Raw genomic sequence first — 57,671 nt, 5'->3', positions numbered from 1 at the left:
AAATGTTAAAAATTCGAAAAGATCAGTAAGGCTTTTTGAATTTGGAGATGTATTTGATGAAACAGGTATTCAAGGTTCTAAATTTGGATTTATAGCTAGCGGTCTTATAAATGAGCCGACTCTTTTAAATGGTGCAAAACCAGCCGAAATCGACTTTTTTACTTTTGCAAATTTGATTCAAGATATAATCGGAAAAATAGAGCTAAAAAACGGTAAAAATATAGTTTTTTTAAGCGAATTCGAACAAGCATCTATATATAAAAATGGCAATTACATAGGCTATATAGGAAGATTAGATCTTAACTTAGAGTTAAAAAGAGATCTGCCTAAAACCTATGTTTGCGAACTTGATTTTGATAAGATCAAATTTAGTGCAAAAATGGCTAAAAATTACTCTAAATTTCCAAGTATAAGTAGGGATTTAAGTTTTATAGTTCCTAAAGATCTACCATATATCGAAATTAAAAATTGCATAGAAAACTTAAATATACTTACTTTAAAAGAGTTTTTACCTGTTGATTTGTATAGCGATGAGACTCTTGCTGACAAAGTTAGCTTAAGTGTTAAATTTACGTTTCAAGATATGCAGAAAACGCTTGAAGATGAAGAAATAGCAGATACAATAGATAAAATTTTAGCTGCTCTAAACGATAAGCTGGGCATAGGTTTAAGATGATAGTAGAAGCGTTAAATAATCCATTTGATGCTGAGTTTAATAAGGTTTCGAGCGATAAATCTATAAGCCATAGATGTGCTATATTTTCACTTCTTAGTGATAAAGTAAGCAAAATCAGTAATTATTTAGAAGCCGAAGATACTATGAACTCATTGAAAATTATAGAGAAACTCGGTGCTAAAGTGGAGTTTAAAAACGGAGTTTATCTCATTACTCCTCCAAAAAAGATTGTTTCCCCAAATGCTATTTTGGAGTGCGGCAACTCGGGTACTGCTATGAGAATTTTTATGGGACTTTTAGCGGGATGCGATGGCTTTTTTGTCTTAAGCGGAGATAAATATTTAAATGAGCGTCCGATGAAAAGAGTAGCTTCTCCATTGATGCAAATAGGCGCAAAAATAGATGGTAGAGACTGCGCAAATAAAGCTCCATTAGCAATTAGGGGCGGAGAGCTTAATTATTTTGCATACAATAGTTCAGTTGCTTCAGCTCAAGTAAAAACCGCTCTTATTTTAGCCGGGCTTTGCTCGGCTGGTTGCAAATTTAAAGAGCCTGAACTAAGTAGAGATCATAGTGAGAGAATGCTTTTAGGAATGGGAGCTCAAATATCTCAAAGCGGGCTTGAAATAGAAGTTAAACCTCTAAAGGGAGCTTATTTAAAACCTCTTATTTTAGATGTGCCTAATGATCCTAGCTCATGCTTTTTTTACGCCGTAGCAGCGGCTATAATCCCCGGCTCGAAGATAATTATAAAAAATATTTTGCTTAATAAAACTCGCATAGAAGCGTACAAAGTACTAGAAAAAATGGGCGCCAAAATAACATATACAAAAACTAGTAGCACATATGAAGATATAGGCGATATTTGTGTACAGTATTCAGAATTAAAATCCGTAGATGTAAATCAAAATATATCTTGGCTTATAGATGAAGCCCCCGCTCTTGCTATAGCTTTTGCATGTGCCAATGGAGTTAGCACATTAAAAAATGCAAAAGAGCTGCGTGTAAAAGAGTGTGATAGGATAGCCATAACCGTAGCTGCATTAAAAAAGTGCGGTATAGAAGCAGTTGAATTAGAAGATGGATTTAGCATTAAAGGCGGCAAACCAAACAGTGCTACCATAGATAGTCATGGGGATCATAGGATAGCTATGAGTTTTGCTATTTTAGGTTTAAAATGTGGTATGAATATAGAAAAAAGTGAGTTTATAGCAACGTCTTTTCCTAAATTTAGTTATTTTTTAAGAGAGTTGGGAGCTAGAGTTGAAGATTGAGTTAGCTAAAAGTTATGGATTTTGCTTCGGAGTAAAAAGAGCCATAAAAATAGCCGAAAATTCAAAAAATGCATCTACAATAGGTGAGCTTATACATAATAGCCTTGAGATTGATAGACTAAAAAATAATTTTAATGTTAAAACATTAAAAGATATAAGTGAGCTTAAAAATGAAAAAAAAGCTATTATAAGAACTCACGGTATAACAAAAGAAGGTTTGGCAAATTTAAAATCGCGCGACGTAGAGATTATAGATGCAACTTGTCCATTTGTTACAAAACCACAACAAATAGTAGAAAAAATGAGTAGCGAAGGATATGAGATAGTATTTTTTGGAGATATAAATCACCCAGAAGTTAAAGGTGTGATGAGTTACTCTAGTAAAAATGTTTATGTGATTTTAGATGAAAGTGAGCTTGAAACAGTTAAGCTTCCATCAAAAATAGCAGTAGTATCTCAAACTACCAAGAAAATAGAAAAATTTACTAAAATTGTAAGTTATTTAATGCAAAGAGTAAAAGAAGTAAGGGTTTTTAATACTATTTGCAATGCTACATTAGAAAATCAAGAAGCCGTAAGAGAACTTTCAAGTAGAGCCGATGTGATGGTAATCATAGGCGGAAAAAATTCATCAAATACAAAACAGCTGTATTTAATATCAAAAAATCTCTGTCCAGATAGTTATCTTATAGAAAGTGAAAATGAGCTTGAATTAAAGTGGTTTCAAAATAAAAAATTATGCGGTATCAGCGCAGGGGCCAGTACCCCTGAATGGGTGATACAAAATGTTATAAATAAACTAGAAAATTTAACTCATAAAGATAGCTAAGGTTCATATAGTTAATGTAATTCAAAGCTAAAATGAGATACAATCTGATACTTGTAGTCAATAGTGACACTAAGGAAAATCTATAGATAAAAGGACCAAGATGGCTGAGGTGAACAAGATTGTTCGTAATGACATGAGCGATAAAATTGATGTTGAGGAAGATTTTGCCGCTATGTTTGAGGAGTCTTTAAAGGCTGAAGAAAGTACTATTTGTGATGGTGTCATCGTTAATATAAAAGATGACGAGGTTTTTGTTGATGTTCGTAAAAAATCAGAAGGTGTGATGAATATATCTGAGATTACGGATGACAGTGGTAGTTTGCTATATAATATAGGCGATACAATCAAAGTTGCTATAACAGGTTCAAGAAATGGTAGACCTATAGTTTCTCATAAAAAAGCTCTTAGAAAAGAAAAAGTAAAAACTTTTATTGACAATTTTGATGAAAATGCTGAGAATATTTATGATATTAAAATAATCTCTAAAAACAAAGGCGGCTTCGTAGCTATAAGCGAAGATGGCATTGAATTTTTTATGCCAAAATCACAAAGTGGCTTTAGAGATTCAAATCAAGTTATGAATAAAACATTTAAGGCTAAGGTTTTAAAAGTAGATAAAAATGATCAAAGCATCATTGTATCTCGTAAAAAATTACTTGATGAAGATAGAAGAAAACGCAAAGAAGCTATAGCAAATATCATTGATAATACAGATATTATTGAAGGTACAATCAAAAAAATCACAACTTATGGTATGTTTGTTGATGTAGGCGGTATAGATGGTTTAGTTCATTATAGCGAAATCAGTTACAAAGGTCCGGTAAATCCAAACACTCTTTATAAAGAGGGTGATAAAGTTGACGTTAAGATTATAAAATACGATAACGATAAAAAACATCTTTCATTATCTATAAAAGCAGCTATTCCAGATCCTTGGGATGAGATAAAAAATGGTCTTGAAGTTGGTGACACTATAAAAGTTATAGTTAGCAATATCGAGCCTTATGGTGCTTTTGTTGATTTAGGAAATGATATCGAAGGATTTTTGCATATTAGTGAAATTTCTTGGGATAAAAATATAAAAAATCCAAAAGATTTTATAAAAGAAAATGAAGAGTTAGATGTTGAAGTTATTGAAATTGATGTAAATGAGAGAAGACTTAGAGTTAGTCTTAAAAATTTACTTCCAAAGCCGTTTGACGAGTTTAGTTCTAAATTTAAAGAAGGAGATATCGTAAAAGGTGTTGTTACGACTCTAACAAATTTTGGAGCATTCGTACGTGTTGGAGCTCTTGAAGGTCTATTGCATAATGAAGATTCATCTTGGGATAGAAATGATAAATGTAAAGATATACTAAAAACAGGCGATGAAATAGATGTTAAGATTATAAAAATAGATGATAAAAATCAAAAGATATCTCTTAGCCAAAAAGATTTAAAAGATAGCCCTGTAACGCAATATGCTAAAGTTCATTCGGTTGGAGATATCGTAACTGGTACTGTAAGGGATATTAAAGATTTTGGTATTTTTGTTAGCCTTGAGGGTAATGTTGATGCTCTTATAAGAAAAGAAGATATCGGTTCTCTTGATCCTCTTACACTAAAAGCCGGTGATAAAATAGAGGCTGCGATAGCTTTCATAGATGAGAAGAAAAATAGAATTAGATTGAGTGTAAAAAGACTTGCTAGACAAAAAGAGCGAGAAGTTTTAAACGAAATAAATGATGATGATAAAATGACGCTCGGCGATATTATAAAAGAGCAGTTAGCTTAATTCACCTATGAGATTGAATAGTCTCTTTATAGTATTTATTATACTTTTACTACTCGTTTTAAGCGGCGGAGCACTTCTTTGGAAATTTTCTCAAGTAGGAGCTCCTCATACGACCGCTGTACAAAACATTAGTAATGATTTAGGTTATTCGTATAAAGAGGCTGGAAATTGGTTTGAAAAAATTGCCGCTTTTACAAAGAACGACTCTATTTTACCTACAAATTTAATGTTTATCGAAATAAACGATAATGCTAAATTTGATCAGTCACAAAAATATTTTGAACTTGTTATAGATAGATGTGATTTCTACTCTGTATTTTGTATAACTAGAGTTGCTAATGAGTTCAAAGTAAATTTAACCATAGTAAAAAAGGGTGACGATGCTATTATACATCTCAATACGGACGATAAAAAAGCAGCACAGGATATAGTTTCAAATTTAAAAAAATACAATATTCATTCTAAGATAAAGGAAGATTGAATTATGAAAACAGTTATAGTTTGCGATGCAATACATCCGGTTGGTTTTGAGCTATTAAATGCGCAGAGCGATTTGCGTGTAATTGATGCAGTAGATCTGCCTAAAGATAAACTTTTAGATATTTTACCTCAGGCCGATGTGGCAATCACTAGAAGTTCTACTGATTGCGGTGATAAATTTATCGCGGCCTGTAAGAATTTAAAAGCGCTTGTTAGGGCTGGAGTAGGCGTAGATAATGTAGATATAGACGGCTGTTCTAAAAAAGGGATTATCGTAATGAATGTCCCTACGGCAAACACTATAGCCGCAGTTGAAATGACTATGTGCCACTTATTAAATAGTGCAAGAAAATATATAAATTCAGTTAATGATTTGCAGCAAAACAGAACTTGGAAACGAGAAAAATGGTACGGAAATGAGCTCTACGGAAAGACTCTTGGCGTAATCGGATTTGGAAATATAGGCTCAAGAGTAGCTTTTAGAAGTCTTGCTTTTGGTATGAAAGTTATAGCTTATGATCCATATATCGATCCTAGTAAAGCTACCGATATGGGCGTTACTTATACTATGAATTTTGATGATATTTTAGCATGTGATTTTATTACTATCCATACTCCAAAAAATAAAGAAACAGTAGATATGATCGGTGACGAAGAGATCTCTAAAATGAAAAATGGAGTTCGTTTGATAAACTGTGCCAGGGGAGGACTGTATAACGAAGATTCGCTTTTAAAAGGTTTACAAAGCGGAAAGATATCTTACGCAGGGATTGATGTATTTGTTAAAGAACCTGCCATAAACCATCCTTTGCTTGATCTTGAAAATGTAAGTGCTACTCCTCATCTCGGTGCAAATACATACGAATCTCAAAAAAATATAGCGATTGCGGCAGCCGAACAAGCTATAAGCGCAGCTAAAGGAATTTGTTACCCAAATGCGCTAAATTTGCCTATCAAAACAGAAGATTTACCTCCTTTTGTTGCTCCTTATGTAGAGCTTATATCTAAAATGTCATACTTTGGAGCCCAGCTAAATAAAAAACCTATAAAAGCTATTAGGATAGAGGCCGAAGGATCTATCGCAGAGTATGCAAATTCAATGCTTACTTTTGCTATAGTTGGTTGCCTTAAAGAGACTTTGGGTGATACTATAAATTATGTAAATGCTAAATTTAAAGCCGAAGAAAAAGGCGTCGAAGTATCTGCAACTACTTTACCAGAAAGCGGATACAAAAACAAATTAACAGTTAAAATCATAACAGATAAAGATGCTACTGCCATAAGCGGAACTGTTTTTGGCGAGACTGAACAAAGAATAGTAAATGTTAATGGATTTAAGACTGATTTTAAGCCAAAAGGCAGAATGATAGTATTTAAAAATACAGATGTACCAGGCGTTATCAGCTCTATCAGCTCTATATTGGCCGAAGAGAAAATAAATATAGCAGACTTTAGGCTTGGTCGCGATGATAATGGTTTTGCTTTGGCGGTTATATTAGTCGACGATGATATTAAAAAAGATATTTTAGCAAAGCTAAATGCACTAGAAACTTGTGTTTGGGCTGAATACGCAGTATTATAATTTAAGGAGAATATATGGCTTCATATTCAATGGGTGATTTAAAAAAAGGTTTAAAGATAGAGTTAGACGGCGTTCCATATAAAATAGTTGAGTATCAACATGTAAAGCCGGGAAAAGGCGCCGCATTTGTTAGAGTAAAAATTAAGTCTTTTGTAAATGGAAAAGTTTTAGAAAAAACTTTTCATGCGGGGGATAAATGCGAATCTCCAAATTTAGTAGAAAAAGAGATGCAATACCTTTATGATGATGGAGAATTTTGTCAATTTATGGATGTTGAGAGCTATGAGCAAGTTGCTATATCTGATGAAGATATCGGCGAGGCAAAAAAATGGATGATAGATGGGATGATGGTTCAAATTTTATTTCATAACGGTAAAGCTATTGGTGTTGAAGTACCTCAAGTAGTGGAGTTGAAAATTGTTGAAACTCAGCCAAACTTCAAAGGCGATACTCAAGGAAGTAATAAAAAACCAGCCACATTAGAGAGTGGTGCCGTAGTTCAGATACCGTTTCACGTATTAGAAGGCGAAGTTATTCGCGTTGATACCGTGCGAGGCGAGTATATAGAAAGAGCAAACAAATAGATTAAAAGCCCTATATTAGGGCTTTTAGTTTTTATATATTAAATTCTTTTTTTATAATTTCAGTTACTTCTCCAGCATCTGGAAATCTAGGTCTTGGAAAATCATGATTATTATAAATCACCTTTCCATCAACTTCAACTATAAAATCGCCTTTGTTGCCTATCTCTTTAGAAACTTCCACACCAGGAAAATTGTTTATTAGCTCATCTTCTAACCTAGAAGCTTTTGGACGGAAATTTCAAGAGTTGCAGTAAAATATTTTTATTTGCATCACTTATCCTTTATGAAAATATTTTGTTATAATAGCATAATATGCATAAATATTTTATAATATTTAATATAATTTTTTGATATATATTTAATATAATAATAAATTATCATTATCAAGAAGGCTATTTAAATTTAAATAGCCTTTGAATTACAATTCAAAGGCTTTGTTATATTAGAGATTAAATTCTCTTATGATTGTAGCAGTTATCTCTCCATTGTCTGGAAATTTCGGTCTAGGGAAACTATTGTAGTCATAAATTAGTTTTCCATCAGCTTCAACTTTAAAACCGCCTTTTTCGCCAACCTCTTTAGAAACTTTCGCACTAGGGAAATTCTTGTTTAATTCGTCTTCTACACTAGAAGCTTTTGTGAGAAAGTTAACTCAAGAGTTGCAGTAAAATATTTTTACTTCCATACTAAATCCTTTCATAAGATATCAAATATAATAGCACAATGCATAAAAATATTGTGTGATATTTGCTACAATTGGCTATAATTTTTTAATTCATATAAGGAGTATTAATGAAAGTAGCTGTTATGTTAGTAGATGGATTTGAAGAGATTGAGGCAACAACTATTATCGATGTGCTAAGAAGAGCAGGTATAGACGCCGTATTTGTTGGGCTAAATAGTGATACGGCTATCGGTGCTCATAATGTTAGTATGAAAGCCGATGTTGCTTTCGACGATATCAATTTTGATAATTTTGATATGATAGTTTTACCGGGCGGACTTCCTGGAGCCGAATATTTAGCCAAAAGTGAAAAACTTCAAAAAGTTTTAAAAGATTTTGATGAGAAGGATAAATTTATAGGAGCCATTTGCGCCGCGCCATGGGCTCTTAGTACCTCCAATGTTTTGGGAGATAGTTATACTTGCTATCCTGGTTTTGAAAAAGTAGTTGCAAAAGGCGGCTATGTATCAGATAAAAATGTTGTTATAGATGGGAATATCATTACTTCTAAAGGACCTGCTACTGCTATGGAATTTGCTTTAGAGTTAGTTAAAGTTTTACAAGGCAATGAAAAATATATAGAAGTAAAAGACGGACTTTTATTTTGATACGAATTTAAAAACTAAAAAGAAATTTTGTAGTTATATAAATTTGATTATCTAAATAAATTTTTAAAGCCAGACCTCATATGAAGTCTGGCAAAATCAGCTTTTAAGAGCTTATTTTTTATCTACAACGTTATAGTTGTATGGTTTTAAATTCTTATCATCTTCTATAAGATTAGAAGGTGGATTTCCGTTTATATAGTCATGCTCATAGTATCTATCGCCTGCTTTATGTCCGTTTAGATCTACTTTATAGCGTATCTCGCCCGGATTTAGTTTTTGCATATCTTCAAAACCGAGATTAGATGTTTTGAAGCCGGTTATACCGTTTTTAGCGGCGATTTGCACAAGCTGAGTTTGACCTTGTCTAGCCATATCCACAGATTGAAGAAGCATTCTCGAAGCCTCTCTTGGGTTATGGAATCCAGTAGAGTTCTCAGCGCCGACAAAGTCAGCTCTCATTTGAGATTTTCTATGAAGTTCTAGGACGTCTTTTAGTTCAGCAGAAATTTTACCTTCATCAGCCTTACCGTCTTTTTGGAATGCCGGCATAGCACTTAAAGCGTCTCTTAGATTTTTGATATCTGTTATAAGACTTACGATGCTGTATTCAGCTGTTCTAAGATCAAATGCTACAGAGTTTTGGATATCTTTTATCTGCGATTTTAGATAATCTTCACTTTGAGTATGGCAAGTTTTACAAGCCGCATTTATGTTTGCAAGCGGAGATGTAACATTGTGATTTGTCATTTTCTTAGAACCTTTTCTAATATAAGGCATATGACAATCAGCGCAGCTTACGCCGTTTGCAGCATGTACACCGCCGCTGTATAGCTCGTACTCTGGGTGTTGGATTTTTAGCATAGGAGCTTTTGTTATTTTATGAGGCCAGTCTTTATCAAATACACCGCGTACCGCTTCATAATGATCATCGAACATTTCAATTCTAAATGGAGTTCCTTTTTTCCAGTACGACCAAGGGTATATAAGCTCTATACCATCAACTTCGATCTGTGTAGGTTTATTTCCGTCTCTCCAAGAATCAAATTCGTCATAAGTTTTTTGTTTTCCGTTCCACCATGTTTTAGTAGCGTCTTTTGCTATGCTCTCACCCATTACTTTTACTTTTTCACCAGTAGGTTTAAAGTAATACTCGACGTGACATTGTGCACAAACTAGAGTTCTCATCTCTTCTCTGGTGGCTTTTACGCCTTGTTCTTTGTCTGCTTCATAACCTCTCATGATTAAAGAGTTTATAGCTGCTTGTCTAGTAAGTCTTAGGCTCATATCTTTTGGATTGTGACAATCAGCACATGTTAAGCCCATTCTTTTACCACCGTGAGGACCGCTGTGTTCAACAGAGTTTTCTTCCATACCATTTACTGCTGGAACGTTTTTTATCATAGTCCAGTATTTTGTAGAGTTAAATGCTATCCAGTCGCCTTTTGCAGCATTTTTGTATAGCCAAGGAGACCAGCCGCTATGACAGTTCATACATGCAGCAGGTTGTCCGCCAAATGCTGCAAATCCGTGTGCATTTAAAAAGTCTTTGTTGTTTCTTGCTGTGTCCATTTGGTCGACTTGAACCCAGAAGTGACCTCTTTCTTCATTTGCGTCTATAGAAAACGGATATCCGGCCCATAACATAGTAAGTTGTGGATAGCGTATAAGCTTAGAGTAAGCTAAGTTACCTCCGAACTCGGTACTAACAGGTTTTTCTGTTTCTACAGTTAAGTACATATCAAGATAATCTGGGAAGTTTTTACCCCAATGATCGAAAGTAGGGTTATTATCGCTAAGCTCTACAAATTCCTTAGAGGCTATGCCTCCTGTACCTTCATTTTGTTTTTTACTAATATCTTTATTTAGCATCAATACTGCTGCTATCGCTATGATAACAACAATAATTGCAAAATAGATAACACCTTTTTTATTCATATTTTCTCCTTTATTTTAAAATCCTCTTTTATGTCCGACACCGGTATGACATGATACGCAGCTTAGAGATCTGTCATTGTGTGGATTTGTTGTTGAGTTGATCACGTTAGATGCTATTTCTGTGTGGCACTCGATACAGTTATTTTGCACCATCATTTTACTGTTGTTGGTTGTGCTTAAATTTGTCGGTAACTCATCTAATTTAAATGTAAATGAGTAAGCATGGCTCAAACCGCTTTTGCCTTTTGCGATCCATTTATCTATGAAATTATGCGGTAAATGGCAGTCTACACAGCTTGCTCTTGGCTTGCCCGCGACTTTTTTAGAGTGTGGCGCATTTAGATAGTCGTTATATACGTCATTCATTATATGACAGTTATTACAGGATTTACTATCGTTGCTAAAGTATGAAGTACCTTTGGCGTTATAAAACGTATAAAAGCCTACGCCAAATAGGACAAATAGCAACACGATAAACACGCCAAAAAGATTTGTAAATGCTTTGCATTGTCTCAAATTCGATTCCCTCCTTTTTGTTTAATTTTTATTTGTTAATTATTTTATACAAATAAGTTTTAAAATTTATTTAATTTTATACTTAATATTAAATAATAATTTAAATTAGTGGCTAATATATGCAGAAAATAGTGATTATTAGGGAATTATAGATATTAAATTCGAATCTTAAATTTACAAATATTTTTTAAATTTTTAATATTTATCTATAAAATAGTATCACCAAAATCGGTGATACTAGATATATTGTTATAACTCTTTAATCATAGTTTCATAAGCTGCTTTTGTACCGGGCCTTACTTTTGTACATAAACTTACTACAATGATCGCCAAAGATGCAAATATAAATCCGGGAACTATCTCATAAATATCTAAATATGCAGATAAAAAGTTTTTATAAACTACTACTGTTATAGCTCCTACTATCATACCCGCTATAGCTCCTAGTCTAGTCATATTACTCCAAAACAGCGAGAATAGCATAACGCTTCCAAAACTAGCGCCAAATCCAGCCCAAGCGTAAGCTACTATAGATAATATGCTCGAGTTTTTATCTGTTGATATGATAAAAGCTACTAGAGCGACTATCAGTACTCCTACTCTTCCTAAGTTCATAACTGTTTTTGAAGACGCTGTTTTATTAAATATCCTTCTGTAAAAATCCTCGGCTATAGTAGAGCTAGATACCAAAAGCTGAGAACTTGCTGTACTCATAATAGCAGCCAAAATAGCTGAAAGAAGTATACCGCTTATCCAAGGATTAAAAAGCAGTTGACTCATCACGATAAATATTTTTTCAGGATCACTCAAACTAAGATTAAATTTATAAACGTAAGCTATTCCCACAACTCCTATAAGGCAAGCCCCAATCAGAGAAATAACCATCCAAGATATGCCTATAAAAGTAGCAGTGGGTATATCTTTGACAGATCTTATAGACATAAAACGTACTAATATATGAGGCTGTCCAAAATACCCAAGTCCCCAAGCAAGAGTTGATATCAGTCCAAGAACGCCTATGCCTTCATTCATTAAAAGTACCCCCGGTTTTATATTTTCTATTATATTAATAGCTTCACCAAAACCGCCTATATGATAGATCATAGCTATGGGGACTATGATCAGAGCCGACATCATAAGCAGACCTTGCACAAGATCTGTCCAACAAACAGCTTTATATCCACCTAAAAATGTGTATATAACTATGATTAGAGTACCTGTTGTCAAAGCATTTTCGTATGCAAAACCGAATGTTGTTTCAAAAAGCTTAGCTCCTCCGACTAATCCTGCCGATACGTAAAATGTAAAGAATATCAAAATGACGATAGCACAAAGTATCCTTAAAATATGAGATTTATCATCAAATCTCGTTTCAAAATAATCAGGTATAGTGATAGAATTTGCTACTACGCTAGTATAAATTCTAAGCCTTTTTGCTACAAATTTCCAATTTAAAAATGCGCCTACAGTAAGACCTATAGCTATATAGCTTTGTGAAAATCCGCTTACGTACAAAGCTCCAGGAAGCCCCATGAGCAGCCATCCGCTCATATCAGAAGCTCCTGAAGATAGGGCAGATACTGCAGGCCCCATGCTTCTTCCACCTAAAAAGTAGTCTTCTGTGCTTTTATTTTGTTTGAAAAAATAAAATCCTATAAACAACATCAAAGCTGAGTATGCTACAAATGTTACTGCTATTTCTATACTAAAATTTACTGATTCCATGTTTTATCCTTTCATATGTTGTAAAGCTCTTGCACCTAAATTTCCATATCTGTGATACGAGATACTCAAAGATTTTTCATTGTGGTAGTAAAGCAGCTCAAATCTACCGTTTGATAGAGGTTTGGCATTTGCTATTATCTTTGCATTTTTAGCGGCTTTTTGGTAAACAATATCATTTTTAGATGCTTTACTCAGATATCTTATTCTATCAAATTCATGTATTTTCTTAGAAAAATCTACAAGATCTTCTTGTTTTAAATTTAAAGCGATCCCTAAAGCGTCTGCTATTTTTAATACGATTTGTATATTACTATTTTCTTCAAAACTTATATATAAAGGTATTTCTAAAATTTCGTGAGCTATAATGATCGCAAAAATATCTCTTAAACTATCGTCTTTGCTGATTCTGTATCCTGTATTTTTTACTTTTGTGTATGAAAATATATTATCTTCGCCGGTTATATTTACATAGTCTTTTTTGGTTTTAAACTCATTTTCATTATGATAAGCATAGCTTTTAGCTATAAAAGATAGCTCTTTTAAACTTTTCAAAATGTTTGATTCATAACCTTGTATATCTAGTTTTTCTAACTTATCTGATATATCGCACGGTTTTAAATTTATATCGCATCCATCTTCTGTGATATCGGTAAATTGCGTGATATAATTGTATATTCCGACTTTTCTACCAAATCCTATGGCAGACTTTTTAATTCCTCCAAAAGGTTGACGAAGTACGATAGCTCCTGTTGTTGGCTTGTTTATATAGATATTTCCGGCTTCTATATTTTGATGAAATACCTCCCACTCTCTTTCATCTAAACTTTCAAATCCGGCCGTAAGTCCATATCCGGTGCTATTTGCTAAATGCAGGGCATGATTTAGATCTTTTGCGCACATAACCGTTAAAATCGGTGCAAAAAGCTCCGTCATATGCGTAAAATCTCCCTCTTTTGTTCCATATTTTATCGCAGGAGTCATAAAATGCGGATTATCATTTATAAATTGCGGTTTTAATGCCCATTGCTCATAAGATTTTAGCTCATTGATCGCTTTTATCAGTTTTGTGCTTGGTTTGCTAGCTAATGCTGCAAGTTTGTTTTTAAGCTCAAAAGGACTTCCTATTTGTAAAGATGAAGCTGCTTCTACTAAAGATTTTTTAAAATTATTATCGTTATAGACCTCTTCTTCTAGTATCAAAAGTGAAGTTGCGGAGCATTTTTGACCTGAATTTGAAAAAGCCGAATGGATTACGTTTTTTATCGCTTGATCTTTATCTGCCATTTTACTAACTATTGTAGCATTTTTTCCGCCGGTTTCTGCACTTAGCATCAAGCAAGGATTTGCTTCTAGTATAGTTTTCGCCGTATCTTCCGAACCTGTTAGTATAGTAAATTTTATGCTATCGTTTGTTAGTAAATGTTCTGATATCAGTGCTCCTTGCGCAGGTAAAAATATAAGCGCGTCTTTAGGAACTCCAGCCTCCCAAAAGTATTCGCATATTTTATATCCGGTTATGGCTGAAAGACTTGATGGTTTATAAATAACTCTATTTCCTGCTGCAAGAGGAGCTGCTATAGTTCCGGTCGTTATGCCTATAGGGAAATTCCACGGAGCTATAACTACGCCTACGCCTTTTGGTGCAAATTTAATATTTTGATATTCATTTTTTAGCTTTTTTAAAGAGTGTGGATAAAACTCTAAAAAGTCTATAGCTTCGCTCACTTCGGGATCTAGCTCTAAAAATGTTTTGCCTACTTCTAGGGCGGCTATTCCTATAAGATCTCCTCTTTTTTGTCTAAAAATTTCAGCTGCTTTTGATAGTATTTTATAAATTTCATCATGACTTAAATCGCTGTAATTCGACTCATTTGCTGTTTTTAATGCTCTATTTATCTGATCTATATTTGCTAAATGCACGGTTCCTATTTTTCTGTTAAGAGGTTTATCGAAAACTTTATAAGAGTCCATATCATCGGTTTTTAGGATATCTTTTGCTACTGGGTAGATTTCTAAATTTTGCATATTTTCAAATTTAGATTTTATATCTTGTGCCCATTTTCTATTTTTAGCTAAGATAAAATCAGTATCTGGCTCGTTTTCAAACTCATCATATGAGTTTGTGTGCGAATTAACGCTTCTATCTTGAGTTCTGCGTGCAGAGTTGTCTATATTTGAAATATTATCTATAGATTTTAAGAATAACTCTTTTTGGGTATTCCACTCGCGGCTTCCTACTTCGAGATTGAAAAAATATCGCATAAAATTATCCGTACTACTGTTTTCATCAAGTCTTCTTACTAGATACGCGACTGCGTTATTAAAATGTTCTTCGCTGCAAACAGGAGCATAAAGTATGATATCATGCAGTTTTGATAGTTCATATGAACATTGGATACTCATACCTTCTAACATCTCAAAGCTAAATGACTCAGTCGCGCCGGCTTCTTTTATTTTGATATAAGCGTGAGCTATCTCAAAGATATTGTGACTAGCGATACCGATATTTATAAATTTGTAATTATCTTTACTTAATACGAAATCAAGCATTTTTTTGTAATTTGAATCCGTATCTATTTTTCTATCAAATGTCGGCAAAGCCCATCCTTTTTGAGAAGATATTGCTTCTTCACTCTGTTTATTTGCACCTTTTACAAGGCGAATTTTTATCGGTGCAAATCCTTTTAAAACGCGCTCTTTAGAGAATTCAAATAATCGTTGTAAGTAGTGATATGAATCTGGAATATAAGCTTGCAATACGATTCCTGCTTTTATATTAAATTTAGAAATACTATCCATAAAAGCTTCTACCGTAAGTTCTAAATCCCTGTATTCTTCCATATCGAGATTTATAAATTTAGAAATTCCGCTTATTTTTTCTTCTTCTAAAGCCAGTTGATAGAGCCTATCTAATCTTTTTACTATCTCTTTTTTAGAGTACTCAAAGTCTATAATGTTTATTTGAGAAAATATAGTAGTTATTTTGATGGAGATATATGTTATATACTTTGATTTTATCGCCTCTTCGTACTTTTGTATTCGGTATAAACTTTCTGCTTCGCTAAGGACTTCTTCCCCAATTAGGTTTATATTTAATGTTATATTATCTTCATTTCTTAGTTTTATATGCTTTTTTAAACTATTTTCGTTGGCATCTAAAACCATATCTTTTGTTTCATTTCTTAAATGAGATATAAAAAACGGAACGCTGATATCAGGCATAAATTTGCCTAAATTTAAAAAAGCTAAAAGCAGAAATCTTTCATAAGAAGTGAAAAAATCCGCTATACCGTATTTGTTTAGCGTGTATTGTATGAGTTCAAAACTGGATTTTTTATCTTTGCATCTAAATGAGCGGTCTAAAAGCTCTATTAACATTACTTTGTTTTGTGGATTTAGCAGAAGTTTTTTCATTTTTTGATGAAAAACTTTTTCGTGCCTAGAGATATTTTGCACAATTTTATTTTGTAGCTCACTTGCCAACTCTATGGTTTTGTTTATCATATTTCCCCCTATATTTTTTAAGGTATCAATATAAATAATACAAAAAAATATAATAATAAGTAATATTAAATTTAATATTTGAATAAATTTATAAAAATATATGTGTAAATTTGTAACAATATGTGATAAATTTAAAATATATCTTATTTTTTTTGTATAAATTTTATAATATTGCTTTTTATAAGTAATGTATAAATGAAAGTTATTATATAAATATTATTAATATAAAAAGTATAATTTTATATTGCTTTGTAACAAATTTTTACAAATTTTGAAAATATTTACGAAAAGTTTAGATTTACTATAGCTTTTTATGGTTAATTTAGGTATTATTATATCAACCGAATTTATACGGAATAAATAGCAGTAAGGAATAGTAGTTGTGATTAACATTTATGTTGGTAATCTGTCATATCGAATGACAGAGTCTGAGCTTAGAGAAGTTTTTAGTAGTTTTGGTGAAGTTACACGCGCAAAAATTGTAAAAGATAAAGAAACAAATCGTTCTAAAGGTTTTGGATTTGTCGAAATGAGTAGTGATGAACAAGCAAAAAAAGCTATTGAAGGAACCAATGGCAAAGAAGTTGGCGGTAGAGCACTTAGAGTAAATGAGGCTAGACCAAGAGATTAATCTCAAACGGGCTTGTTTCAAGCCCTTTTTTTCTACAAAATTTAATACGAGTAAGCTTTATTTTAGTACTTATATGATACAATTTATCAAATAAGGAAAACTAATGAGCGATTTCACACATTTACATTTACATACCGAATATTCATTGTTAGACGGTGCAAACAAGATAAAAGTTTTAGCCAAAAGATTAAAAGAGCTAAATATAAAATCATGCGCTATAACCGATCACGGAAATATGTATGGGGCGCTTGATTTTTATAAAACTATGAAAGCCGAGGGTATAAAACCTATCATAGGACTTGAAGCTTATATACATAATCACGAAGATATAAGCAACAAAGAGAGTAGGCAGAGATTTCACCTTTGTCTATTTGCTAAAAATGAGGTAGGATATCAAAATCTTATGTATCTTAGCTCAATGTCGTATATAAAAGGATATTACTACTATCCAAGAATCAACAAAAAACTTTTAAGAGAACATAGCGAAGGTTTAGTATGCAGCTCTGCATGCCTTGCTGGAGAAGTAAATTTCCATTTAAATTTGAGTGATAGAAATTTAAAAAGAGGAGCCGGCGGATATGAATCTGCCAAAAGAGTTGCTTTGGAATATAAAGATATATTTGGCGATGATTTTTATCTTGAGATTATGAGACACGGTATAGGTGATCAACAACGAATAGATGATGATATAATCAGGCTTTCTATGGAAACCGGTATAAAACTAATAGCTACAAACGATGCCCATTATACCACAAAAGATAGTGCAGTAGCTCAAAAGATATTTGTATATATCTCAGCAAATAAAAATTTCGATGATAAAGTACGAGAACAAGTTCTAAGCGAGTTTTATGCCAAATCGGCTGATGAGATGAGCGCTATTTTTGCCGATATGCCAGAAGTTATAGAAAATACAAACGAGATAGTAGAAAAGTGCAATTTAGAAATAAAATTAGGAGACGCTACTCCACCAAATTTTAAATTTACTCAAGAATATGCAAAAGAGCGCGGTATAATCCTGCCTCATCCGCAAAATGAATATGATTTAGAAAATGATAGTTTTTTGTTTGAGTATGAGTGCAAACAAGGACTTGAAAAAAGACTCGAGTTTATCGATCCGTCTAAGCATCAAATTTATAAAGATAGATTAGATCTTGAGATAAATACGATAAATAATATGAAATTTCCGGGCTATATGCTTATAGTGGCCGACTTCATAAACGAAGCAAAAAGACGAGGAATTCCAGTAGGTCCTGGGCGTGGAAGTGCAGCTGGAAGCCTTGTAGCTTACGCTCTTCGCATTACTGATATTGATCCGTTGCCTTATAACTTGCTATTTGAAAGATTTTTAAATCCAGAGCGTATAAGTATGCCAGATATCGATGTGGATTTTTGCCAAAATAGGCGAGGGGAAGTTATAGATTACGTCATAGAAAAGTATGGGGAATACAACGTCGCCCAAGTAGCAACATTTGGTAAGCTTTTGGCAAAAGGAGTTATAAGAGACGTTGCAAGAGTTATGGGTATGCCATATTCCGAAGCAGATGCTATGGCAAAACTTATACCAGATGAGTTGGGAATTACTTTAAAAGCGCATAAAAATAAAAAAGGCGATATGGAAGATGGAGCATTCGAAAAAGAGCCGAAAATAGGTGAACTTATAGCAAAAAATGACTTAGCAAAGCAGGTTTGGGAATATTCTTGTGAGCTTGAAGGATTGAATAGAAACCCCGGAATGCATGCTGCAGGTATTGTTATAAGCAATGAAGAGCTATGGAAAAAGGCTCCTTTGTGGAAACAAAGCAATGCCGAAGCCGGTCATTATGTAACTCAATACACAAAAGATTACCTTGAAGATGTTGATCTTATCAAATTTGACTTCTTGGGACTTAAAACTCTAACAGTAATCGATAATGCAAAAAAACTAATTAAAGAGCGTTTTGGCGTAGATATTTTATGGGAAAAAATAGATTTCAACGATCAAAAAACTTATGAAACTATTCAAAGCGGAAATACTCTGGGTATATTTCAGATAGAGTCAAGCGGTATGCAATCTCTTGCTGCGAAGCTTAGACCGGATTGTTTTGAAGATATCATAGCTATGATAGCGCTTTATCGTCCCGGACCTTTGAATTCCGGAATGGTTGATGATTTTATAGATATTAAGCACGGTAAGAAAAAGATAGAATACGCTTTCGCCGCTTTAAAACCTATACTCGAACCGACGTACGGAGTTATAGTTTATCAAGAGCAAGTTATGCAAGTTGTTCAAACAGTCGGAGGATTTAGCCTTGGAGGCGCGGATCTTGTAAGGCGCGCTATGAGTAAGAAAAAAGAAGATGAAATGTTGCATCTCAAAACTCAGTATTTAGAAGGAGCAAAAAGAAACGGCTTTGATGAAGGCAAAGCAGACGCACTTTTTGAGCTTATTATGAAATTTGCAGAGTATGGATTTAACAAATCCCACTCAGCAGCTTATGCGCTTATAACTTTTCAAACAGCGTATTTAAAAACATATTATCCGGCAGAATTTATGGCTGCTTTGCTTACTAGCGAAGAGAACAATATAGATAAAATTATAAAATATATCGATGAGATAAAAAGACTTAATATAAAGCTACTTCCTCCAAATGTAAATTATTCGGTAAGGGAGTTTAGTGTTATACAAAAAGATGGAAGCGACTCTATTATATACGGCATGGCAGCGATAAAAGGCGTTGGAGTAGGCGCTGTGGAAGATATCATAAAAGCTAGAGAAGACGGTCCTTTTGAAAGCGTTGATAGCTTTATATCAAAAACAGATTGCACGACTGTAAATAGACGCGTTTTTGAATCTCTTATAAAATCTGGCGCATTTGATGACTTTGGTTTTACTAGAAAGATGCTCATACATAATCTAGAAACTATCATAGAAAACTCAAAACGTATATCGGATATCAAAAAGAATGCTACAAATTCTCTATTTAGCGATGATGATAGTATGAGTGAGATAAGCGTTGATCTTGTTAATATCAAAGATGAATTTGATAAAAAAGAGATATTGAAATTCGAGCAAGAGATACTTGGAGTTTATGTTTCGGGTCATCCATTAGACGAGTATAGAGATAAAATAGATAAGATAAATTACACAGTATCAAGTGAATTTGAAAATGTAGAAGATGGAAGTGAGATATTAGTAGTAGGTAAGATAGAAGATATAACTACAAAGATAACAAAAACAGGTAAAAAAATGGCTATCATAAATATCCTTGATATTCATGGGAATATAGAAGCTACCGCATTTGACGAGTATAAAAAAATAGAATCTATGAGTCAAAATGAGCTTGATGAGCCACATGCGTTTAAAATTATTTTAAATAAAGACGGTCAGCAGTTCAAGCTAAAAATAAATGACATAATAAGCCTTGATGATGCTTTATATAAGAGATTTACGCTGAAATCAAGCAAACTTATGGATGACGAAGTATTTAAATTTCAAAATTATTTTGATACTATCAAGCACGCTACAATAAAAGATATTCCAAATTTAACCAAAGAAAGTGAAATACTTATCATAGGGAAAATGAGTCATATAAATATTAGAACAACTAAAAGCGGTATGGAAATGGCTATATTAAATATAGTTGATATAAGCGGTAATTCCGAGATGATAGCTTTTGATTCTACTAGTAAATTCATAGCCAATATGAGCGAAGATGAACAAGATACAATATACGCTTTTAAAGTTGCTCCAAATAAAGACGCTCAGTCAAAACCTATAATAAATCAGATCATCAGTCTTGATGATGCAAAAGATGGAAATTTCACTCTTAAAACAAATAGAAGACGATATGAGTCTAGAGTGAATGAACAAAGCGCCTCTGCTACTATAATAGGAAAGCTTGAAGTTGATATAGATATTATAAGTTTAGATAAGCAAAAAATAAATTATATTTATCAACTTGCTCACTCTTATCATCAAAAAAATGGAAATAAAAGATTATTACTTAGAATAACTAATAATTACGATAAAGAAGTGATGATTTTCAGCACTGAATTTATCGTTAGTGATGAGTTCAAATCAGAGTTAGATGCTATACTAAACGAAGCTAAGGCAGGCTAATAGTAAATACTTTTGGATCATTTTGCAAAGCAATGCTTCCTTTGTGGGCTGAGATAATCTCTATACTAAGAGCGAGTCCTAGCCCGTTTCCTTTTAATTTTGTCGTTTTAAACGGCTCAAAAACGATATCTTTATCTATTTTTACTCCGCTATCGCTTATATAAAAATTATGTTCATTATTTTCAAATTTATGCTCTATTTTTATCGTTCCGCTTTCGCTTTCATCCTCTTCTATGGCGTCTATAGCATTAAATATAAAATTACTAAAAACCATATCGAGCAGATCCATATCGCCTATGATTTCTGAATTAAATCCACTAAAGACAAACTTAATTTCTTTACTAAAAGCATATTGAGAGATTGCTACTTTACAGTTTTGCTCAAGCTTTTCTAAGTTAAATACCTGCTTGTTTATACATACGCCTTTTGTAAATAGCAGAGTTGCTTTAATGATGCGCTCAACTCTAAAAATAGCTTTTTGTATCTCCTCTATGAGGGGTCTATTTTTGTCATCGGCTCTTTTTAAAAGAGTGCTTGTGAGCAAAGAAATAGATCCTATAGGATTTCTAATCTCATGCGAGAGATGAGCTGCTACTGCTCCCATGGATACGAGTCTTGCACTTCTTTTTTCATCGCTTATATCTGTTGCTAGGATTATTTTATTTCCGTCATTTTGAGTGATTTTTATAGCATAAAATTGCGAGCCAAATTCTACTTCTTGATTTGTTTTTCTAAAATCTATTAAGCTTAAGATATGCTCGTTTTCATCTGCTTTTGCATTTTTTAGTACGGCTTTGCCATCTATATCTATCACCCATAAAGCCGCACCTAAGCTCTCAACGATGTCTTGGATAAATTTTTGTAAATTTGCATATGAAGTGGTTAAAGTTTTATATTCTTTTTCTATAAGATAAGTCTGTTCTATAAGACTTTTTAATCCATCTTGAATATGTTTTGTTTCGCTGTTGTTTGTCAATAATTCACTCATAAATATCCTTAAAATCGTTTATTTCAAATAATAGTATTTTATCATTTTTTAAATTTAAAAGTTCATTGCTAAAGCCTGATTTTGAAAATAGTGCTATTAAATTTGGATTTAAATTTGATCTTTTGCATTTTGCTTGAAGTATATTTAATACATTCTTGCATATTTTTCTATCTTTGTACTTTGCTTCTCCAACTACGGTAAATCCATCGAATTCTACAAAAATATCAATTTCGTTTTCTTTATCCCAGTAGCTTGTAATTAACTCTTTTTGTATATTTAACTCTTTTGCTAAAAGCTCCATACACGCTAGTTCAAAAGGCAGCGAACAGTATAGTTCAAATCCTTGCTTTATTAAATTTAAAACAGTTTCAAACTCATTTTTATCTAATAGTTCTAAATTTGGCTCACAAAATCTAAACCAAAATCTTGTAAAGTTGTTTTTAAAATGTATTTTGTCTTGGACTTGATAGTGTCTTAGTTCTTTTTTGATTTTGTGATGTTTGGTTGATTTCGGTTTTATCTCTCTGGATTTTTCGATTTGTATAATATTTTTTGATAATAAGTTATTTATTATTACGCTTCCTATTCTACGTGGAATTTGCTTTAATGTGTTAAATCGCTTTCTATCGCTTCTTGCAAGTTTTTTGAGAAATATTTTTATCTCTTTATCATTTTCATCAAAATCAAAGTGTTTAGATATATTTTTATAATTACGCAAAATTTCATACTCGATAGCTTCAAAAATATTATCATAATTTTTCAAAATTCTATCAAACACAAAGTAAAACTCAAGTATGTTTTGTACTCCAGTATCGTTGCCGGAGTCTAAAAATTTACTTGTTATAACTATCTCCTCATTGTTTTAGTAATTATACAAAAAACTAGTTTAAATTTGAAATCTTAATCTTGTTTGTTGTATAATTATATAAAAATAATTAGGAAATATTGTTGCTAAATTTAGAAAAAGTAAGAGAAAATATAATTTTAAAAGAGGGGATTTATTATTTTGATTGGACGGCTTCTGGACTTGGATACAAAGGCGTCGAAGATGAAATTTTAAGAGTATTGCATACATATTCGAATACTCATAGTGAATGTAGCGATTGTGCGAAAATTACTACAAATTATTATGAAAATGCTAGAAACGGATTGAAAACGCTTTTGGAAATTAGTGATGATTTTTATCTTTTGCCTTGTGGATTTGGGAGTACCGCAGCCATAAAAAAATTTCAAGAAATTATGGGAATTTATCTTCCTCCTGCGACTAAAACCATACTTCAAAACGTAATTTCAAATTTAAAAAACGACTCTTTACCTCTTGTTATAGTTAGTCCTTATGAACATCATAGCAACGAAGTTAGCTTTAGAAGCGGTCTTTGTGAAATTTATAGAGTTCCTTTAGCTCTTGATGGCGGTATCCACTGGGGTGAGCTAGATAGAGTTTTGAAAATAAATAGAAATAGAAGAATTATAGCGAGTTTTAGCGCTGCTTCAAATGTAACTGGCGTCAAAACCGATATTGCAAATTTATATAAAATGGTAAAGAAATATAACGGTATAGTGGCATTAGACGCTTCAAGTATTTCTCCTTATGAAAATATACCCTGTGATCTATATGATGCACTTTTTATTTCTCCTCATAAACTTTTAGGCGGCGTTGGTAGTTCTGGGCTTTTGGTTATTAAAAAGGAGCTTTGTAGCAGCGCTCAGCCTACATTTGCAGGTGGTGGTACTGTAAGCTATGTAAGTAGAAAAAGCGTAAAATATTTAGATAATGTCGAGCTTTTAGAAGATGCGGGAACCCCTGGAATAATAGAGCTAATAAGAGGTTATCTAGCTTTTAAACTAAGAAACGATATCGGTTTAGATAGGATTAAAAAGATAGAACAGCAGCATCTCGAGTACTTTGAAGATAGTCTAAAAAGTATAAAAAATATGATTTGCTACTGTCCGAAATCCGCTTTAAAACTACCCATATTTTCGTTTAATATAAAAGATATCTCTCCATACGTATTGGCAAATACTTTAAGTGCTAAATTTGGCGTTCAATCACGCGCCGGTTGCGCTTGCGCCGGACCATACGGACACGACTTGCTCGGGCTTAAAGATGATGATGAGTTTTTAAATAAGCCCGGTTTTGTAAGAGTTAGTCTGCACTATACTCATACAAAAGATGATATAGATTATCTTTTAAATTCTATAAAAGAAGCCGTTAAACAAACCATATAAAATTATTAAATTTTTATCTAACTTATGATCATTTCATAGAGTTGCTTTTATATTTATTTTAAGGGTTATTATTTCTAATTTATAAAATATAGATTAAAAATATAGAACCAAGTACTATCCTATATATTCCAAAGCTGATATAGCTAAATTTAGATACGAATTTTAAAAACAGCTTGATAACTATCAAAGCTACTATAAATGCCATAAATCCGCCGACTAAAAATATCCATAAAGCTTCTTTGTTTTGCACGAAAATATCTGCGTTTTTATAGCTATCATAAGCAGTTGCGGCAAACATAGTAGGGATGGCTAGTAAAAAGCTAAATCTAGCCGCAACTTCACGACTAAGTCCGCAAAGTAGACCGGTTATGATGGTAGACCCACTTCTTGAAGTGCCGGGTATCATGGCAAAGCATTGAGAAAGTCCTATTATAAAAGCTTGTTTGAAACTCACTTCGTGTAAGGTTTTCGTATCGCCCTCATAGTTTATCTTTTTATGCCAAAGCTCAACTACTATAAAAACGATACCGCCGATGATGAGCATATAAGCAACGGTGCTTGGCTCAAAAAATGTTTTTATGTGTTTGTAAGCCAAAAAGCCGATGATAGCTGTGGGCACAAAGCCTATAGCAAGCTTTATCCAAAGGTTAAAATCCTCTTTTAATCTATCAAAAAACATAAACACGACCGCTAAGATGCTTCCTAGCTGGATAACAACTTCAAAGCATTTTAACACGCTTGTTTGCTCAAGTCCAAGCAGCTTTGCGCTAAGTATCATATGCCCAGTCGAGCTAACAGGCAAAAACTCGGTCAGACCCTCGACTATTCCTAGTATTACTGCGTTTAAAAAATCCATTTAATTCCTTATTATATTGTTTAAATTTGTTATGTTTTCACTGATACTTTTTGGAGAGTAAGCGGCACTTACTATAGCTATTAGATGAGGCATAAGAGCACTAACTTCTTTTAAATTTAGAGCATTTATTCCACCTATGACACAGATAGGAACGTTTAAATTCTCTTTTGCTTTTTTTATAGTATTATGGTCGCAAAGAGGAGCGTTTGGCTTTGTTTGGCTTGGATACATCGCTCCAAAAGCAACGTAAGAAGCACCATCTTTTTGGGCTTTTAGCGCTAAACTTATGTCATTGTAACAACTAACTCCTATAATGGAGTTTTTACCTAGTAGCTCTTTTGCTTTTTTTATATCTTCATCGTCTTTTCCGATATGAACACCGTGCGCACCGCAAGCTTTTGCTAGAAACGGATCATCGTTTATGATAAACTTTGCGTTAAAATCATCGCATAAATTAGCTATGGATTTGAGTAATTTTATATCGTGATCTTGTGTTTTGTTTCTGTATTGAATTAACTTGATACCTGAATTTAAGAGCTCTAAAATTTGTTGGGAGATACTGTTTTGCGGAGTGAGTTCTTTGTCAGTTAAAACATATAATTGACACATTTTAAGTCCTTAAATTTAGCCCTAAAGTAGGGCTAAGCTATTTTAGATCGTATTTTTCAAGAAGTTTTTCGTATGTTCCATCGCTTTTGATATCTTCTAAAGCTTTGTTAAATTTGGCTAAAAACTCGCTATGTTTATCTTTATCAAACGCCATTGCAAAACCGTCGCTTCCGCCGTTTTCTTCAAGCCATTTTACTATGTCGGCGTTTTTCTTAAGATAGCCGTATCCTACTGAACTATCTACTATTACGGCATCGACTTTGCCGGCTTTTAGGTTCATGATGCTTCCTGCTATGCCTTCTGTGGCTATGACTTTTGCGCCTTTTATCCCGTGAGCAACGCTTTCTTGGACTGTGCCTAGCATTGCGCCTATCCTTTTTTTCTTAAGGTCGTCTTTTGAAGCGATCTCTTTGTCGGTCGCCATTTTTAGATATAAATTTTTTGTATAAAAATAAGGAGACGAGAAATCAACCGATTTTTTTCTCTCAGTTGTAGCACTCATACTAGCTGCGATAGCGTCTATTTTGCCGACTTTTAGAGCAGGTATTAGAGCGTCAAATCCGACTTTTATAAATTTATACTCAAATCCAGCTTTTTTAGATATAGCATCCACTAGATCTATGTCAAATCCAGCTATTTTATTGTTTTCATCCATATAGCCAAAGGGAGGATACTCGGCGTCTGAGCCAAATATCAACGTTTTGGCGTTTGCTAAGTTTAGCATCAATAACAAAGCAAAGATAAATTTAAAAATTATATTCATCAAACTCTCCTTTTTATTTGTTTGAGGCTATTTTAGATTGTATTTTGCAAGCAATTTATCATAAGTGCCATCACTTTTTAGCTCTTCAACTGCTTGATTGATCTTTGCTATCAGATCGGTATGTTTGTTTTTATCAAAAGCTATAGAAAAGCCTTCGCTACCATCTGGTTCTTTTAGAAACTCAGCTAGATCTTTGTTCTTGTTTAAGTAGCCATAACCTATAGAACTATCTACTAAAACAGCATCGACTTTGCCGTTTTTAAGCGCCATTATAGCTGCAAATATATCTTCGTTTGCCATAACTTTAACGCCTTTCATAGCGCGAGCCGCTATTTCTTGGACGGTTCCTAATTGTACTGCGATTTTTTTACCATCTAAGTTTTGCTTTGATGTTAGATCACCGTTTTTAGCTTGTTTGATAAATAAATTTTCCGTATTATAGTAAGGCTTTGTAAAACTGACTGCCTTTATGCGATCAGGAGTTGCGCTCATGGCCGCTGCTACCGCGTCTATTTTGCCTGCTTTTAAAGCAGGTATTAGAGCGTCAAAGCTCATATTTACTATCTTATATTCAAATCCTACTTTTTTTGATAGAGCGTCTATTAGATCCATATCAAAACCGGCTATCTTGTTTTGTTCATCTATAAACTCAAATGGAGGATAAGTGGCATTTGTGCCTACTCTTATCACGTCTGCGGCGTGAGAAAAACCAGCCGCTATACAAGCAACAACGATAAATTTAAAAAAACATTTCATTTTGTTTTCCTTTTTTAGTGATTTAGTATCTTGTTTAAAAATTCGTTCAAACGCGGATTAGTGCAGTTTTCAAAGACGTTTTTCGGAGTATCGTCTACTGCGATGATGCCTTTATCCATAAAAAATATCCTATTTGCAACGTTTTTAGCAAATCCCATCTCGTGAGTTACTACAAGCATCGTAAGCCCGTCCTTAGCAACGTCTTTCATAATGCTCAAAACTTCACCTATCATCTCTGGATCAAGTGCGCTTGTCGGCTCGTCAAAAAGTATGATATCAGGCTCCATAGCAAGGCTTCTAGCTATGGCTATGCGTTGTTTTTGTCCGCCGCTTAGTTTATGCGGATAAGCATTTGCCTTGCTCGCAAGTCCGACTTTTTTTAGCAGTTCGTTTGCTTTATCGTTTGCTGTTTTTAGGTCGTAAAGTCCTGTTTGAAGCGGAGCAAGCGTGAGATTTTGCATTACAGTTTTGTTTGCGAAAAGATTGAAATGCTGAAATACCATAGATACTTTTTGGCGAATTTTATTTATGTTGATTTTAGGGTCTAAAATATCTATACCGTTTATAAAAATATGACCGCTCGTAGGCTCTTCAAGACGGTTAATGCAGCGTAAAAACGTACTTTTTCCACCGCCGCTAGGTCCGATGATGGCTACGACTTCACCTTTTTTTATCTCAGTGCTTATACTGTTTAAAACTTTTAAATTTCCGTAGTTTTTTACTAAATTTTCTATTTTAATCATTTTTGTTTAGCCTATTTTCTAAGAGTTTTGCAAGAAGCGAAAAGAATTTAACATTTGCGTAGTATATAACTCCCGCAAACAAGATAGGCTCGGGACTAAATAGAGTTGCTTGCAAGCTTTTACTTTGCATAGTAAGATCAAATATACCTATAAGTCCGACGACCGAAGTCTCTTTAAATAGGCTTATAAACTCGTTTGCAAGAGCCGGAAGTATGTTTTTAACGGCTTGAGGAAAGATGATTTGGCGCATAGAAACGCTGTAGCTAAGTCCCATAGCGCGAGCTGCTTCCATTTGACCTTTATCTACGCTGTTTATACCGCTTCTTACGATTTCGGCTACGTATGCAGAACTGTTTAGTCCAAGAGCTATTACCGCGGCGTAAAAGTTATCGCTAAGAGTAGCAAGTATGACAAAGGCAAATATCATGAGTTGCAAAAGTACCGGAGTTCCTCTTACTATATCTATGTATTCGTCTATGATAAATGATAGAATTTTGATATTTAAAAACTTTAAAAAAGCTAATATGAAACCAAGTACGATACCTATAAAAATACCGCCGAATGTAAGTCCTAACGTCGTAAAATATGAATCTACGTAAGCGCCTTTTTGGGCATCTGTTATGCTAACTGGGTAAGTATAATAAATTCCTATAATTATAATAGCTATGGAAAATATAAATTTTAAAAATTTTTCATTATATAAATTTGTCAATATAAAACCTTGCTTAAATTTAGAATAATCGTAAATTATACAAAAAAATATATATTTTTAAACTTAAATGTGATAAGATAACTACTATATTGTTTTTGGGGGTTTTAAATGAGTTTGGGAGCATATATCGCTATCGCTTTGTATTTTGGCGTGCTTTTAGCTATAGGAAAATTATCTTACAATAAAAGATCAAATTTAAATGAGTATTTGCTAGATAATAGAAGTCTTGGACCGTTTATAACAGCTCTTAGCGCCGGAGCTAGCGATATGAGCGGTTGGATGTTGTTAGGTCTTCCCGGTGCGCTTTATTTAAGCGGTATTTCAAATATGTGGATTGCTATAGGACTTAGTATAGGAGCTTGGGCGAATTATAAATATTTGGCAAAACGTCTTAGGGTTTATACGGAAGTTGCAGGAGATAGTATTACGATTCCAGATTATCTAGAAAATAGATTCAAAGACAAAACAAAGGTTTTACGTATAATTTCCGGCATTTTCATTTTGGTATTTTTTACTCTTTATGTAAGTAGCGGTATTATAGCCGGGGGCAAGACTTTTGAAAGCTTTTTTGGACTTGGATTTAGCTCCGGGGCCATTTTAACGCTTTTGATAGTTGTTTCTTATACATTTTTTGGCGGATTTAAAGCTGTTTGTTTGACAGATGCATTTCAAGGAATGCTTATGTTTTTAGTTTTAGTTCTCATACCAGTCGTTGCTTTTTTAAATTTAAATATACCTGATGGAGAAAATTTCTTTAGCGAATTAAATAAATATAGTACCGCCGCTAATCAAGATCATTTAAATTTATTTGCCGGACAGAGTTTTCTTGGTATTTTAGGATTGCTTGCTTGGGGGCTTGGGTATTTTGGACAACCGCATATAATAGTTAGATTTATGGCGATTAGAAACTCAAAAGAACTTGATAGTGCTAGAAGAATAGGTATATCATGGATGGTTATCGGTCTCATAGGTGCTATGTCTAGCGGACTTATAGGATTTGTATATTTTAATGAAATAAGAAGTCCTTTAAACGATCCTGAAACCGTATTTTTAAAGCTTGGCGAGACTCTGTTTCATCCATTTATCGTCGGCGTTATAATATCTGCTGTTTTGGCGGCGATTATGAGTACTATATCAAGTCAGCTGTTAGTAAGTGCTAGCTCGATAACAAGGGATTTTATATTTGCATTTTATAAAAAAGACGTAAGTGATAAAACTCAAGTTTTGGTTGGACGTTTAGCAGTTATATTAGTTGCTATAGTAGCTACTTTGTTTGCGTTTAATTCTACTGATACAGTACTTGGTGTCGTAGGAAATGCATGGGCTGGATTTGGAGCTAGTTTTGGACCTGCGCTTTTGTTTAGTTTGTACTCACGTCATATGAGCGCACTTTCGGCTCTTGCTGGTATGATAGTGGGTGGAGTGACTGTGTTGTTATGGATAGTTTTTGGTCTTAGTAGCGTTGTTTATGAGTTGCTTCCAGGATTTGTATTTTCTAGTTTGGCTATACTTTTGGTAAATAAATATAGCAATATGATCAAAAAGATGTCTAACGAACCTAATTTATCTATAATAGGTGATGAATTTGATAAAATGAAACAAGGAAGTAGTAAACAAATTTAATTTCGCGATGATGTAGTTGCTGAATTTAAAAATACCTTGATGTTGTGAATTATGATTCGCATAATACTATTGGTTTAGGCTGAATTAAGCAGATAGGATTCAAGGTAATTTAAGTAATTATTAAGTAAAAAAAGTATATAATCCCAACTTCAATTCAAGTGGGTTCATAGCTCAGTTGGTTAGAGCATCCGGCTCATAACCGGATGGTCCCAGGTTCGAGTCCTGGTGAACCCACCACTGCATATTTTTAAATATAATCTTTAATATATCTCCATTTTTAGCATCAATCGGTATTTTTTTATTATCTTAATTGGCCTATTTTATTTTCTTTCATTTGCACTTACAAATTTGCTGTCAAATATTAAATTTTATATATCAATCAATTATAAAATCTTTAAACAAATTTAATTTAGATGTTAGAAATTTGTAAAATCATAGTAAATATGAATTATTATTATAATATATTAATTAAATTATAAGATATATTTTTATAAAATATACAAAATTTAAATATATCTACATTAAATTTAGTACGTAATATGATAAACAGAAAATAAAATTGAAAGGTAAAATATGTCAAATTTAACTACTAATTTAACTACCAAAACTAAACTTGTGGTGCTATCGGCTATTCTTCTTTTATTTACTATAATATCCGGAACTACGGCATTTATGGGATTTAAGAAATCAAATGAGTCTATAGCTTTTATCAAAGAAAAAAATATTGATTCCGTAACGCATTTAGAAAAGTTAAATATCGAACTACTTACATTAAGAATTGAAGTGTATAAATACATTGCTAATATAATAGATTATGACAAATTAAAGCAATCGGCAAATAAGTATGCAAATGTCGTTGATCAGTTTGAAAAAGATTACCCAAATACGTTTTCAACAGCAGATGATGAGGCTAATTTTAAAATAGTTTTAGAAAATGCTAAAATATATAAAAATACACTTATGCAAGCTATGGGGGGGGTAAGGATGAATTATTAAACAAGCTTCTTGGACTCGGAAGTAAAATATCTAAAGGCATAGTTGATACCAAAAGCGTTAACGAGCAATCTATGCAACATACTATCGAATATATGAAAAACTATCTATCTTTACTAACCAAAACAATAATTATTATTATAGCTGTGTCTATAATAATAGGTGTGATATTATCTATAATCATAACTAAATCTATCAAAAAATCTATAGACGCTATATTAGATGGTTTAACATCGTTTTTTAAATTTATCTCAGGAGAGACGGATAAACCTCAAATTATTCCCCTCGTCTCAAAAGACGAGTTTGGAACTATGGCAAATATAATCAACAACAACATACAAAGCATCAAAGAAGGACTCTTGCAAGATAATAGAACAATAGAAGAGAGCAATCTTGTAATAGACTCTCTTAAAAAAGGTACTCTTAGTAAAACAGTTACAACCAAACCTCACAATGCTCAGCTAAAAGAGCTTACGAATTTATTAAATGAGATGATAAAAGAGTGGCACTCTATGATATCTACTATGCAAGCTACTCTAACTAGTTTTTCAAATAAAGACTTTAGAGCTAGAATAGAGATACACGGTATACAAAACGATATGTTAGGACTTATAAACGGTATAAACTATTTAGGAAATGAAATATCTGGTATGTTAAGTAGTAGCTTAAAAAACGGCCAAAGTCTAGAGCAAAAATCAATTCAGTTAAAAGAGTATATGCAAGACTTAGCAAATCAAACTAAAAATCAATCTACTAATGTAAATGAGAGTGCTGCAGCTATAGAACAGATGAGTAGCTCTATGAACTCTGTATCAAATATGGCAAATGATGTTATAAGACATAGTGATGATATAAAAAATATCATAGTAGTAATAAAAGATATAGCAGATCAAACAAACTTACTAGCATTAAATGCAGCTATAGAAGCAGCTAGAGCCGGAGAACACGGAAGAGGATTTGCAGTTGTTGCAGATGAAGTAAGAAAACTAGCTGAAAGAACTCAACGCTCACTAAGTGAGATAGAAGCAAATGTTAATATACTATCTCAAAGCGTAAATGAAGTAAATCAAAGCATAAACGAACAAGCAGATGCTATAAGGCAGATAAATGAAGCCGTTACAAATATAGATGAAACTACCAAATCAAACTTAGAAGCTACAAATAGCACAAATGATCTTGCAAATGAAATAAGTCAAATGGCAACTACTTCGGTAAAAGAAGCTAAAAACAGCAAATGGTAAATTTAAGATTTAAAGCCTTTTTATGAGGCTTTAAATTTAAAACAATCTATACGCTACATTGGAAAAATTTAAAATATATAAAATAAATATATTTAAAATCGTATTTAAATCTTTTTAAAAAATACTAATGCTAAATTTGCTACAATGTTAAAAGTACTCATAAAGGAGAGTTGATGCAATTTGGCAAAGCTGCGGTAAATTACGGTAAAAAGATAAGAGATAATAAACTTCAAGATATTGAATTTACAAAAGAAAATATTAGCCATAAAGAGCAGTTTGTGCTCAAAGTTTCTATGTATTGCGCACTTATTTTAGCAATTTTTGGTATAGGTTTTGGACTATTCGTAAAGAGTTTGACCATAGTTTTTGATGGAATTATAGCTCTTGTAAGCGTTGGGCTTGGACTTCTTAGCGTGGTTACTGCTCGTTATATTTATAAAGAAGACGATGATATTTTTCAATACGGATATATTCGTTTTGAGCCTATGGTGAATTTATTTAAAAGTCTTATTTTGCTTGTTGTATGTTTGTATGCATTTTTTAGTGCAATTAAAAGCATTTTTGGCGGAGGTTATACTTTGTAGCTTGGCGCGGCTGTGATTTATACTATAGTTGCTTTTGCCTTGTGCTTTATAATTTTTACTTATACAAGTTTTTATTCTAAATATTTAGGTTCCGAACTTATTTACGTAGATAGAGCAGAGTGGCTTATAGATTGCGTTTTATACTGTGGAGGCATTATAGCTTTTGTTTTGGTTTGATCTATATCTTTGATCCTGCCCAAGAAAAGTGGTTTAGTCCTTATATAGATCCTATTTTGCTTGTTTTATTTTCGATTTTTCTTTCTGTGACGCCGCTAAAAATTTTTATATCTAATCTTAAAGATTTAATTATGGTGGCTCCTAAAGATCTTGATGATAAAATAACAGAAATTATGCAGAGTTTAAGTCTAAAATACGGCTTTAGGGATTATGATACTCACGTTGCAAAAAGCGGTAGATTTTTTATTATAGAAGTTAATATTTTAAGCACTAGCAGCAATGATATACTTAGCGTAAGAGAGTTAGATTGTATCCGCAATGAGATAGAGCAGAGACTTGAGATACCTAGCTATAAAATTTGGCTTTTAGTGAGTCTAACGGCTAATCCAAAATGGTTATAAGATATAGTTTTTGATTTAAATTTATGCTGTTTTATAAATTTAAATCGCTCCAATCTGACTTGTTTTGCTGAAGCGATTTTATTTAATATATAAATAGTATATTTTATAAGCCTATTACGCCTATGCGCGTTCGATTTAGTTTATAATTTAACATAGCATCAAGTAAAGCTGCTGCGTAATCTTTGTAGCTTCCTTTGCTCTCTCCTTTGTCATTTACCTCAAATTCTTCGCTTATAATTTTGTATTTACCACTTTTTGGGGCATCTGGAATAAAATCGGCAGGAGGACTTACATATAACCAATTAATCTTGTTTTCACTGCGTAAAAACTCTAAACCTTCAGCCATAGCTTTTCCTAAAGGTTTGTATTCGTTTGGGAAATTTGGCATATCTATAAGCATAGTTGAATGATTTTTATCCATATATAAACTTCCTGCGCCGCCTACTATAACAAGTTTTGCCCTATTATTATGTAAAATTTTACATAAATGTTCTATGTGTTTTTTATGCAAATTTAAATCTCCCCACTCTCCAAAACCATCAATTATATAATCAAATCCTTCCAAATTTTCTGAATTTAAAGAAAAAATATCTTTTTGCACGATTTTTATATCGTCTTTGAATTGCTGTTTTAAACCATTTCGTATAAAAGCGCTTATGTTAAAACCTCTACTTAACGCTTCATAAACGATTGCTTGTCCTGCTTTACCGTTTGCGGCTAATATAGCTATCTTTTTCATATGATCACCTAACTAAATTTGTATTTTTAACTTGCATACTAAAATTAATGCTAGAATTATAATAAATTTAAGTTCTAAAAAACAAGTAGATATTTTTTTATAATTTAGTATTATTTTTAATAGCATTGTTTATTTTAGAGATTTAAAGTGTATAATTTTTTAAATATTTTTAAATTTAATTGAGATATTGATCTCAAAATTTGTTATAATTTGGCTTGAAATTTAAAAAGGATTTTATCATGAATAGATATTTTTCTCCTTGTCCTGTGGAGACTACTTTAAATCTTATCGGCAATAAATGGAAATTTCTAGTTATTAGAGACTTAATGGGCGGTAAAAAACGCTTTGGCGAACTTAAAAAAAGTATAAGTGCAACTAAAAATCAAAGCATTAGTCAAAACGTATTAACTCAAAATTTACGTGAGTTAGAAGATGCAAAAATCATCAGCAGGAAGGTTTATGCCGAAGTGCCTCCGCGTGTAGAATACGCACTTACTCCGCTTGGCCATAGTTTAGAAAATATTTTAATCGCTTTAGAAAATTGGGGCGAGAGTTATAAAAACGGATTTTAAATTTATTTGATAGATTTGAATTTTTAAGATATTTTCAAATTTATTTTTATAAAAAATAGCTATTTTTTATCTTTATCAAATTGTTTTTTGATATATTCGAGTCTAAGCTCAAATATATCAATTAAGTATTTATTTAAAAAAGCTATCTACGGCTCTTTGTAGCTCATCAAAACTGTTTTTTATATCTTTTGAAATTTCATTTATATCTTTTGAATTTACAAGGCTATTATCCGCTAGAATTCCGATGTTGCCTACTTCTGCAGTAATGTCTTTTAAATTTGATTTAGTTTGCGAGCTATGTTCTATAATCTTTTGAGTGGTTTTGTAGTTGTTGTTAAAAATAGATTCAAAGTTGTTTAATTTTTCATTCGTATCTGTGCTTTTTGATAGCAAATAATCTACATTTTCCATAGTCGATGATAGCGAATTTTTACTATTATCAACACCTTTTGTGATCTCTTTTATATTATTATTTATCTCTTCTAACGAGTTTTGCGTTGATTCAGATAGCTTTCTTATCTCGTCCGCAACAACTGCAAATCCCTTTCCGTGTTCTCCGGCTCTGGCTGCTTCTATAGCTGCATTCAATGCTAGTAAGTTTGTTTGATCTGCTACGTTACTTACGGTTTGTACTATTTTCATTATCGAATTTATGTTGTTTTTTAAAGAGTTGAAATGATCCGCAAGTTCGCTGTTTTGATTGAAAATTTTCTTTACTAAGTTTTGCACGTCTTCTAATAAATTTTTAATTTCTTGAGATGTGCTGAACATGCTTTCTTGATCCGCTTTTGCTTGGAGTATATCTTTGATAAAATTATCGAGTAGGGTGTTGATAGAGTTTGTTTTTGAATATGTTATATCTACGATATTTTTCATATTATTGTTGGAAATATATAGCGAATTTCCTATATTTTCTAATCCTTTGATGTTTTGACTATTTTTAATGGTATTTTCAGAAATTGCCGCTACGATAATTTTAATATTTTCTTTAAATTCATCTATGCTCGAAAGGATTTTTCCATTTTCCTTGCTAAAAGACGTATTTACTTTAATATCTGAGTTTAATGTTATATTGTTCAACTTTTTTATTATCTCTTTGGTCATATCTACTCCCCATCTTTTTTCATCGATATCGTGAAATACCAGTGCCGCAACTATTATGTATTGTACTATTTGACCGATTTGATTTTCGGTAAAGAAAAAAGCATTTATCGCTAAAACTAAGATTCCTGCTATATGTATTATTCTCATTCTAAAATAGAGTGATTTAAACATAATGATACTCCTTATTATTTTTTAAACTTATATCATTTTGTATTAAATCTTATATTGATATTTATCAATGTCTAAATTTAAATAAGTTTTATATAATTTTATTCTAATCTTTACTGTGATACAATGCAAAGTTATGTTTATATTAAACTCAAAGGGATATGAATGAAAAAGATACTATATCTGTTAGTCTTTGTGTTTATCGCTTCTGGCGCATTTTTGCTAGTAAATCATAAGTTAAAAATATTTAAATATGATTTTGAAGCGACTACCGTAAATGGTGAAGTTAGCATGAAGAGTTTTGATGGTAAATACAAGATATTGTATTTTGGCTATGTATTTTGTCCGGATGTTTGCCCTACGACACTCACTTTGGTTTCAACAGCTCTAAATGAGCTTAAGATAAATGACTCTGTAGAGATCTTGTTTGTTACTCTTGATCTAAAAAGAGATGATATCAAAAGTTGTGATGAGTTTGCTAAGTACTTTTATCCGAATTCTGTTTGTTTGAGATTTAGCGATAGTGAGCTAGATAGAGTAACTAAAAATTATGGAGCCAAATATCAAATAGTAGATTTAAATGACTCTGTGATGGAGTATTCTGTGGCGCATAGTTCGTCTATATATTTATTTGATAAAAAAGGTAGGTTTATAAAAGAAGTTTCAAACTTAACATACGAAAATGTGAAAAGTCAAATTCAAAACTTAGTTAAAAATCATTAAAATTTGATCTTTATAAATCTATAAGTAGGATCAAATCTAAATGTAAGCAGGTTTTGCAATATCCCAAATAAGCACATAAACGTTACAAAACTACTTCCGCCATAACTATAAAATGGCAGAGGTATTCCTACAACAGGCGCAAAACCTATAGTCATAAATATATTGACACTTACATATATAAATATTAAAATGGAAATTCCGCTTGTGACGGCCTTTATAAAGTAATTTCCTTTTAGTTTATAATTAAGACTTAATAAATGAGCTATCAAAAATCCATAAAGCAAGATAAGCACCATGCCTCCTATAAAACCGTGTCTTTCTATAGTATAGGCAAATATAAAATCACTTGTTGCTATAGGTAGAAATTTAAATCTAGTTTGAGTAGCTTCTTCAGCCGATTTTCCGGTGATTCCGCCGTTTCCTATTGCTATAATAGATTGCCTTACTTGATAGCTTGGCTCTTTACTCAAAAAATCTACTATTCGCTTTTTTTGATAGTCGTGCAAGCTTTCATAAATTACTGGAGCTGCTACACCGATGCAAATAGCGAGTGTTAGCCAAATTTTTTTATTTACTCCTATTATAAATAAAATACCATATCCTGTGATGATCAGCATCATTGCCGTACCAAGATCAGGCTCTTTTAGTATAAGTCCAAATGGTAGTAATATATAAATGCTGATTTTTAAAAACTGTTTTAGATTATATCCGTTTATACCAGGAGGATCTCTTTTTATAAGATATGCTAACATAAGAATAAAAGATGGCTTCATAATTTCACTAGGTTGAAGAGTAAAATGTACAAATGGAATTTCTAGCCATCTTTGCGCACCAAGTTTACTTACACCAAAAATATCAACACTGAAAAGTAAAATGATATTTATCCAATATACGGTAGGTATAAGCCACTCTATCTTTCTAATAGGCATCAAAAAAAAGAATGTAAAAGCTAAAAAACCTATGCTAAAATATACTATTTGTTTGCTAGATAACATGTCATTTGCTTCAGAGATTAGAGTATAAGATAAAATAATAATAGGAAGCACTAAAATAGGCTGAACAAAATCAAAATGCGTTAAAATACGCTTGTCTAATCGTATCAAATTTAAACCTAAGAATTTTTTGGTAAAATTATACTAAAAAAAGGATTAAGATTGAATGAATTTATATCTAGCAACAGTGCTAGGCTAGATCAAATTCTCGCTTCATATCTGAGCATTTCAAGAAATCAAATTAGTGAGCTTATAAAATCTGGAAATGTATATGTGAATGATAATTTAATGCTGAAACCGTCATTTAAAGTTCTTTTAAACGACAAAATCGGTTTTAATTTGCCTAAGGCTAAATTTGAAAACTGCGAGTTTAAAGCTGATTTTGATGTGGAAATTTTATACGAAGATGATGATATTTTAGTGTTAAATAAACCTTCAAATCTTACAGTCCATCCGGCACCTAGCGTTAAAGAAGCAACATTGGTAGAGTGGCTAAAACAAAACGGTTATATGCTCTCTACTCTTAATGGAGACATAAGAGCCGGTATCGTTCATAGGCTAGATAAAGGAACTAGTGGAGTTATAGTAGTAGCTAAAAATAACGCTTCTCACTCCGCCTTAGCCGCTCAATTAAGTGATAAGAGTATGGGCAGAGTATATTTAGCTTTGATAGATTTCAATCTTAAAGATAAATTAATTATTGATAGGCCAATAGGCAGAAATCCGCAAAATAGATTGAAAAATAGTGTTGCGGCAAACGGTAGAGCTGCAAAATCCGCTTTTACGAATATTATTTGCGAAGACGATCTAAATTTAATAGCAGCGAAGTTGTTCACAGGTAGAACTCATCAGATAAGAGTGCATTTAGCTAGTATAAATCGCCACATTTTAGGTGATAATTTATATGGTTTTAAGAGCAAAAATTGTAAAATAAAAAGAGTTATGCTGCATGCTTATATATTAAATTTAACACACCCTAAAAGCGGTGAAAAGATGCAGTTTATAGCACCTTTACCAACTGATTTTTATGATATTTTAAGTAAAAAAATTGACAAGGAGATTTTAAATGAAAAAATTGATCCCGAGTTTGTTAGCTCTGCTTTTTATGGCTTTAATGAGTGGATGTGCCTATAAAGTATCTCAGGTAAATCCAAATCTCCCGACCATAAATAGCCTAAAAACAATCAGCGATATGACTCAAATAGCGTTTGAGTGGAATCCTGTAAATGATGAAAATATCGCCGGATACTATCTTTATCGCTCAAATCCTAATGAAGATGGAAAAATGAGCGTAGTAGCAAATATCAAAGATAGATTCGCAACTCATTACGTAGATACAAACTTAGCTCCATCTACGGAGTACAGCTATGAGCTAAGAAGCTATGATAATAATGGTGATATATCAAACAACGGAGAGATTATAACTGTTTCTACAAGCAAACTAATTGAATCGGTATCTTTTGCCCAAGCCGTTTATGGATTGCCAAATAGAATTAAAATTTTATGGAGACCGCATCCAGATCCTAGAGTTGCTTCATATATAATTGAAAGAAATAATATTTCAAGCGATAAGTGGTATCGTATAGCTGAGGTAAAAGGTAGATTAAACGTAGAGTATATAGATGATGGTCTTGATCCAAATCATCATTATAGATATAGAATACTTGTTAAAACAGTTGACGGCATTACTTCTGGACCAAGTGCTATTATATCTGCTCAAACGAAAGCTCTTCCAAATTTGGTTTTGAATTTGCAAGCGACAACAAATCTTCCTAAAAAGATAACTTTGACATGGGAGCCAAACACGAATGACGATTTTTCTCATTATAATATATATCGTTCGTCAAATGAGATATTTCCACTTTTGAAACTTACAGAAACGACATCTGTTCAGTATGATGATCTTATAAACGAAAACGGCGCTCAGATGTATTATAAAGTAACTGCGGTAGATAAAGACGGATTAGAAAGTCCAAAACAAAACAATCCGGTAGTGGGGAATACTCTAACATCTCCTAAATCTCCTATTATAACAGGAGCTAGCTTTAATGGTATAAGTATAGAACTTTCATGGAGCTCAGGAAGTGATAACAGAAGCGTAAAATACAAAATACTAAAATCAAGTGCTGCAGGTGAAGAAGCCATAGAAGATATAGTTGGTAATAGTTATAATGATGACCAAATACAATTTGGGCTTGAATATACTTATAAAATTGTAGGAATTGACGAGTACGGCATAAACTCAAATGAGTCCAAACAAGCTATTGTAGTAGCCAAGTAATGCCAAATTTCGTAGCAACCAGTCTAAAAAATCTCAAATTTCCGTTTGGGGCAGATGGCGTTGAGTTCTTATGGAGTGCAAAAGCAGGTGATGAAAGTCTTATCTATACAAAAACAGGTAAAAAGGAGTTTTTTTTACTTGTAAAGGATAAGAAAACCGAATTCGTAGTTAAATCAGATAAGCTAACTCGTCCTGCTAGTCTGGGCACTATCCAAAAAGCTCTTAGTGTATATAAAGATCTTAATGTTTTAGATCTAAAATCATCGACCATAGCTATTAAAAATGAAAAACAACTTGCAAAAAAAGAGTTTATATTAAACGACATTCAGTTTTTAGAAAAGCTAAAGAGCGGTGAGTTTAAAAAGATTTTTGTAGAGATTGGATTTGGCAGCGGAAGACATCTATTATATCAGGCAAAAACAGATGAAAATACTTTAGTAGTTGGTATAGAAGTTTATAAACGCTCTTGCGAGCAGGTAAATAATCTAGCTTTGAGTATGGGATTAAAAAATGTTATTCTTTTGAATTTAGATGCTAGATTGGTTATGTCTTTGCTCCATTCAAATAGCGTAGATAGATTGTTTCTACACTTTCCAGTGCCTTGGGAAAAGTCAGAAAAAAGACGCGTAGTGAGTGCTGAGTTTGCAAATGAGTGTCAAAGAGTTTTAAAATCAGGCGGCTCATTTGAGCTTAGGAGTGATGATAAAAATTACACCGATTTTACGATATCTTGTTTTTTAAATTTAAAAGAAGCTAAAATGGAGATCTATAAAAATCGTTTTTTAGATGTTTCAAGCAAATATGAAGATAGATGGATAAAACAAAATAGAGATATTTATGATGTTGTTTTTACAAATTTAATTGTTAGTGAGCAGAAAGTTTTGCATGGAGATTTTGAGTTTGGGACTGTTTTAGAAGAAGATATTTTGTCTAAATTCGAGAATAAAACTATAAAAAAAGATGACTATTTTATTCATATGGAGCGTATTTATAAAAAAGATAGCAGCGAAAAAAACGGCGGACTGCTTTTAAGGGTCGCATTTGGCTCGTTTTATAGACCTGAGCACTGTTTTATACTAGTGGAGAATTCAAAAGCCTCATATTTTATTAAAAAACCACTTCTTACTTATGAAAATTTAAAAGCACACAGCACTCTAAAGGAGTATTTAAGTTGCAGCACATCGTAGAAGCTAAGGATCTAAATATCGGATATGAAAGAGATCAAAATGTTATAAATGGAGCAAATTTTAACATAAACGTGAATGATTTTGTATTTATAACAGGCAAAAGCGGCAGTGGAAAATCTACGCTAATAAAATCTATGTACGGAGATATATCTGTAAATAGAGGCAGTCTAATAGTATGTTTAAGCGAGCTTAAAGATATAAACAGATCAAGCTTGGCGCTTCTTAGACAAAGAGTAGGAATAATTTTTCAAGATTTTAGACTTATAAACGAGTGGAATGTTGAAAAAAATGTAATGCTTCCTCTTATAATTAAAGGTTACAACCAAAGTGTATGTAAAAAACAGGCCGCAAAGCTGCTAAATCATGTAAATTTACTTCATAAAGCAGATAAATTTCCACTTGAACTAAGTGGCGGAGAGCAACAAAGAGTAGCTATGGCAAGGGCTTTAGCGCATAATCCTCAGCTTCTGTTATGTGATGAGCCTACAGGTAGTTTGGATGAGTATTCAAGTGATGTGATATGGTCGCTTTTAAAGTCTGCTAGAGATGGTCTTGGAACTTGCGTTGTTGTTGTAACTCATAAAATTCCATCTAGCTTGAGAACCGAGTATAGACATTTTGAACTATTAAATGGAGAGATAAATGAAATCATTTAAAAGCCATTTAGGTGTTATTTTTCCGCTTGTTATACTGCTTTTTTCTATCGAGTTTAGTTTTATGGTCGATAAGATAGTAAGTAATTACGAAACTACTATGGGAAATGATTATAATATTATTATCGTTTCTGAAAATGAGATTAGCAGTGATACGATCAAGCAAAATATTGAAACCTTTAAAGATTTAATACCCCTTGATACGAAATCTGTTTTAGATCGGCTTAAAAATGATGTTTCAACAAGAAATTTATCAGTATTAAGTAACTCTCTTCCAAAGTTTTACTCTTTAAAATTAAATAGTTTTCCAAGCTCTGAGTATATGTCAAAGATTCAAAGTAGATTGCTAAAAATAAATGGTATAAAAAAGGTAGAAACTTTTTCTAAAACATATGATAAAGTATATAAAATGCTTGTTTTATCAAAATCTATTTTTGAATATTTTGCCGTACTTATAGCTCTTATGGGAGTTGCTTTAATATTTAAACAGATGAAAATTTGGCTGTATGAGCATAAAAGAAGAGTCGAGATCATGACTCTTTTTGGGGCTCCATACTGGCTAAAATCTGCCATGCTTTATAAATTAGCAATAATTGATAGCATTATAGCGACTAGTTTAGTAACTCTGTTTTATGCTTTTATTCCGGCTCTTGATATATTTCAAAATGCTGTTTTTAGCATAGGTTTTGAACTTCCAAATTTAGACTTGTTTAGCGATACGGTGCTGCTTTTTAGTGCTTCTATAGTGGTATCTATAATAGCAGTTAGTCTAGTGATGCTTCAGTCTAGAGAGCCTAAATGAGATTTATTTCACTACTATTATTATTTTATGTCGTTTTGTTCGGTGCTAGTGTTGCTGACAAGATACAAGACAAAAAAGAGACTTTAAGTTCTGCTAAGAAGTTAGAAACCCAATTAAATAAAAAACTTGAAGAATTAGTTAGCGATATAATAAAAGGCGAAGCCGATGTGAAAAATACCGCTATTCAGATAGAGGAGTTGGCTAAGCAAGTAAAAGAGTTGGAAAGTAGCGCAAATGATGCTAATGCAGAGTTAAACAAGCTTACTAGTCAAAATAGTGATTTGATAAAGAATCAAAAAGATATGGAAAAAAGATTGATTAGAATTATTAGTGAGGATTTTGCGTATGATCTTATAATTCCAAACGATTATGAAGAGAGCGAAGAGAGTATTATAGCAAATGAAGTTTTATCTAAATTAAATTTGGTTATGCAAGATGAATTTAAAAAGATAGCAAAAAACTATGAGCAGACCGTAAATCTTATAAAATCTCAGTCTGATAAGATAAACTCAATTAAATTTGACTTAAGAGAGTTTAAACAAAAACAAGCAAAATTAAAAAGCCTTCAAAACAAACAAAAGAGCAATTTATCAAATTTAAAGCAAGATAAAGATATTTATTCAAAAAAGTTAGCAAAACTGCAAGATCAACAAGATGAGCTCAGAAAAACTCTTGAGAAGCTCCAAATTCTAGCTAAAAAAGAAGATGAAAAAAAAGAGACTAAACAAACCAAGCCAAATACTCCGGCTAATGCGAACACGGGAGATATAAAACAAATAGGATCTAGTTATAAAACAAGTAATGTTAAAAAATACGTAGGCGAAAAAACTATAGCTCCTCTTGATAATTTTAGCGTAAAGCAGAAATTCGGAGACTACGTTGATCCTATTTACAATATTAAGATTTTTAATGAATCTATCGTGCTTCGCTCTAACGAACCAGATGCAAAAGTAAAAAGTGTACTTGCTGGAACTGTGGTATTTGCTAAAGATACGCCGATACTTGATAAAGTAGTTATTGTGGAAAATTCAGACGGTATTCATACTATTTATGCTCATTTAGATAAGATAGCTCCTACTATAAAAGTAGGAAGTAAAATAAAAAAAGGTTATGTTATAGGAAGAGTTAAGCAGGATTTGACATTTGAAGTTACTCAAAAAAACTATCATATCAATCCTCTTGATCTTATTAGTCTTAAATGAGTTAATAAATATTAAGGAGTTTTTAGGTATAATTCCCAAATTTTAGGAGACAGTAATGAGTGACAAAAAGCGAGTTTTGGTTAAATTTTCAGGTGAGGCTTTGGCTGGCGGAAACGGTTTTGGAATAGATACTCACATATTAAAATACATAGCAGGCGAGATAAAAGGCTTAGTTTTAAATGGCATAGAAATCGGGATAGTTATAGGCGGTGGAAATATTATCAGGGGTGTAAGTGCGGCAAAAGACGGCATTATCAAAAGAACAAGCGGCGATCATATGGGAATGCTTGCAACCGTAATTAATGCAATTGCTATGAGAGAGGCTTTGGAGTATAGCGGACTTAGTGTTAGAGTTCAAAGCGCCATAAAAATGGAAGCTATTTGTGAGACGTTTATCATGGGTAGAGCGCAACGTCATCTTGAAAAGGGTCGCGTTGTTATATTTGCTGCTGGAACCGGAAATCCATTTTTTACCACCGATACTGCGGCTACTTTGAGAGCCATTGAGATAGATGCGAATATGATTATAAAAGCTACAAAGGTTAATGGGGTTTATGACAGAGACCCTATGAAATTTGAAGACGCTGTTTTATTAAACGAGATATCTTATGAAAGAGCTATGGAAGATAATATAAAAGTTATGGACGATACGGCAATAGCTTTAGCAAAAGATAATAAGCTTCCTATCGTAGTTTGTAATATGTTTGAAGAGGGTAATTTGCTTAAGATAGCAAATGGAGATTATACAAACTGCTCAGTAGTTAAAAATTAGCAAGGAGAGATAATGCAAAGAACAGAAGAGATAGCAGCAAAAGCGCTTCAAGTAGTAGGCAATGATAGATATAAATTGGCTCTACTAGTAGCAAAAAGAGCTGAAATGCTAGCAGAGGGAGCAGCGCCGCTTGTAAAGATAAACGCTGCAAAAATGAAATTTACGGATATTGCTCTTCTTGAGATATCAGAGGGCAAGGTTTTGTTAGAGGCATTCGTTGAATCAAATAGATAATGGACAGATACTAGAACAGCTTATAGAAGAGGTTGTTGTCAGTAAAAATATTGAATCGGCAAAAGATGTTTTATACTCCGTTGCAAAGCCCACAGGAATGCTTTTAAAAGCAGTTGATTACTGTGTTAGGCTTCATGAGGGTCAGTTTAGAAAAAGTGGAGAACCATATGCCATACATCCTATATTGGTATGCTCTTTTGTAGCTCATATGGGTGGCGATGAGAGTATGCTTATAGCTTCTTTATTGCATGATGTTGTTGAAGATACCGAGTGTAGCGAAGATGAAGTTAGATTTGAATTTGGCGAAGAGGTTACAAATTTAGTAAGAGGACTTACTAAGATAGTCGCTATAAGAGAAAATGAGTTGGCTAGTTCTAATTCAAATGAAAAATTAGCAGCCTCAGCGCTAACTTTTAGAAAAATGCTTTTAGTATCTATAGAAGATGTTAGAGTACTTGTAATAAAACTTTGTGATAGATTGCATAATATGCTAACATTAGAAGCCCTTAGGCCAGATAAACAAAAACGCATAGCAGAAGAAACTCTAGTTGTTTATGCTCCTATAGCACATAGACTTGGAATTTCGGCGGTAAAAAATATCTTAGAAGATCTTAGTTTTAAGTACGTTTTACCAAAAGAGTATTGCGTAATAGACTCATATATAAATGAACACAAACAGCAGCTTCAGTTAAAAATCAACTCATTTAGTCAAAAAGTAGGCGAAAAACTTCTTACTAGCGGTTTTACAGAAGATAGTTTTGAAGTTCAAAAAAGAATAAAGCATTACTACTCTATCTATCTAAAGATGCAAAGAAAAGGCATCAGTATGGAAGAGGTTTTGGATCTACTTGCAATAAGAATAATAGTTAAAAATCCAAAAGATTGTTACTTAGCTTTAGGTGTCCTTCATATGAACTTTAATCCTCTTATTTCAAGATTTAAAGATTACGTTGCTTTACCAAAACAAAACGGTTATCAGACTATTCATACGACTATTTTTGATAATAAAAGTATTATCGAAGCTCAAATCAGAACATTTGATATGCATAAAACTGCAGAGTACGGTGTAGCGGCTCACTGGAAGTATAAAAATGGAGGGTTAATAGCTCCAAAACTCGATTGGCTAAGCGATATAAGTGCCCAAGAAGGCGATGATAAAAGCATAGAAGATCTATATGAGTATGCAAAAGATAGTTTATATGTAGAAGATATAGCCGTTTATTCTCCAAAAGGAGGAATTTTTACTCTTCCACGTGGAGCTACTGCTCTTGATTATGCTTATGAGATACACTCTGAAGTAGGACTTCACGCTAAAGAAGCATATGTCAATAGAATACGAGTACCACTCTTAACAGAGCTCAAAAACGGTGATATAATCCGCATAGTAACGGGAAATGAAGCTCATTACCGCTGTTCTTGGTTATCAAATGTCAAAACAGGAAAAGCAAGAGCAACTATAAGAAGTTTTTGCAGACAAAAGATAAGAGAAGTAAATCAGCAAGTAGCTATGGATATATTAGTCGGTATATTTAATGTTGGAGAAAGAAAGATATTAGACTGGCTAGAGAGTGAAAATTTAAATAAAAAAATCGCAAGAGCCGCCAGTGATTCAGTTTATCTTCAAGACGTTGTAAATGCACTTAAAAAATATCCTAAACAAGATAAATTATTTAGTCTTAAATTTGCCGATAAATATGAGGTAAAAAAACAGAAATTTGATAATATCGTTGTCTATTCAAATCATACTATAAAAGGTGTAGAGTTTGACTACTGCTGCAATCCAAAACGCGGCGATGATATAATAGGCTTTAAAAATGGTCACAACGTAGTAGTTCATCATAAGCTTTGCGAAAGAGCTGCTAAACTTATGAGCGATAAAGAAGAGATGATATTTGTCAAATGGACCAGAAACGCACCGCATAGATATAAAATTATTTTAAGTATAGAGAATAAGCGCGGTAGTTTAGCTGCTTTTTTAACATATTTGGCTAAATTAAATGTGGATCTAGTAACCATTACTTTAAGCGAAAGCGATGACCTTATTGCTGCTGATTATTTTGACGTAACTATAGAATTAAATGAGAATTTAGACAGCAATATGATAAGAGATAAGTTAAAAGAGAGGTATAAGATAGCTGAGTTTAAATCCCTATCTGATGCTTACCATAATCAAGGAGAGTAATATGAATAATATAGATAGTATAATGCAAGAGATAAAAAAAGGTGTTGCTGAGATAATAGATTTCTCTCGTATTAAAAGCCTTATTAAAAATTATTACGAAAATGGTAAAAATTTCTATATAAAAGCAGGTTTTGACCCAACCGCTCCTGATCTTCACTTAGGGCATACCGTAGTTTTAAATAAAATGAGACTGCTTCAAAAACATGGCGGTATAGTTCAATTTTTGATAGGTGATTTTACTGCTAAAATAGGAGATCCAAGCGGCAAAAGCGCAACTAGAAAAGTGTTGGACGATGATACTATAGCTAAAAATGCAAAAACATATAAAGAACAGGTTTTTAAAATTTTAGATGAGAGTAAAACTGAAGTTATGTTTAACTCGGCTTGGTTAAGCAAGCTAGGAGCAGATGGACTTATCGCTCTTGCAAGTACGTTTAACGTAGCTAGAATGCTAGAGCGAGACGACTTTACAAAACGCTATAAAAACGAAGCTCCTATAGCTATAAGCGAGTTTTTATATCCTCTTTTGCAAGGTTATGATAGTGTAGCTATGAAATGTGATATAGAAATGGGTGGAACAGATCAGAAATTTAATCTTTTAATGGGTCGCACTCTTGGACGAACGTACGGCATAGGTAAAGAACAAGCTATTATTATGATGCCTCTGCTTGTAGGCTTAGACGGTGTAAATAAAATGAGTAAAAGCCTTGGCAATTACATAGGCGTAACAGAGAGTGCAAATGATATTTTTGCTAAAACTCTTAGCATAAGTGACGATCTTATGTGGGTATGGTATGAGCTTTTAAGCGATAAAAGTTCTGATGATATTTTAAATTTAAAAGCAGATGTTAGCAGTGCAAAATTGCATCCAAAAAAAGTGAAAGAGAATTTAGCTTTAGAAATTACAAGTCGTTTTCACGGAATAAGTGAAGCCGGGGCTGCAAAAGATGAGTTCGACAGAGTTCATTCTAAAAAAGAACTTCCAAGCGATATGCCTGAGTTTGAGATAGTTAAAGACGAAATTTGGATAGTAGAAGCGCTTAGCAATTGTGCATTGTGTTCTAGTAACGCTGAAGCGCGTCGTCATATAAAAGCAAACGCAGTGAGTGTAAATCAGCAAAAGGTTATAGATGAGCAGCTTAAACTTGCTAAGGGTGAGTATATTTTGCAAGTCGGTAAAAAAACGTACGCAAAATTAAAGGTAAAATAATGGAACTAAAAAGCTTAAAAATAGGCAAATATGAGATAAAATATCCTATTATTCAAGGTGGAATGGGGCTTGGTATCAGTTGGGACAAGCTTGCTGGTAATGTTAGTTTAAATGGTGGATTAGGAGTTATAAGTTCAGTTGGAACCGGTTATTATGAACATAGAAGTCATATTGCTAAAGAGATAAATAATAAACCTTATGATAGTGAAAATTTCTACTCAAGAGATGGATTTAAAGCCATCATAGACAATGCTAGAAAAATATGCGGCGATAGACCTTTAGCTGCAAATATAATGTGTGCTAGTAATGATTATGCTAGGATAGTAAAAGACGCTTGTGAACATGGGATAAATATCATAATTTCAGGTGCCGGACTTCCTACAAATTTACCGGAACTTACAAAAGGCTTCAAAGACGTTGCTTTAGTCCCTATAGTAAGCTCCGCAAAAGCACTTAAAATAATATGTAAAAGATGGCATCTAAGATATGAAAAACTTCCTGATGCAGTTGTGTTAGAAGGACCTCTTAGCGGCGGACATCAAGGATTTACCTATGAACAGTGTATTGATCCGGAGTTTCAATTAGAAAAGCTTATAGAACCTGTCGTTAAAGAAGCTAGTGAGTGGGAAAAGATCGGCGGAAAACCGATTCCTGTTATGGCTGCTGGTGGAATTTGGGATCATGGCGATATAGCAAAAGCCATAAGTTTGGGAGCAAGCGGCGTACAGATGGGAACTAGATTTATCGGAACTTTTGAATGCGACGCTAGCGATAATTTTAAAAGTGTTTTGCTAAATGCTAAAAAAGAAGATATAAAACTTATAAAAAGTCCGGTTGGATATCCTGCTCGTGGAGTTAGAACAAATTTAATAGAGTTAGTAGAAAAAAGAAGCGGACCTAAAATTCAGTGTATAAGCAACTGTGTGAGTCCTTGTTGTCGTGGTAAAGAAGCTAAAGAAGTCGGTTATTGTATAGCAGACAGACTTTATGATGCTTATTCAGGAAAAAAAGAGACCGGACTATTTTTTACCGGCGCAAACGGATATAGACTAAATGAGATAATTAGTGTGAAAGATCTGATAAAAAAGTTGGTATATGGGGAAAATAGTTAGAGTTCTTTTACTATTTATCCTAAGTGCGTTTGCATTCGGAGCTGATTTTTCGTCTTGGTTGGGCGAGTTTGATACGAAATTTTATAGCTCGGCAAAACAAGAACAGCTCCGTATTTATCATGATTTAAAAGGCGTTTATGTACATTCTATATTAAACGATAATAAAGACTTAAAAATACAAACTCTTTTAAGATTGGTAGATGGCTCAAAAAAGCTTGGGTTGGATTATAAAGTTTATGAAAGCGAACTTAAAAATTATGAAAATCAGGATATTATAAGCTACGCTCAAACTAAAGAATTAGTAAAAAAACCTGAAAAGCAGACTATAAATAAAAATATTATCCCGAAAGTTGAAACTTCTGCTAAAAAAATAGAATCTAAAGAGCAAAAAGTAGAGAATGAAGTTCAAAAAAGCAGCTCAAAAGAGAACGAAGATGAGGTAAAAAAACCTCTAAAGGTATTTAAATTTAGTAGCGATGATGATAGTTTTGTTTTGAGTTTAAATAGGGATATGGATGAAAAAGAGATTAAAACTTTTGAATTAAATACAAAAGAGCTATATAAAAGAATTTATGATATTAATGCGATTTTAACTACTCAATTTAAAAAACCAACTCAAAAAATATCTGATGATATAAGAGTCGCTCAGTTTGATAAAGATACGGTAAGGGTTGTATTTTATAGTGATAAAAAACAAAATATCAATACTAAATTTGAAAATAAAAATATAATTTTTTTCATAAAAGACGGAGTATCTAAAAAACCAGTTGCTAATTTAGACTCAAAATCTCAAACTCAAAAAACTAGTGATAAAACCGCTCAAAAAAATAAGACTCAGACCTCTGTTGCGGCTAAAACGGCTAAAAAAGAAGATGATAAAAAATCTCAAACACAAAATAAAAATACCATAAAAAATATACCTAGGAACAAAACTATAGTTTTGGATGCGGGACACGGTGGAAAGGACGCCGGAGCGGTTGGTTCAAGAACGCTTTATGAAAAAAATGTTGTTTTAAAAGTAGCTTTGAAAGCTGGAAAGATACTCAAAAATAGAGGTTACAAAGTTTATTATACGCGAGATAAAGATAAATTTATAGGTCTTAGAAATAGAACTAGTTTTGCCAATGATAAGATGGCTGATCTTTTTATATCTATTCATGCTAACGCCGCGCCAAATAGTAAAAAAGCTCCTGAAATGCAAGGTATAGAAACATTTTTTCTTAGTCCAACTAGAAGTGAGAGAAGTATGCGAGCAGCAAATTTAGAGAATAAATCAGATACAGATGAGATGAATTATTTCACTAAAATTAGCTTTTTAAATTTCTTAAATAGAGAAAAAATAATTGCCTCAAATAAACTTGCTATCGATATCCAAACAAATCTTTTAAGCTCTGTGAGAACTAATTATAACGTGTCTGATGGAGGAGTAAGGGAAGCTCCTTTTTGGGTTTTAGTAGGTGCGCTTATGCCAGCAGTTCTTATAGAAACTGGATATATTACTCATCCAAAAGAGGGAAAACTCCTTGCAAATGATGCTTACGCCGATAAATTAGCGGAGGGAATCGCAAATGGAATTGATGATTATTTTGCGAAAAATAGATGATAACTTTTAGAGGCGACGGACTTTATAATTCTAAATTTGATGATATATACTTTAATACAAATGAGCCTTTGATCGAATGTGAACATACTTATAGCAGCGTCTTAGATGAAATTAATGCTAAATTTATTGTTGTTGCAGAGGCTGGATTTGGCACCGGACTAAATTTTTTTAGCACCGTTTTAAAGTTTCTAAGTTTAAATAGTACCGAACTTCACTATATAGCCGTGGAGAAATATCCTTTTAAAAAGAGCGAATTAAGAGAAATATATCTTAAATTTGAGATGTTAAAACCGTTTTTTGATGAGTTTATAGAGCAATATGAGATCTTAGATGGTGCATTGATTCGTATAAAGCTTTTAAATGAAAGAGTTATTTTAGATCTGTACTTTGGTGATATTTTAGATGCTTTTGATGAGCTTAGTTTTAGAGCAGACGCATGGTATTTAGATGGATTTTCTCCTACTAAAAATCCAGATATGTGGAGCAAAGAAGTTTTTGATAGGCTCAGCAAGTTTTGTAAAAATAGAGCAAAAGTACGTACTTTTAGCAGTGCTAAAATAGTTCAAAATAGATTTTTAGAGCATGGATTTAGTATAAAAAAATTAAAAGGTCATTATAAAAAACGCGAGATTTTAGAAGCTAGTTTGGAACACTCAAGCCCAAAAATACTTAAAGAACCGTGGTATGCATTGCCAAATATATCTAAATTTAGTGATGTTTTGATTATCGGTGCAGGAGTAGCCGGGTTAGCGGCTGCTTTTAAATTTAAAAAGGCTGGATTTAATGTTTGTATAGCTGAAAAAATGAGTGAAGCTGCTACAAATGGAAGTTCAAATTTAGCGGGAATTTTGATGCCTCTTATAACTAAACCTAAGGTTGCTTTAGGAAATATGCATATGAGCGCTTTTTTATTTGCTAGGCATTTTTATGCAAATAGTCCGTTTGCTGATTTTTGCGGCGTTTATGATTATGGTGTGAACGACTTAGAAAAAACAAGATTATCTCTTTGGGATAGTGAGATTTTTAAATTTGAAAACGATTTTGAGCCGTATCCAAGAGCGTTTATAAAAAGTGCCGCTCAAATACGACCAAAAGAGCTTTGCATGAGTTTAGCGAGTGAGTTTGATATAAAATACGGTTATGAGTTTGAATCGATAGAAAAAAGCACGGGCGGTTACGTAGTTAAATTTAAAAATTCAAAAAATATTTTTTCATCTCTTGTGATATTTGCTATGGGAGATGCTAGCACAAATCTGTTTCAAAACGTTTTTGCAGACGAATTCATGCAGCTTAGCAGTGTCAGAGGTCAAGTAACTCACTTAAATAAAGTTTTAAATTTAAATAGCGCATTTAGCGCTCGCGGTTATATGTGCAAAGATGTTAGAGGCATACAAGTTGTAGGCGCGACGTATGATAGAAATGATAATCGCAGCGCAGCAAGAGCTACCGATGATGAGAAAAATATAGATTCTTTATCTGAGTTTATAGCAAATTTAGATGTTAAAGTAGTAGGTTCAAATGTTGGATTTAGAGGATATAGCGGCGATAGATTTCCAATTGTAGGTGCCGTGCATAATGCTAGTGAGTTTAAGAAAATTTACAAATCTTTATTATGGACAAAACATAGCAAAAACAATGAATTTGCCGTTCACCACGAAAATATTTTGATAAGTAGCGCTCATGGTTCAAGAGGACTTGGAACTGCTATTTTTGGAGCTGAAATTTTGCTAGATATCGCTTTAAATCGTCCTGTTTGCACTACAAACAGTATATTAAACTCTCTAAATCCTGCAAGATTTTTAGTAAGAAAACTTAAAAGAGGTTTAGTTAGATAAATTTTTATATCTGAACTAGGTATAAAAGTAGATTTGACGCCCACATTTAGCTTACGGTTTTAGTAAAATTGCTAGGATTCAATCCAAAGTATTTTTTAAAAGCAGTTGTGAAGTTATGGGGCTGTTTATATCCTAATTCTTTTGAGATTTGATTCAAACTAAGCTCTCCTTTTTCTATAAATTCCTTTGCTTTTTGCATTTTAGTATCCATATGTACGCTATAAGGAGTCGTTCTAAATAGAGTTTTAAAACCTTGTTTTAGCTTGCATTGGTTTAATCTTACTTTCTTTGATAGTTCTGTTATAGAAGGAGGGTTTTTATAATCGTTTTTTAAAATCTCCATGGCTTTATTTAAAGATAATATATCAAATTTACTCAAATTTAAGCTTTCTTTGAGATTTAAATTTAAATTTGTCAGCTCATAAGATAAAATTTCAAGTATTTTAGCTTTTATAAATAGAGCATTTATCTGTTTTTGGTTTATAAATTTATAAATTTCACTTGCACAAAATGCTGTTTTAGCATAAGTCGCTCTGTTTTGTATAATTTTTGAGCTATCCGTGTTTTGAATTTTTGTTGTTATATTTTTATCAAGATATTTTTCAAGAAACTCGTTTTTTATGGTTATTATCACGTTTTTGATTTGAGTATTTGCTTTGTAATGAATTACTCCTTTATCCATATAAAAGTAGTTTATAAGAGTTCGACCGGCTTTTGGAGCTAAATAAAAGTCGCAAACAGTACTTTTATAGTAGTGATCTGCGCTAAAAGTTATGTTTATCGTCACTCCTTTGAAGTCCGAGTCGTAGTTCGCGGCATTGTCTTCATAAATTATAAAATTGTTTATATGTAGACCTATATCTTTTGAAATTTCAACTATTTTGGTTGATATATTTGCTTTGTTTTGGTCTATTTGGATTGATTTATTTATGCGTGAAATGTCGCTATTATCTAAAATAAATTTATTCAAAAAATACTCCTTTGGTAAAATTTACTACTTATTTGGTAATTTTTATATTGAAATCTACTATCAATTTTAGTATTATAACAAAAATATCTAAGGAATTATAAATGTATAAAAAGATTACTATTTTACTATCTTTAGTTTTAGCAAGCAGTTTATATGCCGGTACAAAGCTTGATGATGTCATAGTAAGTGCAAATAGAAGTGCACAAAAACTTGATGATATAAGCAAAAGCGTATCTGTTATAGACGGCGATACGATAAAGCGCAGACAAAGCACGAATTTAACCGGCATTATAGCCGATGAGCCGGGAATTTCTTATGCTCCTGATGGAATGAGCTCGGGACAGATTATTTTAAGAGGATTTAGTACTCAGAACTTTAGAGCACCTCTTTTTGTAGACGGTAATAGGTTTAGAGGTAGAAATACTCTTGAGTATATGCTTTTTGATCCAAACCAGATAGAGCGAATAGAGATAATAAGAGGTCCTGCTTCATCTTTGTATGGTACGGATTCTTTTGGAGGCGTGGTAAATGTTATAACAAAAAGAGCTACTGGGGATGTTCAAGCTCCATTTAATATAACAGATACTTATATAAGCAGTGAATATCAAAGCGTAAATCATGCGATTGCAAATAGATTTCAGCTTGGAGGAGTTGGAGACGGATTTGATATTTTGTTAGGTATAAACTACAAAGACGGAGATAATTACGGTACGAAAGAGGGCGTAATACCAAACTCGGACTATCTTTATAGAGGCTTTGATCTAAAAGCCGGTTATAGCTTTTTAGATACGAATAGAGTAGAACTTACGGCTAGATATACTAAAGTAAATCGAGGTAGAGCTGCAGGACAATTTGCATCTCCTGGAGCCGGAAATGCACCCGGTGTTTTGCAAAGACAGATGAGAGAAGAGCCTATGAGGGAAAAATATTTAGCTTTGGGATATAGTGCGCAGATGCAAAACGGTAGTTTAGAAGCTAGTCTTTATAGAAGAGAGCTTTATACTCATATAAACGTAATTCCAAATTTAAACTCGCCGCAAAAATGGGTTGATAATTATGTTATTGGACCAGTTGTATATGGCGGTAAAAGTATAGTTGCTTATAGCGGTGAGTCTTTGTCTCAGACATATGGAATAGACTGGTATTATGAGAGTAGAGACGGTAGCGAGCAGAGCGTAAACGGTAAAAATAGAATAAAAAGTGCGCCAAATTCTACTCAACTAAATATCGGAGTGTTTGGGCTATTGGAGTATGGATTTGAAGGAGGAACTTTGCTGAGCGCTAGTCTTAGGCATGATTATTTTAAGACCGGACTTGAAACAAGTTTTATCAAAAATAACGAGATAAAAAAATTGTTTGAAAGTGCTGGAGATACGTCTACAAACAAAACTACTAGCGGTTTTGGTATGATATATCCTTTATTTGGAGGTTTGGATTTTGTTTTAAATATAAACTCATCTTTTAGGGCGCCATCAGTCACGGAGATAACGGCTGTTGGTGATGGAGTGAGCGGCGTATTTACTCTTCCAAATAGTAGTATAAAACCAGAAACCGGATTAAGTTATGAAACCGGATTAAAGTATAAAGACGGTTTGATAATTTCAAATTTAACAGCATTCACAAGCAGTTATAAAAATTTAATAGTTACGAGAAATATAACATATAAAAATACTCCCGCAAGGCAGCTGCAAAACGTAGGAGAATCTAGCATAAGCGGAATTGAGTTTGATATAGCTTATAAATTGCTTTCAAATTTGATTTTTAAAACAAATGCAAGTTATCTTTACGGCGAGGATAAAACGTCTCATAAACCATTGCCCCAGATAATGCCTTTAAATGGTTTTATCAGTCTAATGTATGAGCCAAAATCTATAAAAAAATCATATATAGAATATACTACTCAATGGGCGTCAAATAAGACAAGAACGGATAATTTGAGTGAGCGAGAACGAAGCGGTTACGCGGTTTCAAATTTATATTTTGGAAAAGAATTCGGAAATATGGGCGCTTTTAAGAGTGTGGAGTTGAATTTCGGCATTGAAAATATATTTGATAAAAAATATTCTATGCCATCAGTGCCCGAGGATATTAGATATCCCGTGAGCAAGACAAATCCTCTTTTAAATCCAGGTAGAAATTTTAAAATAGGCTTAAGAGCTAGTTTTTAGGAGATTTTATGAAAGATATATTATTTATAGGAGCCAAGCCCTCCCAACTGAGTAATTTTGAGAGTTTAGATGAGTTTAAAAGAGTTGAATGCGTTAGTCAATATAGTATAGAAGATATGGATTTTAACAGATATAACGGTATTTTGATGACTATTTATCTAGATCAATATCTAATAAAAAAACTTAGTTTCAAATTTGAAAACTTTTTAAATTTAGGAGGACGAGTGTTTTATAACGGTCATATTATTTTACCGTTTTTAAAGGAATTAAAAGAGTTTAAACCTATTCAAAATCCCAAATTTACGGATTTTTTTATTATGCAGTGCATTTATCATAAAATTTATGATCAAATAGACATAGAAAAGTTAAATACGAGAAAAGGCGTGGCAGGATTTTACTCAAGAGGTCAAAATCCACCTCCTTTAAACGCAGATATTATCACTTCTATAAGTAGCGGTAATGTTCCTGTTGATTGGGAGATTGAGGTTGGAAATGGAAAATTCTACTCTCATTGTGGAAATGATCTTTATACTTGCGGTGAAAATTACGAGATAAACTCTAAGATATTGAAAAATATCATTAGTTATTTAGGAGATAGATATGAATAGTATAGCGGCTTTAGATAGCGGAACACCGTATCATATAGTATCTTTGCATAAAAAACCTTTTAATAAATTTTTTTCAAAAGTTATTTATATACCTGAGCTTCAAATAGATGATTTGCATGATGTGGATATTTTGATAGTGACTTGCGCTAGTTCGATAGAAAAAATTCTAGAGCATAAAAATATTTTTTATGAGTTTTTAAAAGCCGGAAAGACTTTAGTCGTAATGGGCAGAAACGATGCTGAGCTTTGGCTGCATGGCGTGAAATTATCCAAGCTTCCTTTTAATTTTTGGTGGTGGTTAGATAAGAAAAATAATAGCATAGATATAGAGGTTTCAAATGCGGATTATGAACTATTTAAGTATATAAATTTTAACGATATGATATGGCATTATCATGATGGATATGAGCCTATGAACGGTGCTATAAGTGTTATAGAACATAAAATACAGAAAAAAACTATATTTTTAGATAATAAAGATTATTACGGTGGTAGACTAATATTAACTTCCTTAGATCCATTTTATCATCACGGAAGTTTTTTTATGCCAAATGCTACAAAATTTGCAGAAGCATTTTTAAGATATTTATCTAAAATGGAATTATATAAGTGAAAAAAATATTTGTTGTTTTATTTGTATTGCTTGTATCTTTATTTTCACAAGAAATAGAGTTTAGCGATGAGAGAGGAAATTTGATAAAGCTCGAAAAACCAGCTAGTAGAGTCATCAGTTTTCCGATTCCATTAGCTTCATTTAGCATAAGCGTAGATAATAACGCAGATAAACTAGTATCCATCCATCCGCTTGCAAAAATCGCAATTCAAAACGGTATCTTAGGAAGGATTTTTCCTAAGACGCTTGATTTACAAACAAATGCAGTCGGCTCAAATTTCGTTCCAAATGTGGAAGAAGTTATAAGATTAAAGCCTGATATAGT

The 57,671-nt window shown here is 32.7% G+C and carries 51 protein-coding genes, 1 tRNA gene and 5 pseudogenes (2 of these 57 running past the window's edge); 36 read left to right on the top strand and 21 right to left on the bottom strand.

Annotated elements, in window-relative coordinates; genetic code table 11:
- From pheT to efp, 7 genes are all read left to right on the top strand, one after another.
- A protein-coding gene (pheT, locus tag RVY88_RS01510) for a phenylalanine--tRNA ligase subunit beta (RefSeq protein ID WP_162167350.1) crosses the window boundary here: on the top strand, positions 1–676 show its final stretch. The gene continues 1,661 nt to the left of window position 1, outside the view; 676 of the gene's 2,337 nt are visible here — the last part of the coding sequence; its start codon lies beyond the left edge, outside the window; it ends in the stop codon at positions 674–676.
- A complete protein-coding gene (gene aroA / locus RVY88_RS01505; RefSeq protein WP_002850025.1) occupies positions 673–1,950 on the top strand; it encodes a 3-phosphoshikimate 1-carboxyvinyltransferase in 1,278 nt (425 codons plus the stop codon). The genes pheT and aroA overlap by 4 nt, the downstream gene beginning before the upstream one ends.
- Positions 1,940–2,779 carry a 4-hydroxy-3-methylbut-2-enyl diphosphate reductase gene (locus RVY88_RS01500; RefSeq protein ID WP_002850022.1) on the top strand — a complete coding sequence of 280 codons (840 nt, stop codon included), beginning with the start codon at positions 1,940–1,942 and terminating at the stop codon, positions 2,777–2,779. The genes aroA and RVY88_RS01500 overlap by 11 nt, the downstream gene beginning before the upstream one ends.
- Positions 2,780–2,879: 100 nt before the next feature.
- Positions 2,880–4,553 carry a 30S ribosomal protein S1 gene (locus RVY88_RS01495; protein ID WP_162167351.1) on the top strand — a complete coding sequence of 558 codons (1,674 nt, stop codon included), beginning with the start codon at positions 2,880–2,882 and terminating at the stop codon, positions 4,551–4,553.
- Positions 4,554–4,560: 7 nt separating this feature from the next.
- Positions 4,561–5,034 (top strand): hypothetical protein, encoded by a 474-nt coding sequence (locus tag RVY88_RS01490; protein ID WP_002850020.1) that lies wholly within the window; start codon positions 4,561–4,563, stop codon positions 5,032–5,034.
- Between the two features lie 3 nt (positions 5,035–5,037).
- Positions 5,038–6,615, top strand: coding sequence for a phosphoglycerate dehydrogenase (gene serA / locus RVY88_RS01485; RefSeq protein ID WP_065844102.1), 1,578 nt, complete (start codon positions 5,038–5,040; stop codon positions 6,613–6,615).
- A gap of 14 nt (positions 6,616–6,629) precedes the next feature.
- Positions 6,630–7,199, top strand: a complete 570-nt coding sequence (gene efp, locus RVY88_RS01480; RefSeq protein WP_002850016.1) for an elongation factor P — start codon at positions 6,630–6,632, stop codon at positions 7,197–7,199.
- Positions 7,200–7,230: 31 nt separating this feature from the next.
- Here the strand turns inward: efp and RVY88_RS01475 are convergent, their stop codons facing one another.
- Both RVY88_RS01475 and RVY88_RS09195 read right to left on the bottom strand, forming a co-directional pair.
- Positions 7,231–7,470, bottom strand: coding sequence for a SelT/SelW/SelH family (seleno)protein (locus RVY88_RS01475; protein WP_257719961.1), 240 nt, complete (start codon positions 7,468–7,470; stop codon positions 7,231–7,233).
- 171 nt (positions 7,471–7,641) lie between these two features.
- A pseudogene (locus RVY88_RS09195) lies at positions 7,642–7,833 on the bottom strand (Rdx family protein); the annotation flags it as partial.
- 158 nt (positions 7,834–7,991) lie between these two features.
- Here RVY88_RS09195 and RVY88_RS01470 point away from each other — a divergent pair.
- Positions 7,992–8,531, top strand: coding sequence for a DJ-1 family glyoxalase III (locus RVY88_RS01470; RefSeq protein WP_065844244.1), 540 nt, complete (start codon positions 7,992–7,994; stop codon positions 8,529–8,531).
- Positions 8,532–8,642: 111 nt separating this feature from the next.
- Here RVY88_RS01470 and RVY88_RS01465 read toward each other — a convergent pair whose 3' ends face one another.
- The 7 genes and pseudogenes from RVY88_RS01465 to RVY88_RS09175 form a co-directional block, all read right to left on the bottom strand.
- The gene (locus RVY88_RS01465) at positions 8,643–10,466 is read right to left on the bottom strand and encodes an ammonia-forming cytochrome c nitrite reductase subunit c552 (RefSeq protein WP_002850011.1); all 1,824 of its coding nucleotides are present in this window, start codon (positions 10,464–10,466) and stop codon (positions 8,643–8,645) included.
- 15 nt (positions 10,467–10,481) lie between these two features.
- Positions 10,482–10,982: a cytochrome c nitrite reductase small subunit gene (gene nrfH / locus RVY88_RS01460; protein ID WP_162167353.1), complete on the bottom strand. Its 501-nt coding sequence runs from the start codon at positions 10,980–10,982 to the stop codon at positions 10,482–10,484.
- 249 nt (positions 10,983–11,231) lie between these two features.
- Positions 11,232–12,707, bottom strand: coding sequence for a sodium/proline symporter PutP (putP, locus tag RVY88_RS01455; RefSeq protein ID WP_162167354.1), 1,476 nt, complete (start codon positions 12,705–12,707; stop codon positions 11,232–11,234).
- 3 nt (positions 12,708–12,710) lie between these two features.
- Positions 12,711–12,941, bottom strand: a pseudogene (locus RVY88_RS09190) (hypothetical protein); the annotation flags it as partial.
- Between the two features lie 176 nt (positions 12,942–13,117).
- A pseudogene (locus RVY88_RS09185) lies at positions 13,118–13,226 on the bottom strand (hypothetical protein); the annotation flags it as partial.
- A 122-nt stretch (positions 13,227–13,348) separates the two neighbouring features.
- Positions 13,349–14,663, bottom strand: a pseudogene (locus RVY88_RS09180) (aldehyde dehydrogenase family protein); the annotation flags it as partial.
- A 68-nt stretch (positions 14,664–14,731) separates the two neighbouring features.
- Positions 14,732–16,211: pseudogene (locus RVY88_RS09175) on the bottom strand (proline dehydrogenase family protein); the annotation flags it as partial.
- A 385-nt stretch (positions 16,212–16,596) separates the two neighbouring features.
- Here RVY88_RS09175 and RVY88_RS01445 point away from each other — a divergent pair.
- Positions 16,597–16,842 (top strand): RNA recognition motif domain-containing protein, encoded by a 246-nt coding sequence (locus tag RVY88_RS01445; RefSeq protein ID WP_024305159.1) that lies wholly within the window; start codon positions 16,597–16,599, stop codon positions 16,840–16,842.
- Between the two features lie 103 nt (positions 16,843–16,945).
- The gene (gene dnaE, locus RVY88_RS01440; protein WP_162167356.1) at positions 16,946–20,941 is read left to right on the top strand and encodes a DNA polymerase III subunit alpha; all 3,996 of its coding nucleotides are present in this window, start codon (positions 16,946–16,948) and stop codon (positions 20,939–20,941) included.
- Here dnaE and RVY88_RS01435 read toward each other — a convergent pair.
- The gene (locus tag RVY88_RS01435; protein ID WP_002850001.1) at positions 20,928–21,929 is read right to left on the bottom strand and encodes a sensor histidine kinase; all 1,002 of its coding nucleotides are present in this window, start codon (positions 21,927–21,929) and stop codon (positions 20,928–20,930) included. The genes dnaE and RVY88_RS01435 overlap by 14 nt on opposite strands.
- Positions 21,922–22,692: a DUF234 domain-containing protein gene (locus RVY88_RS01430; RefSeq protein ID WP_152789355.1), complete on the bottom strand. Its 771-nt coding sequence runs from the start codon at positions 22,690–22,692 to the stop codon at positions 21,922–21,924. Before RVY88_RS01430 ends, RVY88_RS01435 begins: the two co-directional genes overlap by 8 nt.
- Before the next feature lie 185 nt (positions 22,693–22,877).
- On the opposite strand from RVY88_RS01430, the gene RVY88_RS01425 reads away from it, so the two are divergent.
- A complete protein-coding gene (locus tag RVY88_RS01425; RefSeq protein ID WP_002849997.1) occupies positions 22,878–24,158 on the top strand; it encodes an aminotransferase class V-fold PLP-dependent enzyme in 1,281 nt (426 codons plus the stop codon).
- Positions 24,159–24,237: 79 nt separating this feature from the next.
- On the opposite strand, the gene RVY88_RS01420 is transcribed toward RVY88_RS01425, so the two are convergent.
- The 6 genes from RVY88_RS01420 to RVY88_RS01395 are packed head-to-tail and all read right to left on the bottom strand — an operon-like array spanning position 24,238 to position 28,597.
- Positions 24,238–25,014, bottom strand: coding sequence for an undecaprenyl-diphosphate phosphatase (locus tag RVY88_RS01420; RefSeq protein ID WP_162167357.1), 777 nt, complete (start codon positions 25,012–25,014; stop codon positions 24,238–24,240).
- The gene (gene thiE, locus RVY88_RS01415) at positions 25,015–25,623 is read right to left on the bottom strand and encodes a thiamine phosphate synthase (protein WP_162167358.1); all 609 of its coding nucleotides are present in this window, start codon (positions 25,621–25,623) and stop codon (positions 25,015–25,017) included.
- A gap of 37 nt (positions 25,624–25,660) precedes the next feature.
- A complete protein-coding gene (locus RVY88_RS01410; protein ID WP_162167359.1) occupies positions 25,661–26,386 on the bottom strand; it encodes a transporter substrate-binding domain-containing protein in 726 nt (241 codons plus the stop codon).
- Between the two features lie 27 nt (positions 26,387–26,413).
- Positions 26,414–27,142, bottom strand: a complete 729-nt coding sequence (locus RVY88_RS01405; RefSeq protein WP_162167360.1) for a basic amino acid ABC transporter substrate-binding protein — start codon at positions 27,140–27,142, stop codon at positions 26,414–26,416.
- A 14-nt stretch (positions 27,143–27,156) separates the two neighbouring features.
- Positions 27,157–27,885 (bottom strand): amino acid ABC transporter ATP-binding protein, encoded by a 729-nt coding sequence (locus RVY88_RS01400; protein ID WP_162167361.1) that lies wholly within the window; start codon positions 27,883–27,885, stop codon positions 27,157–27,159.
- Entirely contained in the window at positions 27,878–28,597 is a 720-nt protein-coding gene (locus RVY88_RS01395) for an amino acid ABC transporter permease (protein ID WP_002849986.1), read from the bottom strand. The genes RVY88_RS01400 and RVY88_RS01395 overlap by 8 nt, the downstream gene beginning before the upstream one ends.
- Before the next feature lie 108 nt (positions 28,598–28,705).
- Here RVY88_RS01395 and putP (RVY88_RS01390) point away from each other — a divergent pair, with 108 nt between their 5' ends.
- From putP (RVY88_RS01390) to RVY88_RS01365, 6 genes are all read left to right on the top strand, one after another.
- On the top strand, positions 28,706–30,220 hold the full coding sequence (putP, locus tag RVY88_RS01390) for a sodium/proline symporter PutP (RefSeq protein WP_011732130.1): 1,515 nt from the start codon (positions 28,706–28,708) through the stop codon (positions 30,218–30,220).
- 160 nt (positions 30,221–30,380) lie between these two features.
- Positions 30,381–30,457: transfer RNA gene (locus tag RVY88_RS01385), tRNA-Ile, on the top strand.
- 336 nt (positions 30,458–30,793) lie between these two features.
- Positions 30,794–31,216 carry an MCP four helix bundle domain-containing protein gene (locus RVY88_RS01380; RefSeq protein ID WP_317051241.1) on the top strand — a complete coding sequence of 141 codons (423 nt, stop codon included), beginning with the start codon at positions 30,794–30,796 and terminating at the stop codon, positions 31,214–31,216.
- 71 nt (positions 31,217–31,287) lie between these two features.
- Entirely contained in the window at positions 31,288–32,454 is a 1,167-nt protein-coding gene (locus RVY88_RS01375; protein WP_171819452.1) for a methyl-accepting chemotaxis protein, read from the top strand.
- A 173-nt stretch (positions 32,455–32,627) separates the two neighbouring features.
- Entirely contained in the window at positions 32,628–33,038 is a 411-nt protein-coding gene (locus tag RVY88_RS01370; protein ID WP_238389027.1) for a cation transporter, read from the top strand.
- 173 nt (positions 33,039–33,211) lie between these two features.
- On the top strand, positions 33,212–33,616 hold the full coding sequence (locus RVY88_RS01365; protein ID WP_238389028.1) for a hypothetical protein: 405 nt from the start codon (positions 33,212–33,214) through the stop codon (positions 33,614–33,616).
- 103 nt (positions 33,617–33,719) lie between these two features.
- Here the strand turns inward: RVY88_RS01365 and RVY88_RS01360 are convergent, their stop codons facing one another.
- The gene (locus RVY88_RS01360) at positions 33,720–34,355 is read right to left on the bottom strand and encodes an NAD(P)H-binding protein (protein WP_162167362.1); all 636 of its coding nucleotides are present in this window, start codon (positions 34,353–34,355) and stop codon (positions 33,720–33,722) included.
- A 239-nt stretch (positions 34,356–34,594) separates the two neighbouring features.
- Between RVY88_RS01360 and rrpB the strand changes: the two genes are divergently transcribed.
- Entirely contained in the window at positions 34,595–34,927 is a 333-nt protein-coding gene (gene rrpB / locus RVY88_RS01355) for a MarR family transcription factor RrpB (RefSeq protein WP_038453828.1), read from the top strand.
- A 129-nt stretch (positions 34,928–35,056) separates the two neighbouring features.
- On the opposite strand, the gene RVY88_RS09170 is transcribed toward rrpB, so the two are convergent.
- Positions 35,057–35,698 carry a methyl-accepting chemotaxis protein gene (locus RVY88_RS09170; protein WP_372682985.1) on the bottom strand — a complete coding sequence of 214 codons (642 nt, stop codon included), beginning with the start codon at positions 35,696–35,698 and terminating at the stop codon, positions 35,057–35,059.
- Positions 35,699–36,364: 666 nt separating this feature from the next.
- Between RVY88_RS09170 and RVY88_RS01345 the strand changes: the two genes are divergently transcribed.
- Positions 36,365–36,922 (top strand): SCO family protein, encoded by a 558-nt coding sequence (locus tag RVY88_RS01345; protein WP_002849917.1) that lies wholly within the window; start codon positions 36,365–36,367, stop codon positions 36,920–36,922.
- Here RVY88_RS01345 and RVY88_RS01340 read toward each other — a convergent pair.
- Positions 36,919–38,025 (bottom strand): FtsW/RodA/SpoVE family cell cycle protein, encoded by a 1,107-nt coding sequence (locus tag RVY88_RS01340; RefSeq protein ID WP_002849915.1) that lies wholly within the window; start codon positions 38,023–38,025, stop codon positions 36,919–36,921. The genes RVY88_RS01345 and RVY88_RS01340 overlap by 4 nt on opposite strands.
- 51 nt (positions 38,026–38,076) lie before the next feature.
- On the opposite strand from RVY88_RS01340, the gene RVY88_RS01335 reads away from it, so the two are divergent.
- From RVY88_RS01335 to mnmC, 13 genes are all read left to right on the top strand, one after another.
- The gene (locus RVY88_RS01335; RefSeq protein ID WP_011732126.1) at positions 38,077–39,048 is read left to right on the top strand and encodes an RluA family pseudouridine synthase; all 972 of its coding nucleotides are present in this window, start codon (positions 38,077–38,079) and stop codon (positions 39,046–39,048) included.
- Positions 38,981–40,195 carry a fibronectin type III domain-containing protein gene (locus RVY88_RS01330; protein ID WP_002849911.1) on the top strand — a complete coding sequence of 405 codons (1,215 nt, stop codon included), beginning with the start codon at positions 38,981–38,983 and terminating at the stop codon, positions 40,193–40,195. Before RVY88_RS01335 ends, RVY88_RS01330 begins: the two co-directional genes overlap by 68 nt.
- Positions 40,195–41,382, top strand: a complete 1,188-nt coding sequence (gene trmB, locus RVY88_RS01325) for a tRNA (guanosine(46)-N7)-methyltransferase TrmB (RefSeq protein ID WP_002849909.1) — start codon at positions 40,195–40,197, stop codon at positions 41,380–41,382. The genes RVY88_RS01330 and trmB overlap by 1 nt, the downstream gene beginning before the upstream one ends.
- A complete protein-coding gene (locus RVY88_RS01320; protein ID WP_011732124.1) occupies positions 41,367–42,038 on the top strand; it encodes a cell division ATP-binding protein FtsE in 672 nt (223 codons plus the stop codon). Before trmB ends, RVY88_RS01320 begins: the two co-directional genes overlap by 16 nt.
- Positions 42,025–42,837, top strand: coding sequence for an FtsX-like permease family protein (locus RVY88_RS01315; RefSeq protein WP_024305464.1), 813 nt, complete (start codon positions 42,025–42,027; stop codon positions 42,835–42,837). The genes RVY88_RS01320 and RVY88_RS01315 overlap by 14 nt, the downstream gene beginning before the upstream one ends.
- On the top strand, positions 42,834–44,039 hold the full coding sequence (locus RVY88_RS01310; protein WP_024305465.1) for a murein hydrolase activator EnvC family protein: 1,206 nt from the start codon (positions 42,834–42,836) through the stop codon (positions 44,037–44,039). The genes RVY88_RS01315 and RVY88_RS01310 overlap by 4 nt, the downstream gene beginning before the upstream one ends.
- 55 nt (positions 44,040–44,094) lie before the next feature.
- Entirely contained in the window at positions 44,095–44,811 is a 717-nt protein-coding gene (gene pyrH, locus RVY88_RS01305) for a UMP kinase (RefSeq protein WP_002849882.1), read from the top strand.
- A 12-nt stretch (positions 44,812–44,823) separates the two neighbouring features.
- Complete coding sequence (locus tag RVY88_RS01300; RefSeq protein WP_002849881.1) at positions 44,824–45,045, top strand: DNA-directed RNA polymerase subunit omega; 222 nt, start codon at positions 44,824–44,826, stop codon at positions 45,043–45,045.
- A gap of 97 nt (positions 45,046–45,142) precedes the next feature.
- Positions 45,143–47,227 (top strand): RelA/SpoT family protein, encoded by a 2,085-nt coding sequence (locus RVY88_RS01295; protein WP_002849880.1) that lies wholly within the window; start codon positions 45,143–45,145, stop codon positions 47,225–47,227.
- 1 nt (position 47,228) lies between these two features.
- Positions 47,229–48,437, top strand: coding sequence for a tyrosine--tRNA ligase (gene tyrS / locus RVY88_RS01290; RefSeq protein ID WP_162167616.1), 1,209 nt, complete (start codon positions 47,229–47,231; stop codon positions 48,435–48,437).
- Positions 48,437–49,549 carry a nitronate monooxygenase gene (locus RVY88_RS01285; RefSeq protein ID WP_002849876.1) on the top strand — a complete coding sequence of 371 codons (1,113 nt, stop codon included), beginning with the start codon at positions 48,437–48,439 and terminating at the stop codon, positions 49,547–49,549. The genes tyrS and RVY88_RS01285 overlap by 1 nt, the downstream gene beginning before the upstream one ends.
- Complete coding sequence (locus tag RVY88_RS01280) at positions 49,533–51,152, top strand: N-acetylmuramoyl-L-alanine amidase (RefSeq protein ID WP_251149027.1); 1,620 nt, start codon at positions 49,533–49,535, stop codon at positions 51,150–51,152. The genes RVY88_RS01285 and RVY88_RS01280 overlap by 17 nt, the downstream gene beginning before the upstream one ends.
- Positions 51,149–52,987, top strand: coding sequence for a bifunctional tRNA (5-methylaminomethyl-2-thiouridine)(34)-methyltransferase MnmD/FAD-dependent 5-carboxymethylaminomethyl-2-thiouridine(34) oxidoreductase MnmC (mnmC, locus tag RVY88_RS01275; protein ID WP_162167517.1), 1,839 nt, complete (start codon positions 51,149–51,151; stop codon positions 52,985–52,987). The genes RVY88_RS01280 and mnmC overlap by 4 nt, the downstream gene beginning before the upstream one ends.
- A gap of 46 nt (positions 52,988–53,033) precedes the next feature.
- Here mnmC and RVY88_RS01270 read toward each other — a convergent pair whose 3' ends face one another.
- A complete protein-coding gene (locus RVY88_RS01270) occupies positions 53,034–53,957 on the bottom strand; it encodes a helix-turn-helix transcriptional regulator (RefSeq protein ID WP_002849869.1) in 924 nt (307 codons plus the stop codon).
- Positions 53,958–54,058: 101 nt separating this feature from the next.
- Here RVY88_RS01270 and RVY88_RS01265 point away from each other — a divergent pair, with 101 nt between their 5' ends.
- The 4 genes in view from RVY88_RS01265 to RVY88_RS01250 are tightly spaced (at most 8 nt apart) and all read left to right on the top strand, a layout consistent with a single transcriptional unit that may run on beyond the window.
- Entirely contained in the window at positions 54,059–56,125 is a 2,067-nt protein-coding gene (locus RVY88_RS01265; protein ID WP_162167516.1) for a TonB-dependent receptor, read from the top strand.
- A gap of 8 nt (positions 56,126–56,133) precedes the next feature.
- The gene (locus RVY88_RS01260) at positions 56,134–56,733 is read left to right on the top strand and encodes a hypothetical protein (RefSeq protein WP_002849866.1); all 600 of its coding nucleotides are present in this window, start codon (positions 56,134–56,136) and stop codon (positions 56,731–56,733) included.
- Positions 56,726–57,346 (top strand): hypothetical protein, encoded by a 621-nt coding sequence (locus RVY88_RS01255; protein ID WP_111738213.1) that lies wholly within the window; start codon positions 56,726–56,728, stop codon positions 57,344–57,346. The genes RVY88_RS01260 and RVY88_RS01255 overlap by 8 nt, the downstream gene beginning before the upstream one ends.
- On the top strand, positions 57,343–57,671 hold the 5' end (the start) of the coding sequence (locus RVY88_RS01250) for an ABC transporter substrate-binding protein (protein ID WP_162167515.1). 715 nt of this gene lie beyond the right edge of the window; 329 of the gene's 1,044 nt are visible here — the first part of the coding sequence; the start codon lies at positions 57,343–57,345; the stop codon falls past the right edge of the window. Before RVY88_RS01255 ends, RVY88_RS01250 begins: the two co-directional genes overlap by 4 nt.

This window comes from Campylobacter sp. TJR-1 (assembly GCF_032840035.1).
In the GTDB taxonomy this organism is placed as follows: Bacteria; Campylobacterota; Campylobacteria; order Campylobacterales; family Campylobacteraceae; genus Campylobacter; species Campylobacter fetus.
The sequence above is the reverse complement of the archived record's forward strand: the minus strand, read 5'-3'. Positions and strand labels throughout refer to the sequence as shown.

Coding starts and splice junctions, on each gene's coding strand:
- RVY88_RS01400 (WP_162167361.1), bottom strand. CDS start 27,885: ATGATTAAAATAGAAAATTTAGTAAAAAACTACGGAAATTTAAAAGTT.
- RVY88_RS01300 (WP_002849881.1), top strand. CDS start 44,824: ATGCAAAGAACAGAAGAGATAGCAGCAAAAGCGCTTCAAGTAGTAGGC.
- putP (WP_162167354.1), bottom strand. CDS start 12,707: ATGGAATCAGTAAATTTTAGTATAGAAATAGCAGTAACATTTGTAGCA.
- RVY88_RS01260 (WP_002849866.1), top strand. CDS start 56,134: ATGAAAGATATATTATTTATAGGAGCCAAGCCCTCCCAACTGAGTAAT.
- RVY88_RS01495 (WP_162167351.1), top strand. CDS start 2,880: ATGGCTGAGGTGAACAAGATTGTTCGTAATGACATGAGCGATAAAATT.
- putP (WP_011732130.1), top strand. CDS start 28,706: ATGAGTTTGGGAGCATATATCGCTATCGCTTTGTATTTTGGCGTGCTT.
- dnaE (WP_162167356.1), top strand. CDS start 16,946: ATGAGCGATTTCACACATTTACATTTACATACCGAATATTCATTGTTA.
- RVY88_RS01295 (WP_002849880.1), top strand. CDS start 45,143: ATGCTTTTAAAAGCAGTTGATTACTGTGTTAGGCTTCATGAGGGTCAG.
- RVY88_RS01330 (WP_002849911.1), top strand. CDS start 38,981: ATGAAAAAATTGATCCCGAGTTTGTTAGCTCTGCTTTTTATGGCTTTA.
- tyrS (WP_162167616.1), top strand. CDS start 47,229: ATGAATAATATAGATAGTATAATGCAAGAGATAAAAAAAGGTGTTGCT.
- RVY88_RS01435 (WP_002850001.1), bottom strand. CDS start 21,929: ATGAGTGAATTATTGACAAACAACAGCGAAACAAAACATATTCAAGAT.
- RVY88_RS01490 (WP_002850020.1), top strand. CDS start 4,561: ATGAGATTGAATAGTCTCTTTATAGTATTTATTATACTTTTACTACTC.
- RVY88_RS09170 (WP_372682985.1), bottom strand. CDS start 35,698: ATGTTCAGCACATCTCAAGAAATTAAAAATTTATTAGAAGACGTGCAA.
- RVY88_RS01380 (WP_317051241.1), top strand. CDS start 30,794: ATGTCAAATTTAACTACTAATTTAACTACCAAAACTAAACTTGTGGTG.
- serA (WP_065844102.1), top strand. CDS start 5,038: ATGAAAACAGTTATAGTTTGCGATGCAATACATCCGGTTGGTTTTGAG.
- mnmC (WP_162167517.1), top strand. CDS start 51,149: ATGATAACTTTTAGAGGCGACGGACTTTATAATTCTAAATTTGATGAT.
- pyrH (WP_002849882.1), top strand. CDS start 44,095: ATGAGTGACAAAAAGCGAGTTTTGGTTAAATTTTCAGGTGAGGCTTTG.
- RVY88_RS01375 (WP_171819452.1), top strand. CDS start 31,288: ATGCAACATACTATCGAATATATGAAAAACTATCTATCTTTACTAACC.
- aroA (WP_002850025.1), top strand. CDS start 673: ATGATAGTAGAAGCGTTAAATAATCCATTTGATGCTGAGTTTAATAAG.
- efp (WP_002850016.1), top strand. CDS start 6,630: ATGGCTTCATATTCAATGGGTGATTTAAAAAAAGGTTTAAAGATAGAG.
- RVY88_RS01285 (WP_002849876.1), top strand. CDS start 48,437: ATGGAACTAAAAAGCTTAAAAATAGGCAAATATGAGATAAAATATCCT.
- RVY88_RS01410 (WP_162167359.1), bottom strand. CDS start 26,386: ATGAATATAATTTTTAAATTTATCTTTGCTTTGTTATTGATGCTAAAC.
- thiE (WP_162167358.1), bottom strand. CDS start 25,623: ATGTGTCAATTATATGTTTTAACTGACAAAGAACTCACTCCGCAAAAC.
- RVY88_RS01310 (WP_024305465.1), top strand. CDS start 42,834: ATGAGATTTATTTCACTACTATTATTATTTTATGTCGTTTTGTTCGGT.
- RVY88_RS01470 (WP_065844244.1), top strand. CDS start 7,992: ATGAAAGTAGCTGTTATGTTAGTAGATGGATTTGAAGAGATTGAGGCA.
- RVY88_RS01370 (WP_238389027.1), top strand. CDS start 32,628: ATGCAATTTGGCAAAGCTGCGGTAAATTACGGTAAAAAGATAAGAGAT.
- RVY88_RS01465 (WP_002850011.1), bottom strand. CDS start 10,466: ATGAATAAAAAAGGTGTTATCTATTTTGCAATTATTGTTGTTATCATA.
- RVY88_RS01315 (WP_024305464.1), top strand. CDS start 42,025: ATGAAATCATTTAAAAGCCATTTAGGTGTTATTTTTCCGCTTGTTATA.
- RVY88_RS01420 (WP_162167357.1), bottom strand. CDS start 25,014: ATGGATTTTTTAAACGCAGTAATACTAGGAATAGTCGAGGGTCTGACC.
- RVY88_RS01345 (WP_002849917.1), top strand. CDS start 36,365: ATGAAAAAGATACTATATCTGTTAGTCTTTGTGTTTATCGCTTCTGGC.
- trmB (WP_002849909.1), top strand. CDS start 40,195: ATGCCAAATTTCGTAGCAACCAGTCTAAAAAATCTCAAATTTCCGTTT.
- RVY88_RS01405 (WP_162167360.1), bottom strand. CDS start 27,142: ATGAAATGTTTTTTTAAATTTATCGTTGTTGCTTGTATAGCGGCTGGT.
- RVY88_RS01360 (WP_162167362.1), bottom strand. CDS start 34,355: ATGAAAAAGATAGCTATATTAGCCGCAAACGGTAAAGCAGGACAAGCA.
- rrpB (WP_038453828.1), top strand. CDS start 34,595: ATGAATAGATATTTTTCTCCTTGTCCTGTGGAGACTACTTTAAATCTT.
- RVY88_RS01255 (WP_111738213.1), top strand. CDS start 56,726: ATGAATAGTATAGCGGCTTTAGATAGCGGAACACCGTATCATATAGTA.
- RVY88_RS01280 (WP_251149027.1), top strand. CDS start 49,533: ATGGGGAAAATAGTTAGAGTTCTTTTACTATTTATCCTAAGTGCGTTT.
- RVY88_RS01265 (WP_162167516.1), top strand. CDS start 54,059: ATGTATAAAAAGATTACTATTTTACTATCTTTAGTTTTAGCAAGCAGT.